Origin of the sequence: Ferrimonas pelagia, assembly GCF_039543565.1 — a bacterium.
Lineage (GTDB): Bacteria > Pseudomonadota > Gammaproteobacteria > Enterobacterales > Shewanellaceae > Ferrimonas > Ferrimonas pelagia.
This window is the reverse complement of record NZ_BAABJZ010000006.1, coordinates 1-57,360: the sequence shown is the minus strand read 5'-3', so window position 1 is coordinate 57,360 and position 57,360 is coordinate 1. Positions and strand designations below refer to the sequence as shown.

The 57,360-nt window shown below is 56.3% G+C and carries 55 protein-coding genes and 4 tRNA genes (1 of these 59 only partly in view); 23 read left to right on the top strand and 36 right to left on the bottom strand.

Going from position 1 to position 57,360, the window contains the following annotated elements; translation table 11 throughout:
* Positions 1-141, bottom strand: the 5' portion of a protein-coding gene (locus tag ABEA08_RS02145) for an MFS transporter (RefSeq protein ID WP_345332841.1). It extends 1,056 nt beyond the left edge of the window; 141 of the gene's 1,197 nt are visible here — the first part of the coding sequence; it begins with the start codon at positions 139-141; the stop codon falls past the left edge of the window.
* 194 nt (positions 142-335) lie between these two features.
* Between ABEA08_RS02145 and ABEA08_RS02140 the strand changes: the two genes are divergently transcribed.
* The 6 genes from ABEA08_RS02140 to ABEA08_RS02115 all read left to right on the top strand — a co-directional run bounded on the left by ABEA08_RS02140 (position 336) and on the right by ABEA08_RS02115 (position 4,869).
* A complete protein-coding gene (locus ABEA08_RS02140; protein WP_345332839.1) occupies positions 336-1,481 on the top strand; it encodes a hypothetical protein in 1,146 nt (381 codons plus the stop codon).
* Between the two features lie 100 nt (positions 1,482-1,581).
* Positions 1,582-2,079: a SprT family zinc-dependent metalloprotease gene (locus tag ABEA08_RS02135; RefSeq protein WP_345332836.1), complete on the top strand. Its 498-nt coding sequence runs from the start codon at positions 1,582-1,584 to the stop codon at positions 2,077-2,079.
* 73 nt (positions 2,080-2,152) lie between these two features.
* On the top strand, positions 2,153-2,842 hold the full coding sequence (locus ABEA08_RS02130) for an endonuclease (RefSeq protein ID WP_345332833.1): 690 nt from the start codon (positions 2,153-2,155) through the stop codon (positions 2,840-2,842).
* A 10-nt stretch (positions 2,843-2,852) separates the two neighbouring features.
* Positions 2,853-3,584, top strand: a complete 732-nt coding sequence (rsmE, locus tag ABEA08_RS02125) for a 16S rRNA (uracil(1498)-N(3))-methyltransferase (RefSeq protein ID WP_345332832.1) — start codon at positions 2,853-2,855, stop codon at positions 3,582-3,584.
* A gap of 10 nt (positions 3,585-3,594) precedes the next feature.
* On the top strand, positions 3,595-4,542 hold the full coding sequence (gene gshB, locus ABEA08_RS02120) for a glutathione synthase (RefSeq protein WP_345332829.1): 948 nt from the start codon (positions 3,595-3,597) through the stop codon (positions 4,540-4,542).
* Entirely contained in the window at positions 4,543-4,869 is a 327-nt protein-coding gene (locus tag ABEA08_RS02115) for a hypothetical protein (protein WP_345332826.1), read from the top strand. It abuts the gene before it with no gap.
* Here the strand turns inward: ABEA08_RS02115 and ABEA08_RS02110 are convergent.
* The 4 genes from ABEA08_RS02110 to ABEA08_RS02095 form a co-directional block, all read right to left on the bottom strand.
* A complete protein-coding gene (locus ABEA08_RS02110) occupies positions 4,866-7,325 on the bottom strand; it encodes a bifunctional diguanylate cyclase/phosphodiesterase (protein WP_345332823.1) in 2,460 nt (819 codons plus the stop codon). The two genes, ABEA08_RS02115 and ABEA08_RS02110, sit on opposite strands and share 4 nt — an antisense overlap.
* A 4-nt stretch (positions 7,326-7,329) precedes the next feature.
* Positions 7,330-8,352, bottom strand: a complete 1,023-nt coding sequence (locus tag ABEA08_RS02105) for a hypothetical protein (protein WP_345332821.1) — start codon at positions 8,350-8,352, stop codon at positions 7,330-7,332.
* A gap of 106 nt (positions 8,353-8,458) precedes the next feature.
* Positions 8,459-8,899: a type 2 periplasmic-binding domain-containing protein gene (locus ABEA08_RS02100; protein ID WP_345332818.1), complete on the bottom strand. Its 441-nt coding sequence runs from the start codon at positions 8,897-8,899 to the stop codon at positions 8,459-8,461.
* A 31-nt stretch (positions 8,900-8,930) separates the two neighbouring features.
* Positions 8,931-10,085, bottom strand: a complete 1,155-nt coding sequence (locus ABEA08_RS02095) for a TonB-dependent receptor (RefSeq protein ID WP_345332815.1) — start codon at positions 10,083-10,085, stop codon at positions 8,931-8,933.
* Between the two features lie 358 nt (positions 10,086-10,443).
* On the opposite strand from ABEA08_RS02095, the gene ABEA08_RS02090 reads away from it, so the two are divergent.
* From ABEA08_RS02090 to ABEA08_RS02060, 7 genes are all read left to right on the top strand, one after another.
* Positions 10,444-11,478 carry a methyltransferase gene (locus ABEA08_RS02090; RefSeq protein WP_345332812.1) on the top strand — a complete coding sequence of 345 codons (1,035 nt, stop codon included), beginning with the start codon at positions 10,444-10,446 and terminating at the stop codon, positions 11,476-11,478.
* 74 nt (positions 11,479-11,552) lie between these two features.
* Positions 11,553-11,639, top strand: a tRNA-Leu gene (locus tag ABEA08_RS02085).
* 24 nt (positions 11,640-11,663) lie between these two features.
* Positions 11,664-11,750 (top strand) — tRNA-Leu (locus ABEA08_RS02080).
* A gap of 32 nt (positions 11,751-11,782) precedes the next feature.
* Positions 11,783-11,869 (top strand) — tRNA-Leu (locus ABEA08_RS02075).
* Between the two features lie 5 nt (positions 11,870-11,874).
* Positions 11,875-11,961, top strand: a tRNA-Leu gene (locus ABEA08_RS02070).
* A 102-nt stretch (positions 11,962-12,063) separates the two neighbouring features.
* A complete protein-coding gene (locus tag ABEA08_RS02065; RefSeq protein ID WP_345332810.1) occupies positions 12,064-13,740 on the top strand; it encodes a flagellar assembly protein A in 1,677 nt (558 codons plus the stop codon).
* Between the two features lie 48 nt (positions 13,741-13,788).
* Positions 13,789-14,397 (top strand): superinfection exclusion B family protein, encoded by a 609-nt coding sequence (locus ABEA08_RS02060; RefSeq protein WP_345332807.1) that lies wholly within the window; start codon positions 13,789-13,791, stop codon positions 14,395-14,397.
* Between the two features lie 449 nt (positions 14,398-14,846).
* Here the strand turns inward: ABEA08_RS02060 and ABEA08_RS02055 are convergent, their stop codons facing one another.
* The gene (locus ABEA08_RS02055) at positions 14,847-15,611 is read right to left on the bottom strand and encodes a TetR/AcrR family transcriptional regulator (protein ID WP_345332804.1); all 765 of its coding nucleotides are present in this window, start codon (positions 15,609-15,611) and stop codon (positions 14,847-14,849) included.
* Between the two features lie 777 nt (positions 15,612-16,388).
* Between ABEA08_RS02055 and ABEA08_RS02050 the strand changes: the two genes are divergently transcribed.
* On the top strand, positions 16,389-16,526 hold the full coding sequence (locus ABEA08_RS02050) for a hypothetical protein (RefSeq protein WP_345332801.1): 138 nt from the start codon (positions 16,389-16,391) through the stop codon (positions 16,524-16,526).
* Positions 16,527-16,580: 54 nt separating this feature from the next.
* Here the strand turns inward: ABEA08_RS02050 and ABEA08_RS02045 are convergent, their stop codons facing one another.
* The 12 genes from ABEA08_RS02045 to pilV all read right to left on the bottom strand — a co-directional run bounded on the left by ABEA08_RS02045 (position 16,581) and on the right by pilV (position 28,548).
* The gene (locus ABEA08_RS02045) at positions 16,581-17,132 is read right to left on the bottom strand and encodes a hypothetical protein (protein WP_345332799.1); all 552 of its coding nucleotides are present in this window, start codon (positions 17,130-17,132) and stop codon (positions 16,581-16,583) included.
* Positions 17,133-17,683: 551 nt separating this feature from the next.
* Positions 17,684-18,355, bottom strand: coding sequence for a tRNA (guanine(46)-N(7))-methyltransferase TrmB (gene trmB, locus ABEA08_RS02040; protein WP_345332796.1), 672 nt, complete (start codon positions 18,353-18,355; stop codon positions 17,684-17,686).
* Complete coding sequence (locus ABEA08_RS02035; protein WP_345332795.1) at positions 18,355-19,125, bottom strand: ABC transporter permease; 771 nt, start codon at positions 19,123-19,125, stop codon at positions 18,355-18,357. The genes trmB and ABEA08_RS02035 overlap by 1 nt, the downstream gene beginning before the upstream one ends.
* Complete coding sequence (locus ABEA08_RS02030) at positions 19,125-20,063, bottom strand: ABC transporter ATP-binding protein (protein WP_345332793.1); 939 nt, start codon at positions 20,061-20,063, stop codon at positions 19,125-19,127. Before ABEA08_RS02030 ends, ABEA08_RS02035 begins: the two co-directional genes overlap by 1 nt.
* Positions 20,064-20,199: 136 nt before the next feature.
* Positions 20,200-20,538: a nitrogen regulatory protein P-II gene (gene glnB / locus ABEA08_RS02025; RefSeq protein WP_345332790.1), complete on the bottom strand. Its 339-nt coding sequence runs from the start codon at positions 20,536-20,538 to the stop codon at positions 20,200-20,202.
* A 9-nt stretch (positions 20,539-20,547) separates the two neighbouring features.
* Positions 20,548-22,170 carry an NAD+ synthase gene (locus ABEA08_RS02020; RefSeq protein ID WP_345332787.1) on the bottom strand — a complete coding sequence of 541 codons (1,623 nt, stop codon included), beginning with the start codon at positions 22,168-22,170 and terminating at the stop codon, positions 20,548-20,550.
* Positions 22,171-22,326: 156 nt separating this feature from the next.
* Positions 22,327-22,623: a TapY2 family type IVa secretion system protein gene (locus ABEA08_RS02015; protein WP_345332784.1), complete on the bottom strand. Its 297-nt coding sequence runs from the start codon at positions 22,621-22,623 to the stop codon at positions 22,327-22,329.
* Positions 22,623-23,015, bottom strand: a complete 393-nt coding sequence (locus tag ABEA08_RS02010; protein WP_345332781.1) for a type IV pilin protein — start codon at positions 23,013-23,015, stop codon at positions 22,623-22,625. The genes ABEA08_RS02015 and ABEA08_RS02010 overlap by 1 nt, the downstream gene beginning before the upstream one ends.
* A 1-nt stretch (position 23,016) precedes the next feature.
* A complete protein-coding gene (locus tag ABEA08_RS02005) occupies positions 23,017-26,559 on the bottom strand; it encodes a pilus assembly protein (protein WP_345332779.1) in 3,543 nt (1,180 codons plus the stop codon).
* A complete protein-coding gene (locus ABEA08_RS02000) occupies positions 26,556-27,011 on the bottom strand; it encodes a pilus assembly protein PilX (RefSeq protein ID WP_345332776.1) in 456 nt (151 codons plus the stop codon). Before ABEA08_RS02000 ends, ABEA08_RS02005 begins: the two co-directional genes overlap by 4 nt.
* Positions 27,008-27,976, bottom strand: coding sequence for a PilW family protein (locus ABEA08_RS01995; protein WP_345332774.1), 969 nt, complete (start codon positions 27,974-27,976; stop codon positions 27,008-27,010). The genes ABEA08_RS02000 and ABEA08_RS01995 overlap by 4 nt, the downstream gene beginning before the upstream one ends.
* The gene (gene pilV, locus ABEA08_RS01990) at positions 27,973-28,548 is read right to left on the bottom strand and encodes a type IV pilus modification protein PilV (RefSeq protein WP_345332772.1); all 576 of its coding nucleotides are present in this window, start codon (positions 28,546-28,548) and stop codon (positions 27,973-27,975) included. Before pilV ends, ABEA08_RS01995 begins: the two co-directional genes overlap by 4 nt.
* A gap of 175 nt (positions 28,549-28,723) precedes the next feature.
* On the opposite strand from pilV, the gene ABEA08_RS01985 reads away from it, so the two are divergent.
* On the top strand, positions 28,724-29,239 hold the full coding sequence (locus ABEA08_RS01985) for a GspH/FimT family pseudopilin (RefSeq protein ID WP_345332769.1): 516 nt from the start codon (positions 28,724-28,726) through the stop codon (positions 29,237-29,239).
* 61 nt (positions 29,240-29,300) lie between these two features.
* Here ABEA08_RS01985 and ABEA08_RS01980 read toward each other — a convergent pair whose 3' ends face one another.
* Genes ABEA08_RS01980 through ABEA08_RS01965 form a run of 4 tightly spaced genes read right to left on the bottom strand, consistent with a single transcriptional unit; the run spans position 29,301 to position 34,014 of the window.
* Positions 29,301-31,592, bottom strand: a complete 2,292-nt coding sequence (locus tag ABEA08_RS01980) for a type IV pilus modification PilV family protein (RefSeq protein WP_345332767.1) — start codon at positions 31,590-31,592, stop codon at positions 29,301-29,303.
* Positions 31,592-32,725, bottom strand: coding sequence for a pilus assembly PilX family protein (locus ABEA08_RS01975; RefSeq protein WP_345332765.1), 1,134 nt, complete (start codon positions 32,723-32,725; stop codon positions 31,592-31,594). The genes ABEA08_RS01980 and ABEA08_RS01975 overlap by 1 nt, the downstream gene beginning before the upstream one ends.
* A 9-nt stretch (positions 32,726-32,734) precedes the next feature.
* Positions 32,735-33,457 (bottom strand): PilW family protein, encoded by a 723-nt coding sequence (locus ABEA08_RS01970; RefSeq protein WP_345332763.1) that lies wholly within the window; start codon positions 33,455-33,457, stop codon positions 32,735-32,737.
* Complete coding sequence (locus tag ABEA08_RS01965; protein ID WP_345332761.1) at positions 33,445-34,014, bottom strand: pilus assembly FimT family protein; 570 nt, start codon at positions 34,012-34,014, stop codon at positions 33,445-33,447. Before ABEA08_RS01965 ends, ABEA08_RS01970 begins: the two co-directional genes overlap by 13 nt.
* A gap of 143 nt (positions 34,015-34,157) precedes the next feature.
* Between ABEA08_RS01965 and ABEA08_RS01960 the strand changes: the two genes are divergently transcribed.
* Positions 34,158-34,550 carry a type IV pilin protein gene (locus tag ABEA08_RS01960; protein ID WP_345332759.1) on the top strand — a complete coding sequence of 131 codons (393 nt, stop codon included), beginning with the start codon at positions 34,158-34,160 and terminating at the stop codon, positions 34,548-34,550.
* Between the two features lie 53 nt (positions 34,551-34,603).
* On the opposite strand, the gene ispH is transcribed toward ABEA08_RS01960, so the two are convergent.
* From ispH to murJ, 6 genes are all read right to left on the bottom strand, one after another.
* Complete coding sequence (gene ispH, locus ABEA08_RS01955) at positions 34,604-35,533, bottom strand: 4-hydroxy-3-methylbut-2-enyl diphosphate reductase (RefSeq protein ID WP_345332757.1); 930 nt, start codon at positions 35,531-35,533, stop codon at positions 34,604-34,606.
* Complete coding sequence (fkpB, locus tag ABEA08_RS01950) at positions 35,533-35,982, bottom strand: FKBP-type peptidyl-prolyl cis-trans isomerase (protein WP_345332754.1); 450 nt, start codon at positions 35,980-35,982, stop codon at positions 35,533-35,535. Before fkpB ends, ispH begins: the two co-directional genes overlap by 1 nt.
* Complete coding sequence (lspA, locus tag ABEA08_RS01945) at positions 35,979-36,527, bottom strand: signal peptidase II (protein WP_345332751.1); 549 nt, start codon at positions 36,525-36,527, stop codon at positions 35,979-35,981. The genes fkpB and lspA overlap by 4 nt, the downstream gene beginning before the upstream one ends.
* Positions 36,520-39,342 (bottom strand): isoleucine--tRNA ligase, encoded by a 2,823-nt coding sequence (gene ileS / locus ABEA08_RS01940; RefSeq protein WP_345332749.1) that lies wholly within the window; start codon positions 39,340-39,342, stop codon positions 36,520-36,522. The genes lspA and ileS overlap by 8 nt, the downstream gene beginning before the upstream one ends.
* A 21-nt stretch (positions 39,343-39,363) precedes the next feature.
* Positions 39,364-40,305, bottom strand: coding sequence for a bifunctional riboflavin kinase/FAD synthetase (gene ribF / locus ABEA08_RS01935; RefSeq protein ID WP_345332746.1), 942 nt, complete (start codon positions 40,303-40,305; stop codon positions 39,364-39,366).
* 61 nt (positions 40,306-40,366) lie between these two features.
* On the bottom strand, positions 40,367-41,923 hold the full coding sequence (gene murJ, locus ABEA08_RS01930) for a murein biosynthesis integral membrane protein MurJ (RefSeq protein WP_345332743.1): 1,557 nt from the start codon (positions 41,921-41,923) through the stop codon (positions 40,367-40,369).
* A gap of 271 nt (positions 41,924-42,194) precedes the next feature.
* Between murJ and rpsT the strand changes: the two genes are divergently transcribed.
* Both rpsT and ABEA08_RS01920 read left to right on the top strand, forming a co-directional pair.
* Entirely contained in the window at positions 42,195-42,455 is a 261-nt protein-coding gene (gene rpsT / locus ABEA08_RS01925) for a 30S ribosomal protein S20 (protein ID WP_345332740.1), read from the top strand.
* 202 nt (positions 42,456-42,657) lie between these two features.
* A complete protein-coding gene (locus ABEA08_RS01920; protein ID WP_345332738.1) occupies positions 42,658-44,052 on the top strand; it encodes a M28 family peptidase in 1,395 nt (464 codons plus the stop codon).
* A gap of 76 nt (positions 44,053-44,128) precedes the next feature.
* Here the strand turns inward: ABEA08_RS01920 and ABEA08_RS01915 are convergent, their stop codons facing one another.
* From ABEA08_RS01915 to ABEA08_RS01900, 4 genes are all read right to left on the bottom strand, one after another.
* Positions 44,129-44,617, bottom strand: a complete 489-nt coding sequence (locus ABEA08_RS01915) for a GNAT family N-acetyltransferase (RefSeq protein WP_345332736.1) — start codon at positions 44,615-44,617, stop codon at positions 44,129-44,131.
* 176 nt (positions 44,618-44,793) lie between these two features.
* Positions 44,794-45,174, bottom strand: a complete 381-nt coding sequence (locus tag ABEA08_RS01910; RefSeq protein ID WP_345332734.1) for a hypothetical protein — start codon at positions 45,172-45,174, stop codon at positions 44,794-44,796.
* Between the two features lie 13 nt (positions 45,175-45,187).
* Positions 45,188-45,964 (bottom strand): peroxide stress protein YaaA, encoded by a 777-nt coding sequence (gene yaaA / locus ABEA08_RS01905; protein WP_345332731.1) that lies wholly within the window; start codon positions 45,962-45,964, stop codon positions 45,188-45,190.
* 145 nt (positions 45,965-46,109) lie between these two features.
* Entirely contained in the window at positions 46,110-47,558 is a 1,449-nt protein-coding gene (locus tag ABEA08_RS01900; RefSeq protein WP_345332728.1) for an alanine/glycine:cation symporter family protein, read from the bottom strand.
* Between the two features lie 465 nt (positions 47,559-48,023).
* On the opposite strand from ABEA08_RS01900, the gene ABEA08_RS01895 reads away from it, so the two are divergent.
* From ABEA08_RS01895 to ABEA08_RS01880, 4 genes are all read left to right on the top strand, one after another.
* Positions 48,024-49,022, top strand: a complete 999-nt coding sequence (locus tag ABEA08_RS01895) for an OmpA family protein (protein WP_345332725.1) — start codon at positions 48,024-48,026, stop codon at positions 49,020-49,022.
* Between the two features lie 150 nt (positions 49,023-49,172).
* Positions 49,173-50,129, top strand: a complete 957-nt coding sequence (gene tal, locus ABEA08_RS01890) for a transaldolase (RefSeq protein WP_345332722.1) — start codon at positions 49,173-49,175, stop codon at positions 50,127-50,129.
* Positions 50,130-50,183: 54 nt separating this feature from the next.
* Positions 50,184-51,833: a glucose-6-phosphate isomerase gene (pgi, locus tag ABEA08_RS01885; RefSeq protein WP_345332719.1), complete on the top strand. Its 1,650-nt coding sequence runs from the start codon at positions 50,184-50,186 to the stop codon at positions 51,831-51,833.
* A 101-nt stretch (positions 51,834-51,934) separates the two neighbouring features.
* Entirely contained in the window at positions 51,935-52,117 is a 183-nt protein-coding gene (locus tag ABEA08_RS01880) for a DUF3545 family protein (protein ID WP_345332716.1), read from the top strand.
* 59 nt (positions 52,118-52,176) lie between these two features.
* Here the strand turns inward: ABEA08_RS01880 and ABEA08_RS01875 are convergent, their stop codons facing one another.
* Both ABEA08_RS01875 and ung read right to left on the bottom strand, forming a co-directional pair.
* On the bottom strand, positions 52,177-52,728 hold the full coding sequence (locus ABEA08_RS01875) for a hemerythrin domain-containing protein (RefSeq protein WP_345332714.1): 552 nt from the start codon (positions 52,726-52,728) through the stop codon (positions 52,177-52,179).
* An 88-nt stretch (positions 52,729-52,816) separates the two neighbouring features.
* Complete coding sequence (gene ung, locus ABEA08_RS01870) at positions 52,817-53,509, bottom strand: uracil-DNA glycosylase (RefSeq protein WP_345332712.1); 693 nt, start codon at positions 53,507-53,509, stop codon at positions 52,817-52,819.
* A 162-nt stretch (positions 53,510-53,671) separates the two neighbouring features.
* Between ung and nfo the strand changes: the two genes are divergently transcribed.
* Positions 53,672-54,541, top strand: a complete 870-nt coding sequence (gene nfo / locus ABEA08_RS01865; protein WP_345332709.1) for a deoxyribonuclease IV — start codon at positions 53,672-53,674, stop codon at positions 54,539-54,541.
* A 1,630-nt stretch (positions 54,542-56,171) separates the two neighbouring features.
* Here the strand turns inward: nfo and ABEA08_RS01860 are convergent.
* Both ABEA08_RS01860 and ABEA08_RS01855 read right to left on the bottom strand, forming a co-directional pair.
* Positions 56,172-56,696 carry an HIRAN domain-containing protein gene (locus ABEA08_RS01860; RefSeq protein ID WP_345332706.1) on the bottom strand — a complete coding sequence of 175 codons (525 nt, stop codon included), beginning with the start codon at positions 56,694-56,696 and terminating at the stop codon, positions 56,172-56,174.
* A 7-nt stretch (positions 56,697-56,703) separates the two neighbouring features.
* Complete coding sequence (locus ABEA08_RS01855; RefSeq protein WP_345332703.1) at positions 56,704-56,898, bottom strand: hypothetical protein; 195 nt, start codon at positions 56,896-56,898, stop codon at positions 56,704-56,706.
* Positions 56,899-57,360: the final 462 nt, after the last annotated feature.

Below are 57,360 nucleotides of genomic sequence, written 5' to 3'. Positions count from 1 at the left end.
CTCACTCGGCGCCAAGTCATAGCGCTGAGCCAATTGGGGCAGCAGCGGCTGCAGCAGGTACAAATTGCCAAACACCATCAAGGCGCCCAAAGCCAACGCCTTGCGCGCACAAACATAGGCTCTCGAGCCAACTTCAATCATAACGACTACTTAAACAGAACTAAGCGGAATACAGCACATAAGATAGACATAGGTTAGCAAGGGGATCCGGCAGACCGAAATTGAAGTTATCACTGTTTGAATAGGTGCATGTTATAACCGCATCAACAGGATCTTTGCTGCTGCTCACAGATCCGGTTAACTTGTCACCATACACCCTTTAGCAGGAGCCCGACGTGACGATCAAAGGATGGGGATTGGCGATCAGCCTACTTGGCGGCCAGGCAATGGCACTGCCATTGGATATCGAAGAGCAACGCCTCAACGCTCTGGCGCAGCATCAACCCGAGCTGCTCAATCGTTATCAGCCGCAACTGGACCACTTACTTAAACGCTATCGCGCCGATCCCGGCGAACTGACGGTGACCCGCAAAGTGGCTGAAGACGCCAACGCCCTTTGGCGGACTGCCGTCGAAGACGTTCAAAGCGGCGTTTGGGACGATCGGCCACTCTATTGGCACCGACTGGCGCTACGGCGCGAGCTGAAAACCGCCCCGGCCGGTTTCAGTATCGCCCCGTGGCAACGCCAGATCCTACTCAGCACCGTCGAGAATGCGTCCAGAGGCATGAGCGATATCCAATTCGATGAGTCGACGGAGATCCGTATCCTGCTGACGGGCTTCGACCCGTTTCAGCTCGATCAGCAGCTCGACCAATCCAATCCCTCGGGGCTTGCTGCGCTCGCACTCGACGGCAAGCGCTGGCAAGTCAACGGCCAATGGGCCCAGATCGAATCGGTGCTGATCCCAGTGCGATTCCAGGACTTTGATGACGGCCTGATCGAATCGCTACTCACCCCCTATCTGCGCGATAACAGCGTCGATCTGATCCTGACCGTCTCCATGGGCCGCGACCAGTTTGATCTGGAGCGATTCCCAGGACGCAACCGCAGCGCCAGCGCCCCCGATAACCGCAATGTGCACACCGGCGCCAGCAAAAGTACCCCCCTTCCGCCCAGCCTCAATGGTGCCGAGTTACACGGCCCGGAGTTTGTCGAGTTCAGCCTGCCCGCGGCCCAGATGCAGCAGGCCACCGGCCCCTATGCCATCCGCGATAATCGCACCATCCGCACCCTTAACGGCAAACGGGAGGCGCAGGCCCTTCATCAGCTCGACGGCACGGTCTCGGTCGAGGGCTCCGGCGGCGGTTATCTGTCCAATGAGATCAGCTACCGCAGCCTGTTGCTGAAACAGTTGCTTGGCAGCCCGGTGCCGATCGGTCATATCCACACCCCCAAGGTGAACGGCTTCGAGCCGGCGCACAATCGCGCCATCGTCGAACAACTGCACGCCATGATCGAACACGCCGCCCTCGCCCTATAGCGGGCCCGAGCACAACGGCCTCGACCCTTCCGGTTGCGGCGGGCGATAGACAGCCCGCCGCAGCCGAGTATACTGACGCCGTTTTTGTTTTGGAGTGGGTATGAGCCAGCGTTCCCCTGTGCAGTTGCAACAAGCCGTTCTCGATCGCGTTCAGCAGTGCTACCAACAGGCGCAGCAGCGCCTACAGCGACCCTTTCCCCTGCCTCAGATCGAGTTTCGGCTGCGCGGACAAAGTGCCGGCGTGGCGCATTTGCAACAGAACCGGATCCGCTTCAACCCCGTGCTCTTGGCTCAAAACCCCGACGCCTTTATCGACGAGGTGGTGCCCCATGAGATCGCCCACCTGCTCGTCTGGCAGTTGCATGGCCGCGTGCGCCCCCATGGCCGAGAATGGCAAAGCCTGATGCAGTCGGTGTTTGATCGCCAAGGCCGCACCTGCCACGCCTTCGATGTCAGCAGCGTCCGGCCTCAAACCTACGCCTACCGCTGCCAATGTCAGGCTCACCAATTGACCGTTCGGCGCCACAACAAGGTGCAACGAGGCCAAGCTCAATATCAGTGCCGGCGTTGCAATACTCCACTGCAGGCCTGCGACTAGCCAACACCCGCTCGACTTCCTTCGCAACTCGGTCGCCTTGACCCTGCGCCATCTCTAACTTGTTGTTTGTTCTATGCGTACCCCAATATTATTTCTGTTCGCCGCACTCAGCCTGCCGCTGTCTGCCGCTCCACAAACCTTTTCCCAAGCCAAACGCCACCTGCTTGAGCTCTATACCCAAGCGCTGCCCCAACGATCCCTCTATTGCGCCTGCCCATTTACCAATGAGGGCAAGCGTTTGATCCCAGATCTGGACGCCTGTGGCTATCAGGTGCGCAAGCAACCGGTTCGAGCCAACCGCATCGAGTGGGAGCATGTCATGCCCGCGTGGCAATTTGGTCATCAGCGACGCTGCTGGCAAACCGGCGGACGTCGCCAATGTCAGAAAGACGATGCGTTTCGTCGTATGGAGGCGGATCTGCACAACTTGCACCCCGCCATCGGCGAGGTCAATGGCGATCGCTCCAATTATCGCTTCACCGTCTGGGGTGAAGCCGCCAGCCAGTACGGCCAATGTGAGATGGTAGTGGACTTCAAAGGCCGCCGAGCCCAACCCCCGATGGACTCTCGTGGTCCGATCGCGCGCGCCTACCTGTACATGGCTGAGCAATACCGCATCGATCTCTCCGACAGCCAGGAGAAACTCTATCGCGCCTGGCATACAATGTACCCGGCACAACAAGACGAATGCCATCGTCACACGCTCATCAGTGAGCGGATGGGATGGCCCAACCCTTATATCAGTGAGCAGTGCAACGGATAACGAGCCCCACATGCGTATACCTAGGATCTATCAACCGGTTGCCCTGACAGCCGGACAACACGTAGCACTGGATGAAGACGGTGCCAATCATGTCGGCCGCGTCCTACGAATGCAGCCAGAGCAGCAACTGATCCTGTTCAACGGTGAAGACGATCAGTACCTGGCCACCATCACCGAGGCGGGCAAACGGACAGTCACGGTCCGCATCGATGAGCGGCAACAACACAGCAGCGAATCGCCACTGGATCTGCATCTGGGTCAGGTGATCTCCCGAGGCGACAAAATGGAATTCACCATTCAGAAAGCCGTTGAGCTGGGTGTTGCCTCCATCACACCACTTTGGTCGGAGCGCTGTGGCGTCAAGCTCACCGGCGATCGGCTGGATAAAAAGATCCGCCAATGGCAGAAGATCGCCATCGCCGCCTGTGAGCAATGTGGCCGCAATGTGGTGCCGCAGGTGCGCCCGGTAATGAAACTCGATGACTGGTTACGTGAGCCGTTCGATGGCTTAAAGCTGAACCTGCACCCCCGCGCCCAATACAGCATCAACACCTTGCCGCAGCCCGTCACCGCGTTACGCCTGCTGATCGGACCTGAAGGTGGCCTCTCTGGCGAAGAGATCGCCACTGCCGCTGAGCAAGCATTTACTGATATCCTGTTAGGCCCTCGCGTGCTGCGCACTGAAACTGCCGCGTTGACCGCCATAACCGCACTTCAGGTTCGCTTCGGCGATCTGGGATAAGGAGCCCTAGATGATCAAGCTTGGTATCGTGATGGATCCCATCTCGAGCATTAACATTAAAAAAGACACCAGCTTCGCCTTCCTACTGGAAGCCCAGAGCCGGGGCTACGAGTTGTTCTACATGGAGATGTCCGATCTCTACCTGCAGCAAGGCGAGCCCCGTGCCCGAATGCAGGCGCTGACCGTCGCCGAAGATCCACAGCAGTGGTACACCTTGGCCCCACCGGTAGACGCCCATTTGGCCGATCTGGATGTGGTGCTGATGCGCAAGGACCCACCGTTTGATACCGAGTATGTCTACTCGACCTACATGCTGGAGCGTGCAGAAGAGCAGGGCACCCTGATCGTTAACAAGCCGCAAAGTCTGCGGGATTGTAACGAAAAGCTGTTCACGGCCTGGTTTGCCGAGCACACCCCCACCACCCTAGTGACCCGCCGAGCCGAGCAGATCAAAGCCTTCCACGCCGAGCATGGTGACATCATCATCAAACCGCTGGATGGCATGGGCGGCGCCTCGATCTTCCGCATCAAAGCGGACGGCGACAACCTCGGGGTGATCATCGAAACCCTGACCCAACATGGCCAAGTTTACGCGATGGTTCAGAAGTTTATCCCTGAGATCAAGCAAGGGGACAAGCGCATTCTGGTGGTGGATGGCGAGCCCGTGCCCTACTGCCTGGCGCGGATCCCACAAGGCGGCGAAACCCGCGGCAACCTGGCCGCGGGTGGCTTAGGAGAAGCGCGCCCCTTGTCCGACAGCGATTGGGCCATCGCCCGCGCCGTGGCGCCTGAACTGAAAAAACGTGGATTGATCTTCGTTGGTTTGGATGTGATCGGCGATCGCCTCACCGAGATCAACGTGACCAGCCCAACCTGCGTGCGCGAGATCGATGCGGCATATCAAACCAACATCAGCGCAATGCTGATGGACGCGATTGAGCAGCGGGTAAATAAGTAGATGAAACCGTGGTTCGTGTGCGCGCTCAGCGCCCTCCTGATCACACCGCTTGCCGCCGAGCCCTGTCTGCAGGGCTCATGGCGCACAGAGGCCTGCCCCAATGTGATCTATCAGTCCATTGAAGAGCAGGAGCAACGCCGCATCTTGTGCGTATGCCTCGAGGACTTTCAGCACTTGCGCCAGCCACTCGATGCGAGCAACAACGCGCGTCTGCTACTGCAAAAGCGAGAGCTGGAGCGCCTTGCTGCCTCCTATGACATAAGCATGCCCAACGTTCAACGCGTCCTGCGACTCACGCCCGCCACAGAGGCGGTCAACAGCGACTAACGCGCCTGACGTCCCAGCAAACGTTCCTCATCATGCCACTCAAGATCGGGACCTAATCGCTCCAGCAGCGCCATGATCCGCTGCTCATCCAATGCGGCTGAATAGAGGAACCCCTGGACGCAATCACACTTGGCTTGCAACAGGAATTGGCGCTGATCGTGGCTCTCCACCCCTTCCGCAATCACTGTCCGTTTCAAATTATGCGCCAGCTCGATAACACTGGTGACGATGTTACGATCCACATCCGAGTTATCGAGATCGGAAACGAAACCGCGATCCACCTTAAGCAGGTCAAAGGGCAGTTGCTTGAGATAGCTCAGCGAAGAGTAGCCGGTTCCGAAGTCGTCAATGGCGATCTTAATCCCCATGGATTTGAGTTGATGCATAATATGCATCGCCTTATCCAAATTCTTGATCAGAACCTCTTCCGTCAGTTCGAGTACGATCCGACGTGGATCAACCTGATGCTTCTCCAACTGCAACTGCAAAAATGCCACCAACTCAGTCTGAAGATACTGGCTGGGTGACAGGTTAACGGACACATAGAATTGATCGCTCTCCAGCTTGCGACTGAAGCGGCCAAGCATCTCAAACGCCATCTCGATAACATAGTGAGCCAGCTCGATACTCTGCTCACTGCCTTCGATCTCCTTGATAAACTCCCCAGGCATCACCAAACCCCGAGTCGGGTGTTGCCAACGAACCAGGCCCTCAAATCCCACCACGCGATTTTGGGCGAGATCCAAGATCGGCTGCATCGCCAGATAGAGTTGTCGCTCGTTCAGCGCCGTACGGATATCCTGCTCCAACATTAACTTACGTGAAGCACTTTCCAGCATCTGCTCGTTAAAGACTCGATAGTTACTGCGTCCGGCCTGCTTGGCTTGATACATCGCCAGATCGGCACGCTTGAGCAGCTCCTCGGGTCTTGCCATGGGATTATCACAGAACACCACCCCAATACTGGTGGTGATGATCAGGGTATGTCGCCCCAACTGCAGCGGCTGCTGCAACGTGGTAAAGATCTGATGAATGATCCGGTGAATATCTGACTCAGACTCCAACCCACGTACGATCACGGTAAACTCATCGCCGCCAAGACGACATACGGTGTCCATGCTGCGCACGCTTTTTTGTAATCGATTGGCCACGGTTTTGAGCAGCTCATCGCCCACATCGTGACCCAGCGTGTCATTGACCCGCTTAAATTCATCCAGATCGAGGAACAGCAAGGCGATCTGCTCGTCCGTCCGCCCTATACTCCCGAGCGACTTGGCCAGCTCGTGATGAAACATGGCCCGATTCGGCAAGCCCGTCAGGGCATCCATCATGGCCATGCGCTGCAGCTCATTGGTATAACGATCAACATCGCTTTCCAATCGCTCTAGCTGATTGGCCACATCCAAGGTGGTCGATTCAAGCTGCACCAACTCATCGCGAAAACGGCCCCGATCCCGCTGTAAGCGTTCACGCAGATCATCAAATCGGCTTTGTGCCAAGAGAGGCAGGGATTGACCCAAACGTCGTATGCGCGCCAGCGGTCGCCAAAACAGCGCGATCCCCAGAGCCCCCGCCAGCATCATCGCCAACAATAGGATACCCATGAGATCACTGACAAACGCCTCTTCACTGCTCACCAGATCGTTGATGTTTCTGAACAGCAAGATCCGCTCACCCGTGTCCGCCACGATCCAACTGAAAAAAACCCAATCCTCTTGGCCTAACTCCAGCTGTCCCGGCGACTCCAGCAGCTCCGATAGCCCAACCAACGCGGAGGCCTCGCCCAACCGATGCATGTTTTCCCCGCGATTGGTTAAGCTTAAAAACGGGCGCTGCCAAGGGCTGTGGCTACCAGCGATCTCCTGCCCCAACATCGCCACCTCAACCTGGTGATTCTCCGTCAGTTGCGCCAGAACCTCTTCAAAACCCGTGGTAAACACCAGCGAATTGATCTCATCGTCAACCAGCACGGGCACCGCCACATCGATAAAACACTGTTCACTGCACCGCACGCGATTGATCGGCTCCCCGGTGCGAAAGCTTTCCTGTAACCAGCCGTCTGCGGTAATTCCCCCATTGCCGTAAACCAACAGCATATCAAGCGCATCATTAAAGACCTGTAATGACTTAAGCCCCCAATAAAGCTCAAAATCCGCCCAGCTGTCATCCAGCATGCGATCCATTCGGCCCAGCTCCAGCTGATGACTGTCATCCCCCATCATCAGCAGCATCTCTTGGCTAAAGGCGGTCAAACGCTTCTCTTCTGAACGAAGCCGGACGTGATAATCGCGCCACAAATAATCGTGTTGCTGCTCAACAACATTATCCAACTGCTGGCCGAATCGATGCACCCCAAGCAGGCCGATGACAACACTGACCAACAACAGCATCGACACCAACGCCAGAATAAACTTCCAGCGCAAACTCAAAAAGTAATGTAACCGCTTTGACTTCATCGAATCACCACCGCCACTGATAGGCCAATTGCAACATCCAAAGTTGCCAGTGTTCTTCACCCAACGACGACGATGAGATCAAAGGCGTTACCCAAGCCGTTCCTTCAACCAAATGCCACTCCACACTCACTTGCCATTGCGAATTCCATTGCCAAGACAGCGCGGCGGTTAGATCCTTACCCCACGCCCGCCACGGTTCCCTGCCTCGCTCCACAAAGCGGTCACCATCACGATCCTCTTTATCTGAATAATAGATGTCGTATCGCAGCTTTGCCGACAGGCTGTCACGGATCAGATAACCCCCTTGCAGATAGCCGCCAATGGCCGTTTGCTCTCCCCTGGCGTTGTCGGTGGTATAGCGCTGCGCCTCAGCCACCCACTCCCACCTCGCATTCATATAACGAGCTCCGGCTAGCCACGCCGTTACTTTAGAGGAGCTTGTCGTCACCACCGGTGGCCCGAATGGCGCGATCCCCGTGGTATCCGTTCGGCTGCGCTGATATGAAGCACTGAGCTCCCAACTTTCCGCCGGCACCCAGCCCAGTCGGGCGATAAAAGTGTAGTCACTGTCAATATCTTGCGTGTCGGTGCCATAGAGCTGACGGGAAAAATCATCACCAAGATCCGACTCACCGTAAGACAGGGACCAGGACAGAGGTTGCTCCCCAAGGCCATGATTGCCCTTCAGCCGAAGTCCATCCAATCGCAGGGATGCATCCCTTAAGCCTTCAGGGTAAATGGACTGGGGCAATAATATTGTGGGTCGTGAAAAAGCCGAATCTCGACCACTAGAATAGAAACCGCCGTCGCTCTTAAAGCGACCCAATTCTGCACTCACAGTGCCGTTCGCCAGAGGCGCTCGATATTCTAAATTTAAATAATCGATCCCTAGTGTCTCGTCTTCGGTCAAATTACCCATTCGTCGATAGATAGCCTGCCCCTGCAGTCGCCACTGGGGATGAAAGCGCCAAGACGCATTCGCCAACGCTTCCTGCAACTGATAGCTGGTGCTGTCGCTTCCGGTCAAAAAATCGGATCCATCGTTGTAAACAGCGGACTGGGATAGATACAGGCTACCATGTAGGCTCGCAGAGAGAGGAAAACTCCCTCCCAATGCGATCAGCAATGCAATATTACTTAATGATCGCAATGTCATACCCCTTAGCATTTACCGATGCTGGCAAGTAGCCTATCGCTCCGGGTGTCGTCTGTACCAGTTCCAACATCTGCGCAGCGGAGCTCACAACTTGTGGCCGCTCCCCAGTGCCAGAAAATACCAGTCGATCCCATTCTCGATTCAACTGAAACGGCAGCAGCTTCAACGCATCACGGCAAAATTGGACATGCACGGGATCACGAGGTGGCAATACAAATACGGTGATCGCTGTACCATCCGGCCAAAACTGCTTTTTCATTGTAAAGATCGCCCGCAGATCGGTTCGCTTTAACTGCTCGACCGAAACAGCATCCTGCACGATGATCTGCGCCGTCCGCTCTTCCGATTCAGCGACGCTAACCGCCGACAGTACCAGCAGTCCGACGGCAGTGACCCATTGCTTAATGGCTTTTATCATCCTTAATCCCTCTCCTCCCTGCTATCACGGATCAATGAAACAGCGCCCAGTTCCAGCGATAGGCTAACTGCAGCATATACAGATTACTGATCCGTTCCTGCCCAGATAAATTCGCCATTGACCCCGGATAGACCGCCGTACCATCCATCCGGTGCCACTCAGCCGATAGCTGCCAATCATCGAAAAATTGCCAACTTAATCCCAGACTCGACGCCCGGCTCCAAGCTTGCCAATTAGGCTCACCACGTGGCTCAAAGCGATCTCCGCCTTTATCATCCTTGTTTCCCCAGTAAAGATCATAACGAGCCAACACACTAAGTTGGTCCAATAGGTAATATCGAGTTTGAACATATCCGCCCTGGGAGGTGTTCTCAAATGGAAAACCCACTTCGGTCAACTCCCCGTCGACCTGCATCTCGCCATATTCAGCACTCCACTGCCAACGCTGATATTCGCCGCGCAGCCCGACTATCCAGCGCTCAATGTCATAGGTAGCATCGCGCATCGGCCGTGGATCATCAACGCTGAAGCCAGTATCTATATAAGAGGCCTTCAACTGAAGCCAGGTGCGGTACTCCCATCCTAGTGTCAATAACAGACTTTCCGTATCATCAAACTCAACACCTTGATGAAAACCAAGAAAGATATCGGCAAAGCTGTCATTCAGTGCCATCAAGCCGTAGGTAGCATTCCAGCTCAGGCTTTGCTCGCCAATAAAATGCGCGCCACTAAACTTGAGGCCATCATTGCGCAGCGCCGCATCACGCCCAAACTCCTGATAAATGGATTGAGGCAGTAAAATGCTGGGCCGACTAAATAAACTGTCACGGGAGGCATTATAAAAACCCATATCCATCTTATTACGCCCTGCCGCAGCGGCCACATTGCCAGACCAAACCGGGAATCGATATTCGGCAAATAGATAGTCGATATCGGTATTACTATCGGCAATATTCCCAGCTTGACGATAGAGCATCTGACCCGCCAAGCGCCATTGACTGCTGACCCGCCAGTTCGCATTAATGGAAGCTTCATGAAAACGAAAACTCATATCACCGGGCTGGGCAAACAGGTGACCACCATCGTTATAAGTTAGTCCCTGCGACAAATAGACAGTGCCATCCAGCTTTGCCAACGTCGGTGCCGCTAGAAACATAAAGAGTGCGAGGCCAGTCCATCGTCTCATGTTAGCCCCCTTCCTCTCCCTAGGCCCCTGCCCCCACATCCGGTATTGATGTCCCACAGCGCCACGCGGCTACGGCCACAGTCTAAGGGTGACCGACTGGCCCTGTTGACAGGTGCATTCAACTCGAAGTAATTGAAAGGTCGATAGGAGATCGGAGCAGAGTCGCTCCTGCGTGGCTGATGGCTCGCACGCTCTACATCCCCCTTGTAAGAGGCAAGCCAAGCACACCAACACCGAGATCTTCCCTGCTTGAACCGCATCCGTGCTCTCCAAAGGCAAAGCGTCGCGTTAAGTGTAGGTCAATTCTCTCCGCTTCCACGTATAATTAGCGCCAAAGTACATTCGCTTATGGCCACCTATGACCTTAACTAATCCAAGCCGCTTGGTGATGAAAAACACCGATCTCTTCACCGATTGCCATCTACTGCTGCTCAACCCGGACGCTGATCTGCTGTTACAGGAGCTGGCTTGTGTTTGTGCCAGCGTCACCGCACTGACGACGGACCTGATGCACTACCAGCGGCTCAGTCATTCACTGCCCGATAATGTCACCGTACACTTTGCCGCCGATCTGGCGAACGTAACATTACCGGCCCTTGACGTTGCCCTGATCCGCCTACCCAAGGCGCGAGAGCACCTGGCCTATTTCACCGCATTAGCCGCGTCGGTCATGCCGGCGGATGGGCCCATTCTTTGGGTTGGTGATAATAAAGGGGGGATCCGCTCTGCCGCCAAAACGGCCGCGCCTTGGTGCGACAATATCAGCAAGGTGGCATCGGGCGCCCACTGCCAGATGCTGCACGGCATCAATCGAGCGCAAAAACCGTGGAACCTGGACGACTGGTGGTTGAACCACACGGTTCCGACCCCGGATGGTGAACTGATCCTCTCCTCTCTTCCTGGTGTATTTGGCCACGGCACGCTCGATCAAGGCACCAAGCTGCTACTCGAACACCTTCCTAAGATCCCGCAGGGTCGAGTCTTGGACTTCGGTTGCGGTGATGGGATCATCGGCGCTTTCCTGGCCAAGCGAAACCCCAGCATCGATCTACTGATGGTCGATATCAACGCCATGGCGCTCGCAGCAAGTCAGCGAAGCGCCAACAAAGCCGGCGTTAATGCTGCGGTCCTCGCATCCGATGGACTCTCAGCAGTTACAGGCCAGTTTGATCTGATCGTTTCTAATCCGCCGTTTCATCAAGGGTTCGATCAGACCTTTGACACCGCACGCCAGTTCATTCGAGACGCGGTAAAGCAGCTTAAGCCAGGCGGACAGTTGATCATCGTGGCCAACCAACATCTGCCCTATGGGGACGACTTAAATCACGCTTTCGGCCGTGTGAACATCATTGGCCAAGACAATAAGTTCAAAATCTACGCAGACAGAAAATAAATGCCACTTTGGGTGTTGACCGATCGGAGAATCTCCCTATAATGCGCCCCCGTACCAACGATGAACGCAAACATGCAGATGTGGCGGAATTGGTAGACGCGCTAGCTTCAGGTGCTAGTGTTCGCAAGAACGTGGGAGTTCAAGTCTCCCCATCTGCACCATCGTTGAATACAATGTAATACCAAGCAGATGTGGCGGAATTGGTAGACGCGCTAGCTTCAGGTGCTAGTGTCCGTTAGGACGTGGGAGTTCAAGTCTCCCCATCTGCACCATGATTTTTCATGGTGGTATACAACAGATTTTTGCACGAGTGGCGGAATTGGTAGACGCGCTAGCTTCAGGTGCTAGTGTCCGTTAGGACGTGGGAGTTCAAGTCTCCCCTCGTGCACCACATTTGCAGATGTGGCGGAATTGGTAGACGCGCTAGCTTCAGGTGCTAGTGTTCGCAAGAACGTGGGAGTTCAAGTCTCCCCATCTGCACCAGATTTTGAAACCCCTGGCTCTCACGAGCCGGGGGTTTTCTGTATCTTTATCCCCGCTCTTCTCGTTATACTGGCCGAACACTGGCCACAATAAAACGCATATATGTCAGGAACCCCCACCGACACGGAGCTGTTGTTCTGGGACGCAACCACGCGCCAACTCTATATCGACTTAACGCCTGCCGAACACCACTCGCTCGATGAGGCAGCACTGGCGAAATTGTTGGCCGACAGCAACTACGCCGATCTCATGCCGCTGACCGAGCAGTGGACGGCCGCACTGTCGACACTCCAGCAGCGCAACAATGCCAAGTCGCATGAGCCTTACCGACTGACGTTAGCCGAAGCCCAAGACGGGCAATGCCAGCTCACACTCAGTGACGACCAGATGCAATTGCATGCGCAGCTGATCGCCCCCAAAGGCGGACGCCCCGCTCAGCTAGCCGATCTATTGCGCCAGTTGCAGGCAATGAATATCCGTCATGGACTGATCCGCAGCAATATCGCCCAACTCTTTCTACCTCCTCCCGCCGCTCCAGCCCGCCCTCTCATCGCCCGCGGACAAGCCCCCATCGATGGCAACGATGCACAGCACCAACGATTGGTGCCATTAGCGCATGAGCGACTGCTCCAGCCCCAAAGCAAAGATGACTCACGCGTCGATCTGCGAGATCTGGGTGAACCGATCATTGTTCATCAAGGCCAGCATCTGATGCGCAAGCAACCGGCGAGCGCAGGTCAGAACGGATATGATCTCCACGGCAAAGTGTTACTGGCGCAACCGGGTCAAGATCTGCCATTGCGTCCTGGTAACGGCACCGAACTGTCAGTCGACGATCCCGACCTACTGATCGCCAGCCAAACCGGCCAGCCGACCGCAACCGAACACGGTATGTCCGTCGAGCCTTTGATGACATTGGCTCAGGTCGACACCCGCAGCGGCCATATCCGCTATGAAGGCTCCGTCTTGATCACCGGGAGCGTAACCGAAGGCATGCAAGTCAGCGCTGGTGGCGATATCACCGTCTATGGCCTTGTGGAAGGAGGTCGCCTAAAGGCCGGGGGCGATATCACCATTAATCAAGGGGCGCTCGGCCGTCAGCGCCCTGACGGTAACCTCACCTGCCAGTTAATCGCCGATGGCGATATTCACCTGAGATACTGCCAATATGCCCAGCTGAAGGCGAAACGTTCAATCCACATCGCGCATCAATGCCTGCATAGCCATCTGCACAGCGAAGATCAGATCCATATCGGGGCCGAACACAGCAATAAGGGCGACCTGATCGGGGGCTTAACACAGGCAAACAAGGGCTTATTTGTGGTAACACTGGGCGCACGCTCCGGCGCCGAGACCCAGATCAAGTTAGGCCAATCAATCACCGCCATCAAACGGCAGCTGGAACAGGCCCAGCACACCCTTACCGATCGACAAGCCCAGCATCAACGCCTAATACTCAAGTTAAATCAGCACTATAGCTCAAAAAACGCCCCCATCAAGGCAAAACTCCAGTGCGCCATCACTCAATGCGAACAGCAACTGCAGGTGAGTCAGCAACAGCAAGAACACTACGCTCAACAGATCGCCGAAAACCAGAAAAACGCGCCGCTTCATATCCGGCTTGCGTTGCTTCCCAGAGTCAACATTGAACTGGGGGGGATCAAATACACCAATCAACATGAGCGGGGACCCAGTCGGCTCTCAGTCGTTGATGACAAGCTCCATATTGTGCCATTGAGCGAACGGGCTATGGCAACAACATCGATTGTGGCATCATGATTGCTTGTCCCCATCATCGACAATTGTCTGACGCCGAGGAGCCTCATTATGAACGAATTTTTTGCCTTTCTGCAGCGTACCGACTGGAGCGCAATGATGGCAAAATTCGCCTTGTGGCTTCTGACCGCCTCATTGGCACTGCTAATATTGCCGCTCCCCACCCTTGAATCTCTGCTGCTCAACCGCTGGGTAGAAAGTAACGGCTTTGTGCTGGGACTGAGCGCAGTACTGAGCGCCAGTTATCTGATCGCTTACCTGATCCGGATGGGCCTATACTGGCTTAATCAGCAACTCTTAAACAAGAAACGACTGAGCCAGATCCACGCCAAGATCCTGACCCTGGATGGCCAAGAGCGCGCTGTCTTACGCGAGTTCTTTTTGCAAGCCAAAGGCGTGATCCCCATGCCACTCGCTAACAATGCTGTTGCCAGCCTGCTAGAAAGTGGCGTGCTGGAGCAGACCGGTGCCACTGAGCACTACGCCATAGAGGGGCAGATCGCTCCCTTAACCATCGCCCTGCCAGCCAAGGCGCAGCTAACCCGACATCACCTTCGCCTCCCTGAAGGTCAGCTTGATGAGCAGCAAAAGGCGGCGCTGATCAGCGCGAGACCGGAGTTTATCAACGGCCCCAAGCGCAATCGGCGCCAGGCCGCGTAAACAAACCCCAACTCCGAGCCAAGGGGTAAGTACACCAAGTGATCGGCGCCATTGCAGTCATTCTCTGCGCTCCCCCAAAAAGTGGGATTAGGCACCAGAGCAGGTCCCCTTCCCCTCCGCGCCCGGCTCTGGTGCATAAACGGCTTTCCCGCTAGCGCCGGGGCAACTGTCCGCGAGCGGGCCTCAACACAGGGGACTGCGAAACGCACCGTCAAGGAAAAAGTGCGGCGCGCGCGCCATCACTTGCCGCCGCCAAGCCCACTTGGGACGACGAGGCCAAGCAATGCTTTAAGCTAAAAAACAAACGCAGTGTGCACAGTGAACGACTGCGTGCTTGACCCGATAGCTTGAGACCGAAACTCCAGACGCCAACAAGAGTCGACCACAGCACAAGCACAAAAAAAGCACCCGCTGCGGGTGCTTCTTGTATCGATAACAGCCTAGGCCGACTACAAGGCCTCTAACATCGACTGCTCCATATCGCTTTCCGTCAACTGATGCTCAACTTCGATCATGATCCGCTGGAAAGAGTCGGCACGCAGCGGGGTTTTCCAATCCAAGGTGCCAATAAAGATGGAAAAGGCCTCAAACAACTGTCGAGGTTCAAGTGCCTGTACCGCATCCCCCATAAGCGGATTGCCTAACACGCCAGATGCGCCACGCTGAAAATAGCTGAGCATGGCATGCACCGTCTTAACCTGCTCATCCGTTGCCACGAGTTCGCCTTGGATCCGTGCCCCTTCAATGACACGTAATATCGCGTTATAAAACTGATCCAAGTACATTTTTAGCTCTTGGGCACGAAAATCGCTCGCACGCTCGAGGATCTTAGGGGCCCCCCCGAGGGTGTTGATCCCCAGAGTCCAGCTGGAACGTTGGATCGAAGCCACCGCAAACATATGCATCGCGATCCAACGCTCAGCATAGAGAAGCTCACAGCTCATAAAGTAGGGCTGACGTTCAACCAATTGCTCCACGTGACGGGCAAAAATCGCGATCAACAGATCCTCTTTGCTCGAGAAATGCTTATACAGAGTTCCTGCACTGCAACCGGCGCGAGGCGCCAATTCACTGAAACGAAAAGACACCATGCCTTGCTGCTGGATCAACTGCTCCGCTAAGCGGACTAACACTTGATCTCGCTGGCGAAAACGCGCTTGATTTGGCGAGCCCCAACTGGACGTGCTGCCTATCTCCATGGCTGTAACTGTCATCGGATCCCCTAACGTTTGGCTTGTCGGTAATTTCTATACCCACACTTTAAAAGGGGTTGGAGTTCAACACTGTGCACCAACGCCAACTTTTGACCTTTTCATTGCGACAATTTGGCATAACCATAGAAAACAGTGAGCAAAAGTGACCCCTTCAGCTCCTCAGAACTCCAAATAAAACCATTTGCTGTAAAACACCTTACCTTGAACACGACCCGCCTAGTCAAAATGTCCCACTCATAACTGAAATAGCCCTCAGATCTGCACCTTATCTCACCGGTTTGCTGCTTGTTTTGCTGACACGTCAACACTGCGCACTCGAAACTCACCAAACAGCCGGGCCGCTCGACCACCACAATCAGGCATCACCTCGAGAAAGCCCTAGCAGCGATCACGCCATGGAGGGCAAACGCCCATTTGAGGCGACAGTTGGGCCTCCCCAAACCGGATAGGCCCCCTAGGTACTAAGCCATGCGGACAAATATCCAAGACCGATCGCAACAGGGCCTATCGCGATCAACACCAAACACCATGGCAACAATAGTCAGCGCTTAGCGCCCACCAGAACGCAGTAATACACTAATACAAAATATAAATAATTAGCATGGCCCCCACGCTCGCTTCACTCCACGCAGAGAAACCAACACCGAACGTCGCAACCAGCCTGTCATTTGACCATCGCAACCCCACCAAAGTCGTAGGACTGAAACAAGATTTCCTCTCGATCTCCGCGCTCGTAACTGCTATTTATTAAGGAAATGATCGATGTACGGAGGATCCATGGCAGATCAACATCCCAATCCCGAAGAGGGGACTCCCGCCGAGTCTCACCAGCCCACTTGGCGCGACGGCGCTATCGGTCATCAATTGGTCGAGTTACTCGAAGGTGCAGCCGAACAAAACGGTGCTGAATCGTAACGACACAGACCACAAGACAGCAGCTGCTGTTAAAGCAGCTGCTGTTAAGCGCATTTAAAAGCTGATACCTATGTCCCAAAAGAGCGTGGGCTTTTGCAGATCGTATTGGTTCTTACCATCCTCGACGCGGTAATCCACGTGAGGCAACACCGCAAAGCCGATTGAAAATCGCCCCCAAGTGATCTCCATATTCGGTGCCAATAACGGAACAACCTTACGTTCTGTACCGAGAAAAACCTCGTCACCGTAGCGCGCCACCGTCCGGCTTCCGACCCCAAGCAGCAACCCTGCCGATATATGCTCATTAAAGGCGTATTGCCAGTTCCAGCTGGCGATATACATAGGGTTATCAAAACTGTCCCTGAGATACCCCACACCCACCTTGCAATACCAGCTCACACTGCCGTGACACTGATTTATGCGATAGTAGTACCCAATACCTTTATGAGATTCATTAAATCTTGGTGAACTCTCATAAGGCTCGTCTTCCAAATGATGAGACCAACCCCCCAATCGAAGCTGACTCGTCCATGTGTCCTGGGAGGAGAAGGCGCCTGTGCTGGCCAAATACAACAAGGCCGACAGGCAGATAGAAGCTCTGCGCATCGTGCCTACTCCCAAAACCTACTTTACGTAGGGCTATAGGACGTGGGCGATGCGAATTCACAGACAAACACAGACCGCACGTCGTTGCCATACCAAGAACCGGGTATGCTAATAACTGCAATGACGTTCCGTTTATCCTGTGTTGCGTTTCACTACGCTCCCCGACCGAGTCGCCGGGGTAAAGTCATGGGAAGCAATACTTTGTTCAATGAGGAGCAGAGCCGGAATGACCGACCCTGCCAACGCGACGAAGTGTAGTCGAAAATACCCATCAGTGATCTTCACAAGAAGATCCCCAACCGCTTGCCGCGCGAAAGCGCTTGGATGACGCAGCCAAAAGGCTCAGATCAGCCAGTAGATGGCCGTCAGGTCTAATGCGCCCACCAGTCCCATACCAACCGCAATAATGGGCCACTTGTGCTGAAGCCTCGTCATCATTTCCCTTTATGCCTGCTCACAATGAATAGTTGGTAGGCAACATTCGCACCAAGACAAAAAGGCTTATTTAACAACAGGTTGGTGGTAAGACGCTGCCAAGGTGTTGAGACGAACTACGACTTCTTGGTCAGATCACAAACAATACGATGCAAACTCTGACCGGACTGACCGTATTTGCGCTCAAACGGGGTCAGTGCTGGCCCCGCTGGCAATTCATGCCAGTGCGCCTCATGACCGGCCACCGCTAAGGCTTCACTGAACTCCTCGAGATATAAGCGCCAGTTAGAGCGCAATTCCAGTTGGCCTCCCAGTGCTAAGATCGACGAAAACAGCGGTCCGCCATGCCATCGGCGCTGTAGATGTCCAGACTTTGGCCAGGGATTCGGATACAGGATGTAATGATGAGTGGGTTGCCATCCGTCGGCTACCATCAAGCGCCATAGATCATTGAGGTTGCCACGTACCACACGGTAATTATCCACCCCCGCATGGTAATGGCTGTGTTTTTCAACCCGTGCCGCCGATTTATCCAGCCCAAGCACCAAGGCGTCGGGGTGCAGCAACGCCAAATTGGCCGTCGACTCCCCCACACCACAGCAGGAATCCAACACTAAAGGGCGCCCATCGGCCTCTTTCCAGGCTTTAAGCTCTTCAAACAGGGCCACGCTGTGATCGGCATAGGGCGCACGAAACTCGTGTGCCAAATGGCGTTTCACTGTGGGGATCAAGTTGTCATGGGGTCCAGTCTGGTTCGATTGGATCACCCGAGAATCACCGGTACTCATTAGCTTCTTAACCCAATACCTTTATCAATTAAATAGTATGCGACGCCACCTAACCCGGCGATAAAGCCCGCCAGGATCGTTAACGACAGCGCAAGACTCACATCGCTGTACCCTAAAAAACCGTAGCGAAACGCGTTAATGGTATAGACCACAGGATTGAGCTGAGACAAACTTTGCCAGACATCGGGTAACAAGGAGATGGAATAGAACACCCCGCCCAAATAGGTCAGTGGCGTCAGCACAAACGTTGGAATGATGCTGATGTCATCAAAGGTGCGGGCAAATATCGCATTGATCAGCCCGCCAAGTGCAAAGACCACCGAGGTCATCAGCAGCGTGAGCAGCAGCACAGGCATGTTGTGGATCTGAATATCTACAAATAACAGAGCCACAACCGTCACGATCGCACCGACGCAGAGGCCACGTGCCACGCCACCGGCCACGTAGCCCAAAATGATCAGCACATTTGGGACCGGCGCCACCAGCAACTCTTCGATATTACGCTGAAATTTAGCACTGAAGAACGAGCTGGCAACGTTGGCATAGGAGTTGGTGATCACCGACATCATGATCAAGCCCGGCATGATGAACTCCATATAACTGAAGCCCCCCATCTGCCCAATACGCGAGCCGATCAGATTACCGAAGATCAAAAAGTAGAGCGTCATGGTGATCGCCGGCGGAACCAGGGTCTGTACCCAGATCCGGGTAAACCGATTGACCTCCTTGCGAACCAAAGCCGTAAAGGCGATCCAATAGGGGTGACTCATCACAGCTTATCTCCCTGCCGACCGTTCTCGACCAGCGATACAAATAGCTCTTCCAGCCGGTTGGCTTTATTGCGCATGGAGCGCACCTCAATGCCCTGCTCTGTTAACTGAGTGAAGACCTCGTTCAAACCTTTTCCCTTATCAATATCTATCTCGAGGGTATGCGCATCCAACAAGCGGCTGATCACACCGTTCAGCTTTGGCTTGGGGCCCTCATGCGCCAGATCCAGCACAAAGGTTTCCACATGCAGCTTGGCCAGCAAGGCTTTCATAGTGGTGCACTCCACCAATTGGCCTTGATCGATGATCCCAATGTGACGGCACAGCATCTCCGCTTCTTCCAGATAGTGGGTCGTCAGGATGATGGTGACCCCAGCCTGATTGATCTGTTTTAAGAATTGCCACATTGAACGGCGGATCTCGATATCGACTCCGGCCGTCGGCTCATCCAAGATCAACAGCTTTGGTTCGTGCATCAGGGCGCGCGCGATCATCAGGCGCCGCTTCATCCCGCCAGATAACTCTCGGGCACGCGCATCGCGCTTTTCCCAGAGATCCAACTGCGATAAATACTTTTCGGCCCGGCGCAGGGCCTCAGCCTTGGCAACGCCATAATATCCCGCTTGGTTAACGACGATCTGAAGCACGGTTTCAAACTGGTTGAAATTAAACTCCTGCGGCACCAATCCAATGCAGCGCTTTGCCGCATTAAGCTGGGTGGCAATGTTGTAGCCGAAGACTTCTACATCACCCGCCGTTTTGTTCACCAGAGAGCTGATGATCCCTATCGTGGTTGATTTGCCGGCCCCGTTCGGCCCAAGCAAAGCAAAAAAGTCCCCTTGTGCAACACACAGATCGATCCCTTTGAGCGCTTGTACGCCACCATCATAGGTTTTTTGCAATGCCCGAATGGATAAGGCGTTCACCTGACTGCTCATACAACTCCCCTTTCTCAATGGCGGTGATTATAAAGGCTGAACAGATGAGAAAAAACGACTAACGCAATGAGGCATTGCGATATGTTTGTTGAGCGGGAGGGGAAAGGAAAGGCGCCGTTCGGCGCCTTGAGGTGGGTCAGATCGCGTCTTCGTTCTCTTCGCCGGTGCGGATCCGGATCACCCGCGCAATGTCAGTGACGAAGATCTTGCCATCGCCGATCTTACCGGTGCGTGCCGTATCAATGATCGCTTCAATCGCCTGCTCAACCAGCTCATCGCCGATCACCAGTTCGATCTTCACCTTCGGCAGGAAATCCACCATGTATTCCGCGCCCCGGTAGAGCTCCGTATGACCCTTTTGACGACCGAAACCTTTGACTTCCTGTACCGTCATGCCGGCAATGCCGATCTCACCGAGCGCCTCTCGGACATCGTCCAACTTAAAGGGCTTGATGATCGCTTCCAATTTTTTCATCGTATTCTCTTACCAGTTCGCCTTGCCAAATCCAGAGGTGATCGGATAGCGGCGATCCTTACCAAAGGCGCGAGGGGTGACTCGAGGTCCAACCGCTCCTTGCCGACGTTTATACTCATTGATGTCCGTCAGGCGGATAACCCGACGCACATCGGCTTCCTGATGGCCTGCCGCAACGATCTCAGCCACGCCCTGATCCCGTTCCACATAACGCTCAAGGATATCATCCAACACATCATAGGGAGGCAGGCTGTCCTGATCCACTTGATCCGGCGCCAACTCCGCCGAGGGTGGGCGAGTGATCACACGCTCAGGGATCACCGATGAAAGTCGGTTTCGATAGCAAGCCAAGCGGTACACCAGCTGTTTGGGCAGATCCTTGATCACCGCAAAGCCACCGCACATATCGCCATAGAGGGTGCAATAACCTACCGCCAACTCACTCTTGTTACCCGTTGTCAGCAAGATCCGTCCCGTTTTATTGGACAGCGCCATCAGCAGCACCCCGCGGATCCGCGCCTGCAAATTCTCTTCCGTGGTGTCTTTTGCCGCATTGGCAAACATCGGCGTCAAGGCCGTCATAAAGCCATCGAACATAGGCTCGATCGGGGTAACGTCATACTCCACCCCCAAGGCCTTCGCCTGCGCCTCGGCATCTTCTAGGCTCATCGAGGAAGTGTAACGGTACGGCATCATCACCGCCTGCACCTTCTCCGCTCCGATCGCATCCGCCGCGATCGCCAGCGTCAACGCCGAGTCGATCCCACCGGACAGGCCCAGCACTGCACCAGGGAAGCCATTCTTACCGATGTAATCACGCACCGACATCACCAGTGCATTATAGATCTGCGCATCCTCCAGTGATGGTGCCACCCGCTCTCCCGCGACAGGCACACCATCGACAAAGCGCACCAAGCGGAAAGCCTCTTCAAACTGAGGCAACTCATGGCAGATCCGCCCATGTGCGTCGACCACCATCGAGTGACCATCAAACACCAATTCATCCTGGCCCCCCACCTGATTCAGGTACACCACAGGTGCACCCAACTCGGCGCTGCACGCCTCCAGAACATTCAGGCGTTCATCCAGTTTGGTCATATCAAATGGCGAAGCATTCAGGCTCAACAGCAGATCCGCGCCCTGCTCCCGGGCGGACGCGATGGGCTCTGGGTGCCAGATATCTTCGCAGATCAACAGCGCCACGCGGTGATCAGCCACCGGGATCACCGCCGTTGTATCGCCACGAGCAAAATAACGCTCTTCGTCGAAGACCCGATAATTTGGCAGTTTTTGCTTATGAGTCAGTACAATGCGTTGACCATCTTTGAATGCGGAGGCACTGTTAAACAGCTCACCATGCTCATCCAAGTACGGGTGTCCCACCACCACGGTCAGATCTTGAGAATGCTGGGCCACCTGATCCAGTACCGCATCGACGCGGGTGATCAGATCGGGCCGCAACAGCAGATCCTCCGGCGGATATCCGGTAATGGACAACTCAGAGAACAAGATCAGATCCGCCCCCGCCTCGCGAGCACGTTCAATATCCTGACAGATCAGACTGCCATTTCCCTCAATGTGACCGACCACAAAATTTCGTTGGGCCAGGGCGATGTTCAGCGTCTTACTCATAACTACAGTGGCTACCTCTTATTAGGAGGGCAAGTGTATGACAAAGCCACCACAGGATCCTAGAGGCAAGGCTGGGTCTGTGCCAAATAAGCCGCCGCTTAAGATGAGATCGCCGCTATGCTCACATCGCCAAACGAAGGGAGCGATAAAGCGAGATCACTTCGGCTCCAGCTCATCAAGGGCCTGCGCCTTGGCACTGGCGAAGCGTTGGTGACTCAACACACACTCACTGATCTTATCAACCCGCGCCGTCACAGCCCCAGTTCGGTCGCGGATCCCACGCCCGCGTAAAGCCAACATCTGCTCCGGCTTGCTCGAGAGCTGAAGCTGAAAAAAATGCACGTGCTCGACCCCCTGCGCATCGGTCACATAACACTTATGATCGATCCACGCTTCCTCTGCCTGCACGGTGAGACTCACCGACAACAAGAACCAGACGACAATCCATCTCATTACCAACACTCCTCCGGCGCTCGTTCGCCCTCGCTGTTCAAGGTCAACGTCGGACAATCGCCATCCGCCGTTAACTGAACCCCTTGTGCCGCCGCAGTCAAGCGGTAACGTCCCGCGGAGCTCACCGTTGCATCGATATGATAACGACCACTCTCAGTTACATACGGGTCTGCCGCTCCCCCCAATGCCGTCATATCCTCACTATAAGTGCGATGATCCAAATAATATTGCTCTTGCAGATTGGCCAGCTTACTCAGCTGCGCATGCGCCTCAGCACGGTAGCCCCGCCCGACGTAACGCTGATAAGAGGGATAAGCGATCGACGCCAGTATTGCCAGCACCACCACCACAATCATCAGCTCTATCAGGGTGATCCCCGCTACCTTACGCATCTCACTCGCCACCATAATGATAATAAACCCGACTCGGGATAATGTACTGCTCTGTCGCTAGCGTACCGGTCTGATCCTCGCCAGCGCCCACCCCCACCAAAAACAGCTGTGGATCCCAATCTTCAGGGACAGACTCCGGCGGCGGCGGCACCAGCACCTGAGGCGTATCCGGTAGCCGCGCGCCTAAACTGTGACGACCGAGCGCCAACCCCTCTTGCAGATTAAAGGCATACAACTGTCCTTGTCCTTCCGCCACACAGCCTTGCGCGGCCGACAGGTTGCCCGGCGTAAAGGTGGTGAAATAGGCCATTCCGGCGATCACCACCGGGGCCGACAACGCTTTTTCCTTCGCCGCCAGCGAATAAGACCAACCCAACTTTTCCCCCAACTTCAACTGCTCTGCCAACTTAGCTTCATCGTCGCTCACCGATCCGATCGGATCATCATTGACGCTGTACAGGTTTGCCAGGGTGATAGGCTCAGGTGCCGGATTGTCCGATGTCCCAAACGTTTGGGTCTTGATCCGGCGATCCTGCAACACAAACAACATGTCAGCCGTGCCGGCTCCGTTTGGATGCGCTCTATTTCCGGATCCCACGGCAACGGCATCGTAAGGAAACTCGGTTGAGGTGGTCAGCCTGGCCTCATCGGCCTGGCCTTGGTTCACTACGACCGATTCCACCAACTCAAAGCTGGTCTGCGCCACACTGACCTCAGCATGAAAACGTCTATCCACCAACGCGCTGTCGCCCCCCAGTTGCGCCAACTTAAACACACTCCAGTGCTGACGATCGCCGCTGGGTAGATCAAACCGCCAGACATTACCGCCGGTATCAGTGGCATACAAACGATCCGTCACGCCGTCCGCATCCGAATCCAGTGCTGACAGCTTTGCCGGTATAGAATCCTCGCCGGGAAATGGCGTCGTTTTCGCGTCCTTAGTGCTACCGACAAAACGGTGGATCACAGCGCCGGTTTCCGCATCCAGGATAAACACCGCGCGGCCCATGCTATCTGCCGAGCCCACCGCCTTGGTATCCTTATTAGGATCATAACCACCACCGATGATAAAGACTGGCTTGTCCCCATAACCTGGGATCCGCGTGATGACCGGCTCAGACCAGGATTGCCCCAACTCTTCGAGCCCCAACGTGGTCGCATCGACATGCCACAGCGACTTAGGGTTGTCGGGATCGCTGACATCCAGTGCATAGTAGCCACGTCCGCCGCGTCGCAAACCAAAATAGGCCCACACCCGATCACCCGTCTCAATGTTGCCATCCCGATCCGCATCGTGAATGTACGCCACCGCCGAGCCATCAATGCCGTAGACCGTGTGTCCTCCGGTTTGGTCGTTGGTCCGCAACGCTACGGTATTTCGCACCATCTCGGCGGGCAGGTAGGCCCAACTTTCTGTCAGCGTATTCCCCGCATCCCGGAACATATGCAGATAGCCTTGATTGGTGCCCATCAAGATCCGCACCCCAAATGTATCGCCATAGCCTATCGCCAGCGGCTTGGAATGCAGCGGATCGCCGATCACATCCTGCCTGCGATCCGTCACGCTCAGATCGCCATCCTCATCATCGACATCCACGCCCTGCAGCCACTGCACATAACCCGCCAGGGGCGTAGCATCGTCTAGCTCCAGTTGAGTCAACAGCGCCGACTCTCCGCCAAGCGCTTGGCTCAAACTGGCCTGCGTTAATGGCACCAGCGCTTGGCCCGCCTGGCCCTCGGTCAAAATACGACGGGTCGCTTGTAAGTAAACCGACTCGGCTGCCCCACCGACCAGTACATCGTTGCCATCGCCGCCACTGGAGGCATCGCTACAAGAAGCGCTGAGGGTCCAAAAGGTACAAGCGCCATCCTCAATATTGCCGTTGGCGTTGATCGCCTTTTGCCCCCCGGCATCCTGGATCTGCCCCGTCGCACTCACCTGCAACTTCTTCAGGTTGCCGCGCCAACGGGGACGGTCACTGGGCAAAAACATGCCGTAATAGACCGCATCCAGCGTCTGGGTTCGATCAAAGCTGTTGGCCGCGATCGACGGAGAGGTGAAGCTGGAATTAGTCGCTAAGATATCGCTGAAGATACTCTGCAGCGACGTCCGCAGTGCCAGCGCGTCAGCCGCTGCGTAATAATCCCCGCCGCCCTTGAGTGCCGTATCCGATAGGACTCCGGCCGCATCGTCTGCCCCTTTAGAGAAACCGATGGTATAGGTCACCACCTTCTGATCCCCTTGCAACTGGGCATTCAAGTCATTTTCAAACATGTATTTGGCAACCTGAGGCAGATAGTTATAACGCCCGTAGGAGCTGTTCCGCCCCAGATCGTAATAGTCCTCAGAGCCGATCCCAAACTCTGTTTTGATCGTGTCATCAAAATCATTGTCGTAGGTGGGTACGCCATCGGTGATCAAAATAACGTAAGCTTGTCGCTGACAATCCAACATAGGACTGACGTATTGCCCGGCCGCATTCACAATACTGGCATCGGCAACCGGTCGTTGATCACCGGCGCGATCGGCGCCCATCGGTGCCTTACCACTGTAATAACGATAGGCTTCAAATAACGACTCACACAGTGGGGTCCAATTCTCTGCAGGCAACCCCTTCACCGTATCAATCAGGTCCGCACGCCGCTGATCGTCCAGGGTTTCAATACCGGCCACGATCCGCCCACCGCTATCATTGGCATACCGATTGTAATTAAATACCGCCAAGCCAAAGTCGACGCCAGGGGTGCTGTTGAGCAAGGACACAATCGTGTCCTTGGCGATATCTATTCGCGAGCGACGAGTCTCCCCTGCATTTTGTAAATAACGCAAGTAATTCTCAGTAAATAGAGTCACCGACTCGGCATTTTGCAATTTAACCGATGACTCAGCGATTTCAGCAGCCTTGAGCCGCTCAGCAAGAGACAGAGCGGACGTGCTGCCATCAAACGGGGTTTTCCTGTCTATATTGGTGGCAAAGCCAGTGCCGGTGAGGTTGCTGTTGGGATGTTGCGGCGCGTTATCAATCTTGCCGCTGGCTAAGTCCTGCGCGCATTCAATGACATAATCAGGCCGCCCATTTCCTAACGAGTTCGGTAAGTTGCGCCAATATCGATTATTATTATTCGCACTTCGATTGTATTTAAACGCCCTAAATTTATCGGTATAGCTGCCCTCATAAGCCAAAATGCTCAGCGAGTTATCTTCCGGGTGTGGCAATAAACTAGAAGCACAAGCATTCTGCTCCCAGGCAAAATAGCGTGTTGTATCATCGGGATCTGGGTAATCTTTCACTTCCCCACGCACATAAAAGATACGACGACCATTATTGCCGGTGTAATCTCGATTGGGATCAAATGGTTCTGGTGTCACCTCCTCCTCGGTCTTCATCGAGCCTGAAGTATCAAACACGATCAACACCTGCGGCCGCGACGTCGCCACCACCGAGCCGCCTGCTACGTACAGTTCAGTATCATCAGCCGCCAGCGGCAATAATGCTGCAGCAACACTAAACGCCGCTCCCCACACCCCGATCTTCCGCTTCATAATCCTCCTCCTGAGGATATCAGCACCGGCTGCTCCACACCGGCCACCACGGAGAACCGTCCGCGCTGGTTCTTACCAAAGCGGATCACACTCTCCAATTGATTCTGGCGGCAAGACAGCACCCCACTGGCCGTCGCATTACGACTGCGCCGACAGACGGTCTCAACCAAGAAAGTCACCTCGTTTTCTACCCCCAATACCTCGCCTGGCTCCCCTTGCGCCGTCACGAAGATACTGTCACCACGCATTAAACGCTGAGCCTCGACAAAGCCTTCCTGACCGCCATTGGCCTGCTGCAAAGCCCCTTCACGGGCGATCCCAGCGGCAGATATCTGCATCGCTTGCCGAGTCCGAGTCGCCAAACCTAATGCCACTAGGGTCAAGATCAGCAACAGCAGGGTTGTTACAATCAACACCATGCCGTGCTGTTGGCCAGAGGTTTGTGCTCTCATCCGTTTCTCCGACTGATCAGTTGCGCATTGCGGATCATCACCGTGGTCGTCAGTCGCTTACGACGGTAACCGTCGCCGCCCTTGGTTAAGGCTCCACCGGGCATATCAAACACCCGCTCTCCACCGTCTTGGTAACTATTATCCGGCTCTAAACTGCGTAACAGCAGATGCACCCGCACGGCGAGGACCCGGGCAGACTGACGCTGATCCCAGATCGCATCATCAACCTCTGAAGTGGCCACATAGCTGTCTGTAGTGCCGTTGTTATCAAAGTCGATACCAAACTCAAGCTGCATCGCTTCAACGCCCTCGACCAAAGGCTCCGAGCCCAACAAAAAATCCTTCGAGGACAGCGCATGCCGATACAAGGTGGGGATCCCTTCTGGGCTATTTCTGACGTAATAGGCTTTATGTTGATATTCAAATATCCGCCCATTACCGATCGATGGCACGGGACTTTGATGGTGAAAAAATGCGCCCTGACTGACATTGACGTGAAAATAATAGCGCTCATCGCTGGCTACGCTCACCTCAGGCCCAACCAAGCGCTTGACCTGCAATACATCCGAACCCGACAGCGCCCCATTTTCGCAGCTGAGCTTGGCTCCCGACCCTTTGGTATACGCCCAGATCGTACGAAAGTGTCCCAACCCATTGGGGAAAGTGGCGTTATTCAATCCTGCACCGACGCAGTCCGTCCCTTCGGTTTTCTCCGGCAACTGAAGGTTAATATTCTCGATCAGATCGAGGCCTGTGAGATCAGCGAAAAAACCCGCTTGCGCAAGATCATCATGGATCAGGCGTAACGCCAACCGGCCACTTTCCTGTAATTGATTATATTGACTGGTCGACAGCACGCTGGTCGACGACATGGTGAACACGGTCAATGATGCCGCCACCACAAATAACCCCACCAACAGCGCGACCATTAATTCCGGCAGGGTTAATCCCGACTGCAGCTTCATGTGTCGATCATCATGGTGGTCGCGGTAAACTGCCGCCGATAAGGAGTTGCTACGCCACAGCTTTGCGCCTGAAGACTGTTCTGTGCCGCGCCATCCGAGGTGCCCTGAAGCCCTTGCCAAGAAACAATGACTTCTACCTCAGCGCCTGAAACAAAGATACAGCCCACGGCGTCTTGCGGCGCGCCCAGCCGCTCCTCGCCACTGAGCTCAGCGTGCCCCGCTAGCAATCTATCCCATTGATACTTATCCCACAGCATCATTTCAGTATCTGAGCAACGACTGACCACACCGGCGGCCATGCCACAACTTTTCTCGGGTAACGTATGGGCGCCTTCGCCGTATTGGCTGCCGGCATATTGATCCATCAGCCGCGAATTCATCCGCATCCGCTCTAACACATCATTGGCCATGGCGGCGGCCTGAGCATAGTAAAACGCCTCATAGCTGCCCCGCTTGGCAACGATGTGCAGTTGAAACACGCCCAGCAACCCGATGCTCAGGATCACCGCCGCAATGATCACCTCAATGAGGGTCATGCCGCCCTGTTGAGCAGTACCTGTTATTTGCTTCATACACCCTCCATGGCTTAAAGCGACCTAATGATATTGCCCGCAAAGGCAATTAACAATATGCTAACAACAAGCTTTACTTCAGACCAGCACCAAGTCACTCAGCGGCTTGCAGGCGTCGTTGCCTTTCGGCAACACTAAAGTCCACCACGAACCTATGGACAAGTGGAATATCGCCATGGAAGGCAAAAAACAGACCGGATTAACCTTGGTCGAGCTGCTCATCGCGGTCAGCATTGCCGCGATCTTATTGGGCGTCGGCGCACCGCAATTGAGCGGCCTGATGGCCAATGCCCGTGCGGACAACGAGATCGATACCCTCTATCAAGATCTGATCTCCACCCGCTATCTCGCCATGGCATACCAAAACAACATCACGGTCTGCCCACTGGATGAAAAAGGCAGCTGCGTTAATCAATGGCAGGATGGATATACCGTCTTTGTTGACGACGGCGGGGATGGGGTCTTGGGTGAGGACGATGAGATATTGCAGCAGCGCAGTGCCATTCACCCTCAGGACGCACTCAAGGTAAGCCATAGCCAGATCCGCTTTAGTCCGGATGGTTTTACCATGAATACCGGTACCTTTATCTACTGTCCGCTCACCGCCAACAGTGACAACAGTCGTAAGCTCAGCATCTATCGCACCGGACGCGTGCGATATCACGACAACGGCAGTCACAGCTGCAGCTAACTTTCCAAACCCAATGTTGAGGCGCCCCGGTGGGCGCCTCAAGGCGTGAACAGGCTAACACCTAGAATTCACAGGAGCCCGGTGCCGACACCGCCTCACTGGACTCATACATCAAGATACAGAATTGATTTTCTGCTCCGTCCTCACCCGCAGCGGCGCTGGCAACCTGTTCGCTGGTGATCACGCCATCCAGCACCGACGCTGCGGCATTGACGATCTCAACACTGCCACTCCAAGCTCCCGGGCTGTAGCTACAAGAAAAGGAACTGCTCGCGGCCGAGCCAGAGACGGTCAACTCACAACTGACATTACCGACCGCGACAATGGCGACATCATCCCAATCACTGCTGTGGCAACCTTGATAACCGTTACCATTATTCTTCAGCTTCAAACATTCGACCCGTCCACCAAAGCCCTCAAGTGTTCCTTCGATATTCAGTTTCATCACACTCTCGCGCGCGGTCACCTCATCCTGAGGGGAAATAGCCCCCAAGCCAGTCAATCCCGAATTACTCTGACCGGATTTGACATAGGCATAATAATCCGACGTCAAACCAGCGCCTATCGACAGCAGTCCGCGGCTGTAGGTCCCGTAATAATTACTGTCAGGAGCAACGATGGTTTCCACCGGCTCAGAGGTCAGCGTGACGCCTTCGCAACTCGCCGCATCGGTACACAGCGTGCAGTCGTCCAACACCTCATCGGCCGACAACACATCCGAGTCCGAAGGGCATTGATAGAGCTGCCAATCGGCAAACAGGGTGATGTTGACCTCAGAGAAGGGCAGCGCCGCCAAATTGGTCTGCGAGCCGCCACCTGTGTAGGCGGTTTGAATAGCCTCGGTAATGGGATCCATATAGATCGCGCGGGCCATCAACTGATGCGTGCCCGGCGGCAGGGTCACCTCGCGCTTAGGGATAGTGTCGTTGACGCCATCACCATCAATATCAGCCCCCACCGCTTGCTCAACCAGCGCGCAGCCTGGCAGATTGGGGAAATTCACGGGATCATTTGCCCCATCGCAGGCCATATAGGTAGTTAACACCGATTGGATATGATCTAGGTAGGCCGTTTCCACTCGACTGTCATTCAGGTAAGTACGAGGCAGCAGTTGCAGATCGATCTGCTGCCAGTCCGGCATCATGCGATAGAAGCCGTTGATCCGCTGCATGCGACACGCCTCCAGATAGACATCCCCCTCCTCGGCCTCATCGCCATCAAGCTGATAGCGCAATGTCCCACCGTGCCGGACACTGTCCTGACTGTAATACTGGAACTGACTAAAACTGAGCGCGGAGTAGGGCTCCCCACGGCTGATCTCCAATTCCGCCAGCTCCGCCGTACCAATGGCCCCATCTTTGGCATCAAAATGACTGCGGCAACACAGCGTGCAAAGCTCCTCACCCCGATCGCTGATCTGATTGCTGGCACTCACCGCACCAACCGCCACCTTATTGCTGGCGGAGACCGTCACCGACTCGAGATAACGCAGCCAATCCTCCGACTCATTCTCACTGTTCACGTACACGCCCGCCGCCAGCTCAAACTGGCCTTCCGGCGACGCATCAAAGCTGCATCGGCAGCCGGTCGTCAGCGCATCTTGCTGCGCCAATCGCACCACCTCCCCAGCCACCTCGCCATCATCGGTAAAGTTAATGGTGTCAAACTGCACCAAGACTAACTCGCCATCACGCTCGACATCGGGGATCGGCTTAAAGGTTTCCCGCTCCACCGCCAGTCGACCTCCTTCCCCATCGTCTGTGCTGCCGATCTCCAGGCCCAGTACATCCGGGGCCGCCCCCGGCTGGCTGTATACCGAAGGGCCGACGCCCCCCGCGCCACTGCTGATCGCGCCCCAGCCGCCCGGGGTCGGCAGGATCTGGGCAATATTATCATTGACCAGCACCGACTTGGCGTCACCATGCGGGGTCAACCAACCGACCGTCACCGCCACTTGCTTGAGGACCGGCTCACTGCCCATCACCGGCGTAACCATCAACACCCCGCCGCTGATATAGTGATCCGACACCGTCCATGACAGCACAAAATCATGGCCCTGATAGCGCACCGTCTCTGCAGGAAATACCAGGTTAACACCGTCGGCAAGCCGGCCACCGGCATTGGTGGCGATATCAGAAAAATCAAAGCTGCCACTGGCAGCGGACGAGCTGTAGCTGCGCAGATCGTCAACCTTGGCTTGCGCCAACTTGAGCGCGACCTCTCGCAGGCTGGTGTCGGCGCCACTGCGCAACAAGCCCCCTTGTAGACGTGACAACCCCACAACGGCAGCGGAGACGATCAACAACGCCACCATTACCTCAATCAAGCCAAATCCCGCAGCATTACGCTTCATCATTCCACCCTGAAATCCCGCCAACTGCCCGGCACCATGGTCAGCACAGGAAACGGCGGACTGGCGATCGCCTCTGAGACCTCTGCATCCCAAGTCACGCCGAAGTTGCCCGACGAGATCTTCACATTGTTATGGTTGGCCATCAGCGCTCCATACACAGTAGCCGTGCCGTTGGCCTGCAACTGCGCCACGCCGGACTCCGAAGTCTCCAGCGAAAAGAAGAACCCATAAGATTCGTCATTGCCGTTGATCTTCAGGTTGCCATCGCGGACAAACAACACCACCGGCGCCGCAGCGGTACCGATCCCATTCACATCACAATCCCCTTCAACCATAAACACCCCGGAGGATCCCGCATCCAAAGTGCTGCAATCTGCCAAGATATGATCCGATGGAATGATCCCCGTGGTCTTGAGCAGCTCCCACTGCTCAATAGGCACCCCCATAAAATAAAGCAGCAGATCCTCAGGAAAACCGGGATCGGACTGGGCCAGATCATCCCCCTCATTGCCCTTCTCACTGTAAGGGTTACTGGCACAGCGGTCGCGGGCAAACTCCTCCGCGCCGCAGGTTTTGCCATTGGCATTGCTCATATCGATATCATTGCCAGACCAAATGGACACCGGCACTCCTTCCCCACCGCCATTGGGATTCGCGCCGACTCGAAAGGCCCCTTGCACATCCACAAATCCGGCGGCGGACAGCGGCGGAGGATCCCCCTCGCCATGGGGCGACAACAAAAAGGATGCAGCAACAAACGCCTTAGCCTTGCTGCCGCCATCAAGGTAACTGACCTCGATCAACGGAATGGTGTCACTGTTGGGGGGCGTGCAGCTCAACTTGGCATCGATACGCTGGGTCTCGACTCCGGTGTGATCGACCAGCGCACCATCCGCGATGGTCCAGCTCTTGGTCTCATCACAATCAAGCGCATCGTAAGACCACAACACGGCAGCGGCATCCAAGCCGGATTCCGCCAACGCCATGGCCAAGGCATAATTCTGCTCATTGGCCGAGATCCGCTTCTCCAGCAACAGTACCTTGGCCGCATACAGGCTGATCCCCGCCAGCACCAAAGACACCACCAAAGAGACGGTCAGGGTAATGAATCCATTCGCACGCCCTTGCCTCATTTCCCCTCCCTATACGCCACTTAAGGCATCACTGCGCAATCGAACCCGTTGCGTCAACGCCAGCGCCGCCTGGGCTCGATTGGCCGGATGAGCCACCAGTCGGATCTCAACGGTTCTGCGCAACTGATTGGTGCCCCCAGTGATGGCGGGATCCAAGGTGAACTCTAGCACCGTCACCTCGATATCCGGCGAGGTGATCGCCTCCCAGCTGCCCGCGGCACAACTGGGATCGACCCCGCTCCAACTGCCACGCTCAACCGTCTGCGAAGCGGCGTTATAGCGATAGCCGACCGGCGCATCACTGACGTTCGGATCCGCCGCCACACTCAAGTTTCCGCGCAGAATAATGCAGGTATAGGGGCCACCATCGGCATGGCTTCCCACCGTCCCCGTAGTCGCCGCCGTCGCCAGGATATCCAGATCCTGCGGGGTCCAGGAGATCACCCCGCCACTGCTGATCGCCGTCAGCGGGATAAACTCGTACCCACTACTCTCGTTGTCCTCATAGTGCGTGAGCGCCTCACTGTCGTAGCCAGTACGGCGCAGATCCCGCGCCATCGTCGTCATCAGGGTTTGCAACTCCTGATTGAGTCGAGATACCTCTAAGGTCACGCCATTGGTTTGAATGCTGGCACTGAAAAAGCCAAGCACACCCGAGACCACCAGCAATCCCAACACCATGGCCACCATCAACTCAACCAAAGAGAAACCGGTTTGATCTACAGCGCGCATTCGGACTCCTCGCAGCGATTGACACCCAACAAACCGTCGCGATCAGATGGGGTGCAGATCTTGACCTGACCGAGCGCTCGACTCACCACACAAACGCTTTTACTGTCCGACAGGATCAACTCCCCGGCACCGGCCGTTAACCCGGCTCGCCGGTTGGTCACCTGAAGCACATTGCTGGCGTAATCGTGGCTGAGGCTCAACTCCGGATAGCCCTCACTGTCGATCCCACGCACGCCGCCATCGCCCTCGATCGCACAGGCCGAACTTTGTTTATCACAGCTGACGCAGGTCGATGGCGTATCCGTCACCCGCACACACCAGTTACCGCTACTCGGGGTGATGAACTTGATGCTGAGCGTATCGAGATCCCGCTTAAGTGCCTCACTCTTACCTAAGTGAACCGTCTCAAGCAGCTGAAACGCCGCACCACGCAGAGCAAGCTGCTGACGCAGCTCAAGAAAGGAGGGAACACCGACCGCGAGTAACAGGGTCGCGACCGCCAAAGCGATCAGCAGCTCTATCAAGGTAAAACCATTGCGGGTCGCATTGACGTCCATATCGCCATCCTAGAGGGGGCACCGAGCCATCCGGAAAAGTGAATTAGTGTTATTGTTCTCGAGATTAACTTACACTTCAGAATACAAGGTTAGAACGAAAAAACCCCACGAGCAAAACACGTTACCTAACAAGGAGTGTTGCTATGAGGCCTACCGCTGCCACTTCCGGCTTTACCCTGATCGAAGTGATGATCACCGTCGCCATCATCGCCATCCTCGCAGGGATCGCGTACCCCTCCTATCAAGATCAAGTGCGCTCCAGCCGACGGGTCGCCGCGATGGAAACCCTGATCAAGATGCAGCTGGCGCAAGAGGAGTATCACCTGGAAAACGGCCAGTATGGCAGCGCCACCGATCTGGGCAGCTATGTCTTAGATCACTACAGCGTCAGCGTCACCACCAGCACCAGTGGCTATACCCTGAGTGTCACCGCAAAAACGGGCTCCAGCCAGGTCAAAGACAGCGAAGGTAGCACCAGCTGCGCCACACTCAAGCTGGATCAAAACGATGCTCAGACGCCAGCTGAGTGCTGGTAAAAACAAAAACGCCACCCGTTTGGGTGGCGTTTTTCATTGCAACTCTGTCCGGCTTAACGCAGCTCGGCAGGAACGTGGAACACCACGTTCTCCTCGCGCCCGGCCGCTTCCTCAACGGTAGCAACGCCCTGCGCCTTGAGCGCATCGATTACCCCTTGCACCAGCACCTCAGGCGCCGATGCGCCCGCGGTAACGCCGATGGTCGAAGCGTTTTCCAACCATTGGGCACGAATGTCCTCGGCGCCGTCGATCAGATATGCCTGGGTGCCCGACTTCTGCGCCAGCTCACGCAGTCGATTGGAGTTAGAGGAGTTCTTAGAGCCCACCACCAACACCAAGTCACTCCGCTGCGCCAACTCACGCACCGCATCCTGCCGGTTTTGGGTGGCGTAACAGATATCATCCTTACGCGGCCCCTCCACCTGAGGAAAACGCACCTTCAGCGCCGCGATAACCTCGGCGGTATCGTCCATCGACAAGGTCGTCTGAGTCACAAAGGTCAGGTTAGCCTCATCCTTCACCACCAATTGGGCCACATCCTCCGGCGACTCCACCAGGTAGATCCCACCGGTGTCGCTGTTGTATTGCCCCATGGTGCCTTCCACCTCAGGGTGGCCGGCATGACCGATCAGCACACACTCGGTGCCTTTACGGCTGGCTCGGGTGACTTGCATATGCACCTTGGTGACCAAGGGACAGGTCGCATCAAACACCTTGAGGCCACGCTGCTTCGCCTCTTCTCGCACCGCTTGGCTCACGCCGTGGGCCGAAAAGATCACAATGCTGTTGTCCGGCACCTGCTCCAACTCGTCGACGAACACCGCGCCGCGCTGACGCAAGCCATCGACCACGTAGCGGTTGTGCACCACCTCGTGTCGCACATAGATGGGCTTTTCAAACAGCTCCAGCGCGCGTTCAACGATGCTGATCGCCCGATCAACCCCAGCGCAAAAGCCGCGCGGATTCGCCATCAAAACCTTCATCATGACTCCTTGACGAGCACGTCGAGGATCTCCACATCGAAGATCACCGTCTGTCCGGCCAGTGGGTGGTTGAAATCGACCGTCACCGAATCGCCTTCCACCGCACGGATCACGCCCGGATACTGGTTACCATCAGCGGCGGTAAACGCCATGATGGTGCCCTCGGACAGATCCGCATCGGCGGCAAACTGGGTGCGATCCATGTGCTTGACGTTATCAGGGTTGGACAAGCCAAAGGCCTGATCCGGATCCAGCATAAAGCGCTTCTTCTCACCCTTTTTCATGCCAAGCAGTGCCACTTCCATCGCCCCGCTCAGGCTGCCATCACCCATGGTCAGGCGAGCGGGCTTACCGTGGGCGCGCGTGCTGTCGGCGACCGTGCCATCAGTCAGCTCGACATTAAAGTGCATAAAGATCTGGGCGCCTGGCCCGACTACGACATCACTCATTTCGCTTGTTTCCCTTGCTCAGACTGCTTCGCTTGACCGTCTTTGGGTTGCAAAAAAGCGTCCAGGATCATCAGACCGGCACCAATGCAGATGGCACTGTCCGCAATGTTAAACGCTGGAAAGTGCCAGTTACCGACATAGAAGTCGATGAAATCCACCACATAGCCGTAAGCCACACGATCGATCAAGTTGCCAATCGCCCCGCCGAGGATCAAAGCGTAAGCGTTATTGAGCAGGCGGTTATCGGCACGCTCGGCGCGTAACATAGCCACCAATCCGATAGAGATCACAGTGGCAAACACCGCAAAACCCCAACGCTGCCAACCACCGGCATCCGCCAGGAAACTGAACGCCGCGCCCTCGTTGTGGATATAAAAGATGTTCAGGTACGGCATCACCGGAACGGCTTCCATATAGGTCAACGAGGTTTTGGCCCAGATCTTGGTCACCTGATCCAGGATCAGCGCGATCGCGCTGACCCAGATCCAAACGCAGCCACTTTGCATCCATGCGGCAGGACGCTTCGCCCAGGCTTCCTTAAGCATATTGGCGTGCTTCCCCGTCGCCATCGATGTTGGTGACACAGCGACCACACAGGGTTGGGTGTGCTTCGATGCTGCCAACATCGGAGCGGTGGTGCCAGCAACGCTCGCACTTAACCGCTTCGGTCGGAACCAGCTTCACCAACAAGCCCTCGATCTCGGTGCCCTTGGCGCCATCGGCATCGGCCAGTGACTTCACTGTAACGTTGGAGGTGATCAGCGCAAAGCGCAGCTCCTCGCCCAACTGCTCCAGCAGAGCTTTGAGCTCGCCATCGGCGTACAGGGTCACATCCGCCGCCAGACGATTCTTGATGCCATCGGCCTTGGCTTGTTCCAACTGCTTGTTCAGCTCGGCCAAAACGTCAACCAACTGCTGCCACTGCGCGTCGGACAGCGCGGCATTGTCGCCCATTGGCGCCAGACCGTCATACCAGAACTCAGTGAAGACAAACTCGCCGTGCTCGCCTGGCAACTCGTTCCAGATCTCATCGGCGGTAAAGCTCATGATCGGCGCCATCCAGCGCACCATCGCTTCGGTGATCAGGAACAGCGCACTCTGACAGGAGCGGCGGGCATGGCCGTCGCCTTTGGCGGTGTACTGGCGATCTTTAATGATGTCCAGGTAGAAGCTGCCCAGCTCAACCGAGCAGAACTGCATCAGACGCTGGGTCACGCCGTGGAAGTTGTACTCATCATAAGCGGCAACGATCTCTTCTTGCAGCGCGTGGGCACGGGCAACCACCCAGCGATCCAGCGCCACCATGTCATCCAGCTCAACCATATCGGTGGCCGGGTTGAAGCCACTCATGTTGGCCAACAGGAAGCGAGAGGTATTGCGGATCCGGCGGTACGCGTCGGCGCTGCGCTTGAGGATCTCGTCGGACACGGTCATCTCATTGGTGTAATCGGTCGAGGCCACCCACAGACGCAGGATATCGGCGCCCAGCTTGTTCACCACCTGCTGCGGGCTCATCACGTTACCGATGGACTTGGACATCTTGCGGCCCTTGCCATCCACGGTAAAGCCATGGGTCAGCACCTGACGGTACGGGGCTTTATCTTTCATCGCCGTCGCGGAGATCAAAGAGGACATGAACCAACCACGGTGCTGATCCGAGCCTTCCAGATACAAGTCCGCCTGGAAACCGCGGAACTCTTCGCGCGCATCCACCACCGAGTGGTGAGTCACGCCGGAATCGAACCACACATCCAAGGTATCGGTCACTTTGCTGTAGTGCTCGGCTTCCTCACCCAGCAGTTCGCTGCTGTCCAGATCCCACCAAGCCTGAATGCCATCCTGCTCGACGCGCTTGGCCACTTCTTCCATCAGCGCAACGCTGCGTGGGTGCAGGGCTTGGGTCTCGTTGTGTACGAACAGAGCGATAGGCACGCCCCAGGTACGCTGACGGGAGATACACCAATCCGGGCGGTTGGCCACCATGGTGTCGATCCGGGCCTGACCCCATTCTGGGATCCACTGCACCTTCTCGATCTCCTCACGGGAGCGGGCACGCAATGACGCCTGATCCATCGAGATAAACCACTGCGGTGTGGCACGGAAGATGATTGGGGTCTTGTGGCGCCAGCAATGTGGGTAGCTGTGACGCAGCGCTTCGTGGTGCAGCAGCGCGCCTTTTTCTTGCAGGACTTCAACGATAGGGCCGTTGGCCTTAAACACGTGCTGACCGGCAAACAATGGGGTGTCTGGCAGGTAAACGCCGTTGTTACCTACAGGGTTGGCCACTTCCAGGTTGTACTGGTTGCCCACCACGAAATCTTCCTGGCCGTGGCCAGGGGCGGTGTGGACACAACCGGTACCAGACTCGGTAGTGACGTGATCGCCCAGCACCACTGGCACCAGCATGTCGTAGAACGGGTGCTGGAACTGCTGCAGCTCCAACGCCTTGCCCTGACAGTAACCCAGGTTATGGAACTGCTCGATACCGGCACGATCCATCACATCTTTCACCAGATCGGCGGCCAAAATGAGGCGCTCAGGCTGCTCGCCTTCCACCTGAACCAGGGCGTACTGCACACTCTCGTGCAGCGCGATACCGCGGTTGGCTGGCAGGGTCCACGGGGTCGTGGTCCAGATCACCGCAGAGATCGGGCCTTGACCCTGATGGCCTTCGGCGCAATCAAACTTATCGGCGACCAGCTTGGCATCGTCCGCTTTGAAGCGCACATCGATGGCGGGCGAGGTCTTGTCCTCATATTCCACCTCGGCTTCGGCCAGGGCAGAACCACAATCTGTACACCAGTGCACCGGCTTGGCGCCCTTGTGCAGGTGGCCGTTATCGATGATCTTGGCCAGCGAGCGGATGATGTTGGCTTCGGTGTCAAAATCCATGGTCAAGTAAGGCTTATCCCACTCACCCAGCACACCCAGACGGATAAAGTCGGCCTTTTGACCCTCTACCTGCGTCTTGGCGTACTCACGACACTTCTGACGGAACTCAGCCGCGGAGACCTTGTGGCCCGGCTTGCCGACCTTCTTCTCGACCTTCAGCTCGATAGGCAGACCGTGGCAATCCCAGCCTGGGATGTACGGCGCATCAAAGCCAGACAAGGTCTTGGCCTTAATGATGATGTCCTTGATGATCTTATTCACCGAGTGACCAATGTGGATATCACCGTTCGCGTACGGAGGGCCGTCGTGCAGAATAAACGGCTTGGCCCCCTGACGGCTGGCACGGATGGCTTTGTACAAAGCCTTCTCATCCCAGTTTTTGAGCATTTCAGGTTCACGCTTGGCCAAGTTACCGCGCATCGGGAACTCGGTTTCAGGCAGATTCAGAGTTGTTTTGTAATCAACCATTTAGGACACACCATCCGGAAATCAAACTGTTACTTTCGCATCTGCGAGCCGCACTCGGGCTTCTATCGCATCCGCCTGGATCTGGGCCTTCAACGCCTCAAGAGAGGCGAAGGCTTGTTCGTCCCGCAGCCAGCTCACGAGCTCAACCTGCAGGTGCTGACCGTATAGATCAGCATTAAAATCAAAAATATGCACCTCTAGCCGGCATTGAATGCCCGCCAGAGTCGGGCGTCGACCCACATTGGCCACGCCCAAATGTTCCACACCGTCCTCGGTCCGTACCCGCACCGCAAACACACCGCGTACCGGTACCACCTTGCGTTTCAACAACACATTGGCGGTGGGAAAATCGATGGTTCGGCCCAGCTTATCACCGTGCGCGACCCGACCACTGATCCGATAGGGATACCCCAGCATCCCGGCCGCCGCCGTCAAGTCACCTTGCGCCAACGCTTGGCGGATCAGGGTACTGGAGATCCGCGCCTCGCCATGCAGGCAACTGGCGGTGTCCTGCAGGGCAAAACCGTATTGCTCTGCGGCCGCTTCCAGCATGGCGTAATTCCCCTGGCGGGCCCGACCAAAGCAAAAGTCGTCTCCTACCACCAGGTAACGCACGCCGAGCTTGTCGACCAATAAGCGCCGGATAAACTCGCCGGGATCCTGATCGGCAAACGCCTGATCGAACCGAATGCACAGCACGCGTGCGACGCCCAGCTCAGCCAGACGCGCTAATTTATCGCGCAGCAGGCTCAAACGGGCCGCCGCCTGCTCACCCCGGAAAAACTCCTGCGGCTGCGGCTCAAACACCATCACGGTTGCCGGCACCCCATACGCTTCGGCCACCGCGACCAAACGTCGGATCACCGCCGCATGGCCTAAATGAACCCCGTCGAAATTCCCGATCGTCAGAACACATCCATGATGTGCATCGGACAGGTTGTGAACACCTCTGATCAACTCCATGGATCAACAGCCCGTCTTTGCATTGAAAATCGCCGGATTATACCCCAGCTGAGGGGCAGTTTCATGCGCTCTTTAATTGGCCCGGTCGGATCCCCAGAGCCAGCAGCGTCAGCAGATAGACTAAGGCCCCTAAGCCAATGAAACCAAAGAGATTGACAACCTGCTGAGGCAGCGACCAAGCCAGCCACTGCGCCTCGTCGGGACACAACCACAATAAACTGGCGGCCATTGCCACGCCGGCCAACGCCATCTTGATGATCATCACCCGACTGCTGGGCGCTAAGCGAAATACCTGCTGCGTCCGCAAGCCGCGATACAGCAGGAAGGCATTGAGCGTCGCGGACGCGGAGGTCGCCAGCGCTAAGCCGACATAACCAAACGGGATCGCCAACACCACATTAAAGCCCATGTTCGCCACCATCGCGATGATGCCGTAGCGCACCGGCGTTTTGGTATCCTGCCGGGCGAAATAACCCGGTGCCAACACCTTCACCAACATAAAGCTGAGCAGGCCAGAAGCGTAAGCCAGCAAACTCATCGCCGCCATTTGCGTGTCCGCCAGGCTAAAGGCACCGCGCATAAACAGCACCATCAACATCGGTTGCGCCAACACCATCAGGCCCAACATGGCCGGAATGCCCACCAGCAGCACCGAGCGCACCCCCCAGTCCAGGGTGCTGGCAAACTGGGTCGGATCATCATTGGCGTGGCGACGGGACAGCGCAGGCAGGATCACCGTGGCTATCGCAATACCAAACAAGCCCAGCGGAAACTCCAGTAAGCGATCAGAGTAATAGAGCCAACTGATGGAGCCGGTCATCAAGAAACTGGCAATAAAGGTGTCAAACAGCAGGTTGATCTGGCTGACCGACACACCGAACATCGCCGGGATCATTAAGGTGCGGATCTTGGTCACGCCGGGATGATGCCAGCCCCAACGCGGGCGCACCAAGGTATGGGTCTGCAGCAAAAACGGGATCTGAAACAGAAACTGGATCATCCCCCCCAGGAACACGCCCCAGGCCAAGCCCAACTCAGGCTGCGCCAACTGCGGCGACAACCACAACGCACAGGCAATAATGGCGATGTTCAAAAACACCGGGGTAAACGCCGCCACGGCGAAGCGGCCCAAGGTATTGAGGATCGCCCCGGCCAGTGCGGTAAAGGTGATAAACCACAGATAGGGGAAGGTGATCTTCAACATCAGCGCGGCCAGCAGAAATTTCTCCCCTTCCGGCTCGCCGCCTAAATAGGCCACAAACCAGCCAGTGCCAAACAGCGCCGCCAGAACCGGGGAGCCAATGACCCCCAATAAGGTCACCCCGGTGACAATCAACCCCAAGGTACCACTGACCCGCGCGATCAACTGCTGCACCTCGGTGTGATCCTGTTTCTGCTGGTACTCAGTCAGCACAGGTACAAAGGCTTGGGCAAACGCCCCCTCAGCAAACAGCCGACGCAGAAAGTTGGGGATCTTGTTGGCCAGGAAAAAAACATCGGCGGCGGCGCCGGCTCCCATCAAGTTGGCCACCACAACGTCGCGCAACAAGCCTAAAACCCGGGAGATCAGCGTCATGGCACTGACTATCATCCCGGAGCGGATCAGTTTTTTGCTCAAAAGTTACCCTGATAATGACAAAGTGGACGGGTCAAACCCGTCTCATTGAAGACTGGACTGCAAAAAAAAACCCGACGGTCTGTCACCGAGGCGGGAATGCTGCTAGAATTTCGCACCATCTTAAACTAGAAGGGTTGTGAAAGGCCAAATTTGGTCTCCAGTTCGTAGAACTGGCGCTTATTTGCTCGTCGTCGTTGACAAACTGAGCTTAACTAAGTAAATTCGCGACCCTTGTAAGAATCCAGACTGCACCGTTTTTAGGAGTTTGCACTTGGCTAACATCAAGTCTGCTAAGAAGCGTGCCATCCAGAGTGAGAAGCGTCGTCAGCACAACGCTTCCCGTCGCTCCATGATGCGCACCCTGACCAAAAAAGTAATTGCTGCTATCGCCACTGGCGACAAAGCTGTAGCTACCGAAGCTTTCCAAGCTGCCCAGCCTATCCTGGATCGCATGGCCACCAAAGGCCTGATCCACAAGAACAAAGCTGCTCGTCATAAGAGCCGCTTGGCTGCGCAAATCAAAGCTCTGTAATAGCGCTTTGAACGCAATTGTAAAAACCGACCCTCGGGTCGGTTTTTTTATGCCTGTTTTTCACCGCCGCCGCCCTCTTTTACAACCCCTTACCCTTTTTCGCCCCCGCTCGCGGTCCCAGAGCCCGCTCATCGCTTAAGCAACGCCCACCTTCCTGTTACAGTAGCCCACGATCTGGATCACAATAACAACAGGATGTTTCATGAAGCGCTCCCTTGCCGCCCTCGTGTTGGCGCTGCCCCTGTCGCTCACCGCGGCCCCCTTCTCCGAGCTCACCCTCAGCCACGCAGATAACCTGCGTCAGCACGCCATGCAGAGCGATCACGCCTATCGCGTGGTGGAAAGCCTCACCACCGAGATCGGCCCCCGCCTGCCCGGAACCCACGCCGATCAACGGGCCGTCGATTGGGCCAAGGCACGCTTTGAAGCCATGGGCTTTGATTCTGTTCGGCTGGAGCCCGTCGAAGTGCCCCACTGGGAGCGCGGCTTTGCCGATGCGCGGATCACCCTGCCCTTTCCCCAACCTCTGGTGATCACCGCACTAGGCAACTCCATCGCCACGCCCGACGGCGGGCTCGAAGCGGCCATTATCCGCTTTGCCACCCTGGCCGATCTGGAAGCGGCCGATCCCGCCGCCGTCAAAGGCAAATTCGTCTTTATCGATCATAAAATGGCGCGTTTCAAAGATGGCCGTGGCTACGGCCCCGTGGTCAAAGCGCGCGGCCGGGGCGCCGTCGCAGCCGCGCAGAAAGGGGCCGTGGGCCTGCTGCTGCGCAGCGTTAGTACCAGCGGCCATCGCTTTGCCCATACCGGCGTCATGCGCTACGTCGACGGCGTCACCAAGATCCCCGCCGTCGCCCTGTCCGGCCCCGACGCCGATCAACTGACCCGCATGCTGGCGCTGCAGTCCGACATTCAGGTGAAGCTGGAGTTGGATACGCTCGATCACGGCGTCGCCACCTCCTACAACGTGATCGGCGAGATCCACGGCAGCAGCAAGGCCGATGAGATCGTGCTGATCGGCGCCCATCTCGATTCCTGGGATGAAGGCACCGGCGCACTGGACGACGGCGCCGGCGTCGGGATCGTCACCGCCGCAGCTCAGCACATCCTGGCGCTGGAGCGCCGGCCACAACGCACCCTGCGCGTCGTGCTGTATGCCGCCGAAGAGATCGGCCTGATCGGCGCCAAAGCCTATCGAGACCGGCACAAAGACACCCTGGACAACCACTACATCGCGGCCGAAGCGGATTTTGGCGCTGGCCCCATCTATCGTATCGACTCACGCGTCAATGACAGCGCCCTCAGCGCCTTTACCCTATTGACCGAACAGTTAGCGCCACTGGGGGTGGAACGCGGTCACAACGCCAGCTGGGGCGGCCCAGACGTCTCTGTGCTGCCCGTGCTCGGCGTGCCGGTCGCGGGTCTGGCGATGGATGGCACCGACTACTTCGATTACCACCACACCCCGGATGACACCCTGGATAAGATCAAGCCTGAGGCGATCCAGCAAAGCGCCGCAGTCTACACCCTGTTTGCCTGGCTGATGGCCAACGCCGAAACCGAGCTGCGCCCCATCCCGCTGCCAAGCCAATAAACCCAAAATCCAAAACCCAAAACCCAAAACGCCGGCGCAATGCCGGCGTATTGTTCAGCTAGCAACGAGCACAGCGTCAGAGCGCCTTGACCATATAACAGGCGTCATCCCCATATTCCTTTAAGGACTTTTGGCTCATCATCTGCTCAAACCCCTGCCGCTGCCAGTACGCACTGGCGCCCTGTACAGCAACCAGAGCCATACGCGTATAACCCTCCTGCCGTGCATACTCCGCCAGAGCTTTCAGCACAGAAGCCGCGAGCCCCTGCCCTTGGGCTGCCCGACCGACCGCCATGTCATGCAGATACATCAGCCACTCAACATTTGTCTCGCGCAGCCCCATCTGACCCAGCGGCGGTGGTGCCGACGCCTGCCACGGATGCGCCAAACAGTAACCCACCATCCGCTCATCCAGCCACATGCCCCAGCAGCTCTGCGGCCCCAGCCGTTGCTTATCCTTTAACACAGTCAAAGGCTCAGTAAATGCCGCACCATAGACCTCAGCCTGCAGCAACATCACCTGTTGCCAGTCCTCATCCCGCAGCAATCGCAACTCAACATTCATCGCAGATCCCGCCCAAACACCCTAATTTGCCCAGTGTAGTCAAAGAGACAACCTCTGTGGCGGCTGGCTTTATAGCGCCACAGCACCTGGCCACAAAGCAGAGAGTTCAAACACCGCCTTAGCCGGCCCATGGGTGGGCCCGCTGTGCCGCTTCGCTGGGCAGATCCAAGCACAGCTCAGATCCCGCCGGTGCTTTGTCGCACCACCTGAACCCACCGTTTGCGGGAGAACGCCAGCGACAGCGCATTCGCCCTAACAACGTGGCTGCTCAGAGCTCGGCCATCAGATCGTTCAAGATGACGGATGAGCGGACCAAACAAAGCCCTCAATGTGGCTCTGTTGCGCAGCTCAGGATGGGTAACAAACATCAACAAACCATTGCGCCCCGTGAGCGTGGCATCGCCATGCAACTGCCCATCGCGCCAGACATCAAACAGGCACCGGGCCGCGTTCGCCTGCGCCAACGAGGCCCGGTACCGCTGGGGAGAGAGAGGGCAGCCCGCCGGCTTGGAGAGCGCCGCTAATGTCAGGCGCTCCAACACCCAATAGGCGTCCATGACGCCATCAAACTCAGCGCTGCTCTTCGCGCAAAAACACCAAGGTGTCCTCGGTCGAGTCCGCCTCAGAGAAGCGATACCCTGCGGCATCGAACGCCTCCAGCGCTTTGGGTGACTGGGGCTGCTGCTCAATGATGAAGCGCGCCATCAGGCCACGGGCCTTCTTGGCGTAGAAGCTGATGATCTTGTACTGACCGTTCTTGGCATCCTTAAACACCGGGGTGATGACCCGCCCTTCCAACTCACGCTTCTTCACTGCCTTGAAGTACTCATTGGAGGCCAGATTGATCACCACATTGTCGCCCTGCGCCGCCAGCGCCTGATTGAGCGCCTCGGTGATGATGCTGCCCCAGAAGCTGTAGAGATCCTTACCGCGCCCATTGGCCAGCTTGGTGCCCATCTCCAACCGATACGCCTGGATCAGATCCAGCGGCCTAAGTAGCCCATACAGGCCCGACAAGATGGCCAAGTGCTGCTGAGCATAGGCTAATTGCTCCGGCGTCAGTGTGGCCGCGTCCAGGCCGGCATAGACATCGCCGTTAAAGGCCAATACCGCCTGCTTAGCATTATCCGGCGCAAAAGGGGGCTGCCACTGGGCAAAGCGCGCGGCATTGAGCCCCGCCAGCTTATCCGACAACTTCATCAAGCTGGCCAGATCCGCCGGGGTCAATTGGCGACACGTCGTCATCAGCGCTTCGGCATCGGCCAATAAGGCGGGCTGAGTATACGCATCGACGTGCGCCGGCGTCTCAAAATCCAAATTCTTCGCCGGGGAGATCACCGCCAACATACACAGCTCCTTGCAAGGGTTACATCGAATGAAGCCTCAATATATCAGTGGCACAGACACAAAAAAACCGCGCCACTCGGTAACGAGTGGCGCGGCCTTCGATTGCCCTGTTCGCTAATTCATCGCGAACCTTGGCATATCAGGATCAACGCTCGGAAACCGGCTTGGTTGCCGCGTCTTTCCAAGTATCGCAGTGCAGCTGAGCTTCCAGCGCCGCCACGGTACCCGCGTTGAACTCTGGGGTTTCACCCGCTTCCAGCTGAGCTTCGTAGTCCTTGATGACCGCAATGGCCACCTTAGACAGCATCACCAGCGCCGCAATGTTTACCAGCGCCATCAGGCCCATGGACACGTCAGCAAAGTTCCATACCAGGTTCAGGGAGGCGACAGAGCCTGCCATCACCATGGCCAATACCGCGATGCGGAAGCCGGTCAGAACTGCCTTGCTCTTGGTCAGGAACTTGATGTTGGTTTCTGCGTAGCTGTAGTTCGCAATGATGGAGCTAAAGCAGAACAGGATGATGGCGAAGGCCAGGAAGAAGGACGCCCAAGCACCCAGCTCATTGGTCAGCGCCATCTGCAGCAGACCGATACCGCCTTGACCCTGTGGATCGTCCAGCACGCCGGACAGCAGGATGATGGCCGCAGACGCGGTACAAATAACCAGCGTATCCACAAACACACCGATCATCTGAACAAAGCCCTGAGACGCAGGGTGGTTCGGGTTCGGCGTGGCGGACGCAGCGATGTTGGCCGCAGAGCCCATACCCGCTTCGTTGGAGAACAGACCACGGGCGATACCCGCAGCGATCGCGCCCATGGCGCCGCCAGCGGCTTCTTGCAGACCGAAGGCAGACTTGAAGATCAACGCCAGTGCCGCAGGCACCTCAGTGATGTTCATCACCAGAACAATCACCGCCAGCAGCAGGTATAGAGCCGCCATCACAGGCACGATCAGCTCAGAAGCCTTGGCCACCTTCTTCAGGCCACCGAAGATGATGTAACCGGTCGCAGCAACGATCAGCAAGCCCAAGATGGCTTTGTCGATCCCCATCGCGGTGTTTACTGCGTCGGCGATGGTGTTGGACTGCGCCGCGTTAAAGGCAAAACCAAACGCGATGATCAGCAGTACGGAGAACAGGGAGCCCATCCAGCGCTTACCCAGGCCTTGCTCCATGTAGTAAGCCGGGCCACCGCGGTAGATCCCGTCGTCGCCTTTCACTTTGTAAACCTGAGCCAAGGTCGACTCAATAAAGGCGGTCGCCATACCCAGCAGGGCGATCAACCACATCCAGAAGATGGCGCCAGCGCCACCGACGGTGATGGCCACAGCCACACCCGCCATGTTACCGGTACCCACACGGGCCGCCATCGAGGTACAAAATACCTGGAACGAGGAGATCCCGTCGGTGGTGTTACGGCCTTCCTTTACCAGCTTAACGCCGTGACCGAAGCGACGGAACTGGATGAAACCAGTCAGAACGGTAAACAGCACACCGGCTGCAACCAACACATAGATCAACAAACTGCCCCACAGCAGTCCGTTCATTGCGTCGATGACGGCTTCGATAGGCGCAAAAATAGCTTCTAGCATATTGTCAGTTCTTCTTTAGGGCACTTAAGGAATTGCGTTTACGCCATTCCTTAAGTGGCTGAGTATCAACTTCCATTACCAAACGTGGCCCTTCCTGGGCAGTTACCGGCCATTTATCGCAATATTGTTCTAGTTCGCGACCAAATTCTTAGTCACTCATGCCGGCAACAGGGCGGCACATTAGCATAGAAATTTTTAAATCGCGCATGATCTACATCACAGCAAATCACGCCAATAACAAAACCACCCCCTAAAACACCCCAGCTCAACACAACCCCCCAAAACGTTTGACACCCAAAATCACAAACTGGCCACACTCAATCCCAACCAGGGAAACAACCACACAAAAAAAAGAAACATACGGCAGTACAGCATTCAACTGGCGACCGACCTGCCAGCATCTACGCTTTAGTCAGACGGCAACCTGAGACAAATGCCGCCTAACAACTTCAGGGAGTAGAGACAATGAAATTGAATGCCTGCGCGACCGCCTTAATGGCCACCCTCGTTTTTCCCCTTGCCAGTGCCGACGACACCGCCCCTTGGTATGCCGGTGTCGGCTTTGGCCAAAGCAACTGGAATGGCACCTGCCCCGCCAGCGTCACCGCCGCTCAATGTGACGACACCGATTTTGCCTGGGACCTGTTTGGCGGCTGGCAATTTTCCCGCTTTATCGGCGTCGAGCTGGGCTATACCGATCTGGGTAAGAGCCGCTGGGATAGCCAAGCACTGAGTCGCACCACAGACGGCAGTGGTGTTCGGCTGGCATTAACCGGTCGTGCGCCACTGATGGACAACCTGTTTGTTGTCGCCGAAGCCGGCGGCTTCTGGCACGATTTAAAGATCCGCAATGCCGCAGGCAGCTTCAGCGATGATGAGATCGATCCCTACCTCGGCGCCGGCCTGGACTATCGGGTCAATCAGCAACTGCAACTGGGTGTCCGCTTTCGCCACTTCCATGATATGGAGGTCACCGAGCAGTTCTCCCCCGTCGAAGCCAACTACTGGGGCCTACAATTGAGCTACCACTTTGGCGCCAGCCCAGCACCGGTCGCCGCTGCGGCCGTCGCCCCTGTCGTGGCCCCCGCCAAACCGGCCACCCCGCCTCCGCCGGTGCAACTGCCCGAGCCGGTGGTGATCCCACCCGCCACCACCGTCTACTTCGCCTTCGACTCCGCCGAGCTCAGCGGTGAAGAGCGAGACAAACTCAAGGCGATCGGCCGTTTCATGCAGGAGCAGCCCGACGCCCAAGCCCAGATAATGGGCCATACCGATGGGACGGGCAGCAACGACTACAATATAAAGCTGGGCGAGCGCCGGGCCGACAGCGTCAAACAAGCCCTTCATCACGACTGGCAGATCGACCCCGCTCGGATGAAGACCGGTACCTTAGGCGAGCGTGGCGCCAAACCGGAAGCAAACCGGCCCGACCGTCACGTCACCATCAACGTAACCCTGGAATAGTTACGTCGCGCGAGGAATAACCAAAGCCAACCACCGGTGCCATTATTTTGCGCCGGTGGTTGGCTTTACTGGGTAAATCCCCTTTAATGGGAGGACTTTTACCACCACGCACGACAACTCTGGTTCCTGCTTGTTAATGGAATGACCTTTATGGCCAATGCACTTTCGCAACTCAAATCCCTGACCACGATCGTGGCCGACACCGGCGATATCGAAGCGATCCGTCGTTACCACCCAGAAGACGCCACCACCAACCCCTCGCTGATCCTCAAAGCCGCACAGTTGCCACAATATGCAGAGCTGATCGACGAAGCCGTGGCTTGGGCCAAAGCGCAAAGCGACGAACCCGCTCAGCAACTGGAAGACGCCGCCGACAAACTGGCGGTCAATATCGGCCTGGAGATCCTCAAGATCGTGCCGGGACGGATCTCCACCGAAGTGGACGCCCGCCTGTCGTTCGACACCCAGGCCTCCATCACCAAGGCACGCAAACTGATGCGGCTGTATCAGCAAGCCGGCATTGGCCCGGAGCGGATCCTGATCAAACTGGCCTCCACCTGGGAGGGCATTCGTGCCGCCGAGCAGTTGGAGCAAGAGGGGATCAACTGCAACCTAACCCTGCTGTTCAGCTTTGCCCAGGCCCGCGCCTGTGCCGAAGCCGGCGTGTTCCTGATCTCCCCCTTCGTCGGCCGGATCCTCGACTGGTACAAAAACAAAACCGGCCAGGATTACCAGGGCGCTGACGATCCCGGCGTGATCTCCGTCAGCCAGATCTACCAGTACTACAAGCAGCACGGCTACGACACCGTCGTCATGGGCGCCAGCTTCCGCAACACCGGCGAGATCCTCGCCCTGGCCGGCTGTGATCGCCTAACCATCGGCCCGGGTCTGCTTGAAGACTTGGCCCAAGACAATCGCGAAGTGCGCCGCGCGCTCGAATACACCGGCGAGCTGAAGCCGCGCCCGGCGCCCTTGTCCGAAACTCAGTATCGCTGGGAGATGAACCAAGACGCCATGGCCGTCGAGAAGCTGGCCGAAGGGATCCGCAACTTCGCCATCGATCAGGACAAGCTGGAAGTGATGCTCCGCGAACGCCTCAGCGCCTAAACAAAGCCCAAACCCACCGCCCGGGCCTGCCCGGGCGTTTTTATGGATACCACCATGACCACACCATTGACTCAACAGCCTGCCTGGCAGGCCCTGCTGCAACAACGCCAAGCACTGGAAAGCCAATCCCTGCGTCAGGCCTTTGCCGATGATCCCGACCGCGCCGAGCGCTACCAAGTGCAAGCGGCCGAACTGTTGCTGGACTACTCCAAGAACCGCATCGACGACGCCACCTTAGCCCACTTATTCGATCTGGCCCGCGGCGCCCAGCTGGAGCAGCAGCGCGACGCCATGTTCCGCGGCGACATCATCAACCGCACCGAAGGTCGCGCCGTGCTGCACACCGCCCTGCGCAATAGTCGTCAAGACACGCTCCAGGCCGAAGGCGCCAACGTCATCCCAGAGATCAACCAGACTCTGGCCAAGATGAAAGCCTTTGTCGAAGAGGTGCACAGCGGTCAGCGCACCGGCTACACCGGCAAAGCCTTTACCGACGTCATTGCCATCGGCATTGGTGGCTCCTTCCTCGGCCCCAAAGTGGCCACCGAAGCCCTGCGCCCCTACGCCAAGTCCCTGCGCCTACACTACGTCGCCAATGTCGACGGCACCTCGCTGGTGGAAAAGCTTAAGAAGGTCGATCCAGAGACCACCCTGGTGCTGATGTCCTCTAAGTCCTTTACCACCCAGGAAACCCTGGCCAATACCGAAAGCGCCCGTGACTGGTTCCTGCAAAGCGGCGCCAGCCAACAGGATGTCGCCGCCCACTTTGTCGCCGTCAGCTCCAACGTCCCGGCTGCGGTTGAGTTTGGGATCAGCGCCGACAACATCTTCCCGATGTGGGATTGGGTCGGCGGCCGTTACTCGCTGTGGTCCGCCATCGGCTTGCCGATCGCCTTGGCCGTTGGCTTCGATCACTTCGAGCAGTTGCTGCGCGGCGCCGAAGCGATGGACAGCCACTTCCTAGAAGCCCCACTCGAGCAAAACATGCCAGTGATCATGGGCATGTTGTCACTCTGGTACAGCAACTTCTTCGACGCCCAGAGCCAGGTGATCCTGACCTACGATCATTACCTGCGTGGCCTGCCTGCCTACATCCAACAGCTGGATATGGAAAGCAACGGCAAATCCGTCGATGACGCCGGCAACCCGGTTGCGCACAGCACAGGTCCGGTGATCTGGGGCGGCGAAGGCACCAATGGCCAACACGCCTATCACCAGCTTCTGCACCAAGGCACCGCCATCATTCCTGCGGACTTTATCCTGCCGCTAAGCAGCCATAACCCGCTCGGTCGCCATCACAACATGCTCGCCGCCAACTGTCTGGCCCAAGCCCAGGCGTTGATGCAGGGCAAGAACCTGGACGAAGCCAAGGCGGAGCTCGCCGGCAAAGCGCTGTCCGAGGCCGACCTGGATCGACTCGCCCGTCACAAGGTGATGCCGGGCAATCGCCCGAGCAACACCCTAGTGATGGAGCAGCTCACCCCGGCCACACTGGGCGCGCTGATCGCCCTGTACGAGCACCGTACTTTCGTTCAGGGCGCACTGTGGAACATCAATTCATTTGACCAATGGGGCGTGGAATTAGGCAAGGTTCTGGGTAATGCAGTTCTGGCTGAAATAGAAGCGGAGTCAGCAAGTTATGCTCAAGACAGCTCCACCAATGGACTGATCAAGCTGCTACGCCAAGGCAGCCTTAAAGCGTAATTGATCTCGAGTCACCTTGTAACATTTTTGTTGCACACTCTTTTCCATCTGTGTTACTTAGTCTCTGACAACAGGGAAAACACGTTTTGGGGGAGAGTGTTATGGAACGATTGGATTACGGTTCACCGGAAGGCAGTGTCGTTGAAAAGCCCACCCGTTCGCGCAGCAACAAGAAGCGCAAATGGCGTGAGATAGAAGCGATTAAAGAACGTGCACGCCTGCGCAAAGAGCTGTCCGACATCGACTTCTGCTGTGACTTAGAAAGCGAACTGATGGATTTCTAATGCTCTGCCAACGAAAAACGCCTTGCGATCTCGCAGGGCGTTTTTTATCACGGTAACCCTCACGACTCGTCATCCGCTTCGCTTAAATACGCCCGCAGATCTTCATACTCGCGCTCACCGCCGCCACTGAACAAGGGATCGTCCATCAAGGTATCCGCCACCTGCTGCTGCAGGAGCTGCCAGTCATCCTCCTTCAATTCTTGCTCCAGTTTCGGCAAGACATGCTTCTCTTCCTGCTCCAGGTGACGTCGCTGCTGACCGGCAAAGGTTTTGAGATCGGTGATCAAACGCTCGCGTGGCACCACCGCATCGTTCAGGATCATATTTAGCGTATCCATCAACTGATCGGTGGCGATCCGCAAGGTCTCATGCTCCTGCGCCAATCGATGCACAGTGCCATCCGTCTCACCCACCTTTTCCAGATAATACTGATACAAGATATCTTCCATTGGGTGATGGCTGTTATCGGCGTAACGCTGCAGATAATCGATCACATCTCGGATCAAGGTCAGGCTGACCTCTTCGCCCCGCTCTAATCGACCCGCTTTGCGATCCAGCAAATTCAGCAGCGTCAGGATGTGCGCATGATCGGTATGGATCCTTGCCAGCATATCGTCACCTAATCGTTTTATTTTCGTTGATTAATCATAGTCCTTAAGTGAGGATGCGGTGAGACTGGCTCGAACGCCTTGATCCCGGTCAAACTCCGTTAGGTAAAAACGGCTGCCACTGGATCGGCGTCCGCGCCTGCCGTTGCAGCAGTTCATTCGCCTTAGAGAAGTGGCCACAGCCAAAGAATCCACGATAGGCCGACAACGGTGAGGGATGTGGCGCCTCCAGCACAAAATGACGCGTCCGATCGATCCCCCGCCCCTTCTTCTGCGCATGACTGCCCCACAGCAGAAACACCACCCCCTCACACTCGGCATTGACCAACGCGATCACCCGATCGGTAAACCGCTCCCACCCCAGCTTCGCGTGAGAATGTGCCTGACCCTGTGCCACCGTCAGCACCGTATTGAGCAGCAGCACCCCCTGCTCCGCCCACGACTGCAAGCAGCCGTGCTCCGGCACCACAAAGCCCTCGATATCCGTCGCCAACTCCTTATACATATTGACCAGCGACGGCGGTGTCTTCACCCCCGGCAGCACCGAGAAGCACAAGCCATGGGCCTGATCCGGCCCGTGGTAGGGATCTTGCCCCAAGATCACCACCTTGACCCGCTCCAGCGGCGTGGCGCGAAACGCCTCAAACACCTTGTCCTCAGGCGGGAAGATCGCCTGGCCATCGGCGCGCCACAGGCTCAGCTGCGTCATCATCTGGGTAAAGTAGGGGCTCGCCAGCTCAGCAGCGAGAGGGGATTGCCAGCCGGCAGGAAGAAGATAGGACATAAAAAAGCTCTGCATGGGATCCAACACGGGATCCCGCCAGCATACCCAAGCCCGCCCTGACAGGGAAGTCGAGCGAAAAAGTCGACCCTGCCGATCGGTTCTCTGCGCTTGCCGCCAACGACGCCGCCCCTTACCATCGCCCCGTTCACATCAGGAGAGCCCATGTCCCAAGCCACACGATTTATCGGCGCCCACGTCAGCGCCAGCGGCGGCGTCGAAAACGCCCCGCTCAATGCCGCCAAACTCGGCGCCAACGCCTTCGCCCTGTTCACCAAAAATCAGCGCCGCTGGGAAGCCAAGCCACTGACCGCCAGCAACATCAAACAGTTTCAGGACAACTGCGCCCGCCTCGGCTTCGCCCCGGCGCAGATCCTGCCCCACGACTCCTACCTGATCAACTTAGGCCACCCCGAGCCCGAGGCGCTTGAGCGGTCACGTTTGGCCTTCATCGACGAGATGCAGCGCTGCGAGCAGCTCGGCCTGACCCTGCTCAACTTCCACCCAGGCAGTCACCTGCGCAAGATCAGTGAAGCCGAATGTCTTGCCACCATCGCCGAGTCGATCAACCTGGCGCTGGCCGCCACCGCCGGCGTCACCGCGGTGATCGAGAACACCGCCGGCCAGGGCAGCAACCTGGGTCACAGCTTCGAGCAATTGGCCGCCATCATCGACGGCGTTGAGGACAAGTCCCGCGTCGGCGTCTGCCTGGACACCTGCCACACCTTCGCCGCCGGGTATGATCTCTCAAGCCATGCCGCCGCAGAGGCCACCTTCGCCGAGTTCGATCGCATCGTCGGCCTTGAGTACCTCAAAGGGATGCACCTCAACGGCTCCAAATCCGCGCTGGGCAGCCGGGTGGATAGACACCACTCTTTGATGGAGGGGGAGATGGGCACGGAGGTGTTTGCCTTTTTGATGAACCACCCAGCAACGGTCGGTATTCCAATGGTATTGGAGACCATCGACGACACCCTTTGGGCGGAAGAGATCAACTGGCTTCGTTCTTTGCAGAAGGCTGACGCTGCCGCATAGGTTTCGGTTTGTGCTAACCACACAGGTTGGTGTTGGCGACTGCATCGCGGACGGTTTGGTTTCTGTGCTAGTCGCACGGGCTTGGTGGTGACGGCTGCGCCGTGGACCTACGGCGGTGCCTGTGGTTTTGGCGGTGACGGCTGCGCCGTGGGCCTTCATCGGTGAACCATAATCCGTTGTCGCGTTGGCGACGGCAAGGAGAGGGGCGCTGCCCCTCCCCACTCCCCTTTATCTCCCTTCGTCGCTACGCTCCTCGAAGTCGACGGAGATCAAAAGCAGCGTTGCTGGTAGGTTCCGTGTGCCTGCGCCCGGCTTCATCTTCGCTTACGTCGTGTTCGGGCCGACACGCTTGCTACTCTTTCAAAATCAGCGCTTTGTTTTAACAGCAAAAGCGGCCAGCCGCTTTCAACAAAGCTCCGCCAAGCTCCCGGTCGCCCCTCACCCAACGACACTCAGCGCCGGTCTTGGGGGGAAGTTCAAGGCTAATAAAGCCACATCGCGGTCGTCGAGCGTAGGGCGGCATTAGCCGCGAAGCGAGCGTAATCCGCCATGAGGTGACGCATTGAAATGCGGTCCGTCTTTTCCTTGATATCGCTGCGGCTTAAGTTTTTGCGCTAACCGCACAGGTTAGGTGGTGACGGCTGCGCCGTGGGCCTACGGCGTATTGGTTATTTGGGCGGTGACGGCTGCGCCGTGGGCCTGCATCGGTGAACCATAACCTGTTGTCGCGTTGGCGACGGCAAGGAGAGGGGCGCTGCCCCTCCCCACTCCCCTTTATCTCCCTTCGTCGCTACGCTCCTCGAAGTCGACGGAGATCAAAAGCAGCGTTGCTGGTGCGGTCGCCGTGCCTGCGCCCGGCTTAATCTTCGCTTACGTCGTGTTCGGGCCGACACGCTTGGAGTCGCCCTTTTCCCAGAGCAAAAGCGGCCAGCCGCTTTCGAAAAGGGCTCCACCAAGCTCCCGGTTGTCCCTCACCCAACGACACTCAGCGCCGTTCTTGGTGGGCGTTCAAGGCTGTTTAAGCCACATCGCGGTGGTTGACAGTAGGGCGGCATTAGCCGCGAAGCGAGCGTAATCCGCCATGGTTTGGCGCATTGAAATGCGGTCCGTCTTTTCCTTGAAATCGCTGCGGCTTAAGTTTTTGCGCTAACCGCACAGGTTAGGTGGTGACGGCTGCGCCGTGGGCCTACGGCGTATTGGTTATTTGGGCGGTGACGGCTGCGCCGTGGGCCTTCGGCGGTGCCTGTGGTTTTGGTGATGACGGCTGCGCCGTGGGCCTTCATCGGTGAACCATAACCCGTTGTCGCGTTGGCGACGGCAAGGAGAGGGGCGCTGCCCCTCCCCACTCCCCTTTATCTCCCTTCGTCGCTGCGCTCCTCGAAGTCGACGGAGATCAAAAGCAGCGTTGCTGGTACGGTCTGTGTGCCTGCGCCCGGCTTCATCTTCGCTTACGTCGCGCTCGGGCCGACACGCTTGGAGTCGCCCTTTTCCCAAAGCAAAAGCGGCCAGCCGCTTTCGAAAATGGCTCCGCCAAGCTCCCGGTCGCCCCTCCCCCAACGACACTCAGCGCCGGTCTTGGGGACTAGCAACGAAATAAACGACTTTTAACAAAAGTTCAGGTTACCCCCCACTAGCGCAAAATACTAAACTTCCCGGATTGAAATGGATAGAAGTCCGCGGGCCAGTCACAAGTCATTTCACACAAAATCTTGTACTGCTCAGGAGCATCCGAGTTTACCTTTAACAGCTTCACCTCAATACTATCTCTAACCTCAGTATTATATAAAGCTCTTAAGTCTTCATTCAGATACTTTGGGTAATAGCCAATTTTCACATTACCTTTCACCTTAATGATCGCAACCGCGTTCTTATCACTCCCATTGTCTGATTCAAAATCAAACGTGAGAGCAGAGTCCGAATTAAGGTTAGAAATGTCCTCCTTGGCTAAACTTGACAAGTAAGCGACTCCACTGACAAAGAACTTAATCTTATATTTATGATCGACCGTCTCTGTTGGCAACTTAACGATTCGAAAGTTATCTGTCTTCTTTTCCCCTCCAGAAATACTAAGTAACTCTAGTGGATCATAGTCGGAATAATGCATATCAGACCAATTCAACATTGCAGCAAACTCTGGTCTGCGCTTAGGGATCAACCTATTCCTAAAAAAAAGGAAACAATTCCGAAGACAAATACCCCTTGTTTTTCACCGTCATTCTTGGAAATGCTGGGAAGTCATTATCCCTCGCACCAACAGTATAATTAAAAATATATTTATCATCATTGTGAGTCAGGCAAGCAACCGGCTCCCACATCGTGGTTTTCGGGCTTCTCCAAATAATAAAAACATCACTCATACATTTTCACCTATACTGCTCGCAATAATGGGTTAAGATTTTTCTCGACACTATCTCTCAGACCTAAGATGTTTGCTCTATTATTGAGCAACATTTCAGTGGTAAATCTCTTTGAAATATCATCCATCCTCCCCGACGGCACCATTTCCACAATTGTGCAGAGGTCATCTTCAGATAAACTATCCAATTGTGCAATCCATCGCAATCCAGCAATAGGGTTTAGTATAGCAAAAAATTCAAATGCATCTAGCGTTTTAAGTCTCTTTCCCTTTAGATAAAAATATGACCTCGCTCTTTTTACATAAGTGCAAACTTGCTGTCCAACATCCTTCGATGTCTAAATAACTGATCCTAATTGTGCTCCAGTTTCTGCAATCCATGACCACCACCCGGGAATGGTGAGGCGTTGTTCATGAAGTACTTCACCCGCCTGATTAGTTGCCACATGTGCTTGCACCGATG

Bases quoted from the DNA above. Each gene is read 5' to 3' on its own strand.
- ABEA08_RS02130 (WP_345332833.1), top strand. From the start codon at position 2,153: ATGCGTACCCCAATATTATTTCTGTTCGCCGCACTCAGCCTGCCGCTG.
- ispH (WP_345332757.1), bottom strand. From the start codon at position 35,533: ATGAAGGTTTTGATGGCGAATCCGCGCGGCTTTTGCGCTGGGGTTGAT.
- ABEA08_RS02005 (WP_345332779.1), bottom strand. From the start codon at position 26,559: ATGAAGCGGAAGATCGGGGTGTGGGGAGCGGCGTTTAGTGTTGCTGCA.
- ABEA08_RS01920 (WP_345332738.1), top strand. From the start codon at position 42,658: ATGAAGCGCTCCCTTGCCGCCCTCGTGTTGGCGCTGCCCCTGTCGCTC.
- ABEA08_RS02050 (WP_345332801.1), top strand. From the start codon at position 16,389: ATGGCAGATCAACATCCCAATCCCGAAGAGGGGACTCCCGCCGAGTCT.
- ABEA08_RS02110 (WP_345332823.1), bottom strand. From the start codon at position 7,325: ATGAAGTCAAAGCGGTTACATTACTTTTTGAGTTTGCGCTGGAAGTTT.
- ABEA08_RS01985 (WP_345332769.1), top strand. From the start codon at position 28,724: ATGGAAGGCAAAAAACAGACCGGATTAACCTTGGTCGAGCTGCTCATC.
- ABEA08_RS02000 (WP_345332776.1), bottom strand. From the start codon at position 27,011: ATGAGAGCACAAACCTCTGGCCAACAGCACGGCATGGTGTTGATTGTA.
- ung (WP_345332712.1), bottom strand. From the start codon at position 53,509: ATGTCCTATCTTCTTCCTGCCGGCTGGCAATCCCCTCTCGCTGCTGAG.
- lspA (WP_345332751.1), bottom strand. From the start codon at position 36,527: ATGCTTAAGGAAGCCTGGGCGAAGCGTCCTGCCGCATGGATGCAAAGT.
- glnB (WP_345332790.1), bottom strand. From the start codon at position 20,538: ATGAAAAAATTGGAAGCGATCATCAAGCCCTTTAAGTTGGACGATGTC.
- ABEA08_RS01895 (WP_345332725.1), top strand. From the start codon at position 48,024: ATGAAATTGAATGCCTGCGCGACCGCCTTAATGGCCACCCTCGTTTTT.
- ABEA08_RS01915 (WP_345332736.1), bottom strand. From the start codon at position 44,617: ATGAATGTTGAGTTGCGATTGCTGCGGGATGAGGACTGGCAACAGGTG.
- ABEA08_RS01975 (WP_345332765.1), bottom strand. From the start codon at position 32,725: ATGAGGCAAGGGCGTGCGAATGGATTCATTACCCTGACCGTCTCTTTG.
- ABEA08_RS02100 (WP_345332818.1), bottom strand. From the start codon at position 8,899: ATGATAAAAGCCATTAAGCAATGGGTCACTGCCGTCGGACTGCTGGTA.
- ABEA08_RS02065 (WP_345332810.1), top strand. From the start codon at position 12,064: ATGTCAGGAACCCCCACCGACACGGAGCTGTTGTTCTGGGACGCAACC.
- ABEA08_RS01960 (WP_345332759.1), top strand. From the start codon at position 34,158: ATGAGGCCTACCGCTGCCACTTCCGGCTTTACCCTGATCGAAGTGATG.
- ABEA08_RS02060 (WP_345332807.1), top strand. From the start codon at position 13,789: ATGAACGAATTTTTTGCCTTTCTGCAGCGTACCGACTGGAGCGCAATG.
- ABEA08_RS01880 (WP_345332716.1), top strand. From the start codon at position 51,935: ATGGAACGATTGGATTACGGTTCACCGGAAGGCAGTGTCGTTGAAAAG.
- ABEA08_RS02015 (WP_345332784.1), bottom strand. From the start codon at position 22,623: ATGAGATGGATTGTCGTCTGGTTCTTGTTGTCGGTGAGTCTCACCGTG.
- ABEA08_RS02035 (WP_345332795.1), bottom strand. From the start codon at position 19,125: ATGAGTCACCCCTATTGGATCGCCTTTACGGCTTTGGTTCGCAAGGAG.
- ABEA08_RS02045 (WP_345332799.1), bottom strand. From the start codon at position 17,132: ATGCGCAGAGCTTCTATCTGCCTGTCGGCCTTGTTGTATTTGGCCAGC.
- pilV (WP_345332772.1), bottom strand. From the start codon at position 28,548: ATGAAGCAAATAACAGGTACTGCTCAACAGGGCGGCATGACCCTCATT.
- ABEA08_RS02010 (WP_345332781.1), bottom strand. From the start codon at position 23,015: ATGCGTAAGGTAGCGGGGATCACCCTGATAGAGCTGATGATTGTGGTG.
- ABEA08_RS02135 (WP_345332836.1), top strand. From the start codon at position 1,582: ATGAGCCAGCGTTCCCCTGTGCAGTTGCAACAAGCCGTTCTCGATCGC.
- nfo (WP_345332709.1), top strand. From the start codon at position 53,672: ATGTCCCAAGCCACACGATTTATCGGCGCCCACGTCAGCGCCAGCGGC.
- ABEA08_RS01965 (WP_345332761.1), bottom strand. From the start codon at position 34,014: ATGGACGTCAATGCGACCCGCAATGGTTTTACCTTGATAGAGCTGCTG.
- ABEA08_RS01875 (WP_345332714.1), bottom strand. From the start codon at position 52,728: ATGCTGGCAAGGATCCATACCGATCATGCGCACATCCTGACGCTGCTG.
- ABEA08_RS01910 (WP_345332734.1), bottom strand. From the start codon at position 45,174: ATGGACGCCTATTGGGTGTTGGAGCGCCTGACATTAGCGGCGCTCTCC.
- ABEA08_RS02095 (WP_345332815.1), bottom strand. From the start codon at position 10,085: ATGAGACGATGGACTGGCCTCGCACTCTTTATGTTTCTAGCGGCACCG.
- ABEA08_RS02090 (WP_345332812.1), top strand. From the start codon at position 10,444: ATGACCTTAACTAATCCAAGCCGCTTGGTGATGAAAAACACCGATCTC.
- ABEA08_RS01900 (WP_345332728.1), bottom strand. From the start codon at position 47,558: ATGCTAGAAGCTATTTTTGCGCCTATCGAAGCCGTCATCGACGCAATG.
- ribF (WP_345332746.1), bottom strand. From the start codon at position 40,305: ATGGAGTTGATCAGAGGTGTTCACAACCTGTCCGATGCACATCATGGA.
- pgi (WP_345332719.1), top strand. From the start codon at position 50,184: ATGACCACACCATTGACTCAACAGCCTGCCTGGCAGGCCCTGCTGCAA.
- trmB (WP_345332796.1), bottom strand. From the start codon at position 18,355: ATGAGTACCGGTGATTCTCGGGTGATCCAATCGAACCAGACTGGACCC.
- ileS (WP_345332749.1), bottom strand. From the start codon at position 39,342: ATGGTTGATTACAAAACAACTCTGAATCTGCCTGAAACCGAGTTCCCG.
- ABEA08_RS01970 (WP_345332763.1), bottom strand. From the start codon at position 33,457: ATGCGCGCTGTAGATCAAACCGGTTTCTCTTTGGTTGAGTTGATGGTG.
- gshB (WP_345332829.1), top strand. From the start codon at position 3,595: ATGATCAAGCTTGGTATCGTGATGGATCCCATCTCGAGCATTAACATT.
- fkpB (WP_345332754.1), bottom strand. From the start codon at position 35,982: ATGAGTGATGTCGTAGTCGGGCCAGGCGCCCAGATCTTTATGCACTTT.
- ABEA08_RS02115 (WP_345332826.1), top strand. From the start codon at position 4,543: ATGAAACCGTGGTTCGTGTGCGCGCTCAGCGCCCTCCTGATCACACCG.
- ABEA08_RS02055 (WP_345332804.1), bottom strand. From the start codon at position 15,611: ATGACAGTTACAGCCATGGAGATAGGCAGCACGTCCAGTTGGGGCTCG.
- yaaA (WP_345332731.1), bottom strand. From the start codon at position 45,964: ATGTTGGCGGTGATCTCCCCGGCGAAGAATTTGGATTTTGAGACGCCG.
- tal (WP_345332722.1), top strand. From the start codon at position 49,173: ATGGCCAATGCACTTTCGCAACTCAAATCCCTGACCACGATCGTGGCC.
- ABEA08_RS01855 (WP_345332703.1), bottom strand. From the start codon at position 56,898: ATGAGTGATGTTTTTATTATTTGGAGAAGCCCGAAAACCACGATGTGG.
- ABEA08_RS01995 (WP_345332774.1), bottom strand. From the start codon at position 27,976: ATGAAGCTGCAGTCGGGATTAACCCTGCCGGAATTAATGGTCGCGCTG.
- ABEA08_RS02030 (WP_345332793.1), bottom strand. From the start codon at position 20,063: ATGAGCAGTCAGGTGAACGCCTTATCCATTCGGGCATTGCAAAAAACC.
- ABEA08_RS02020 (WP_345332787.1), bottom strand. From the start codon at position 22,170: ATGAGTAAGACGCTGAACATCGCCCTGGCCCAACGAAATTTTGTGGTC.
- rsmE (WP_345332832.1), top strand. From the start codon at position 2,853: ATGCGTATACCTAGGATCTATCAACCGGTTGCCCTGACAGCCGGACAA.
- ABEA08_RS01980 (WP_345332767.1), bottom strand. From the start codon at position 31,592: ATGAAGCGTAATGCTGCGGGATTTGGCTTGATTGAGGTAATGGTGGCG.